Raw genomic sequence first — 53,429 nt, 5'->3', positions numbered from 1 at the left:
GCACCCTGCTGTGCGGCATGCGCATGTTCGACCGGGTGCGCGAGGCCGCCGACCTGGCCGTGGCCTTCCGTGACGCCGGTGTCGTGGGCTTCGACATCGCCGGCGCCGAGGCCGGCTTCCCGGCCGCCGACCACCTGGAGGCCTTCCAGTACCTGCGCCGCGAGAACGTGCCGTTCACCATCCACGCCGGTGAGGCCGACGGCCTGTCCAGCATCCACCAGGCCCTGCAGATCTGCGGAGCCCAGCGCATCGGTCACGGCGTCCGCATCACCGACGACATCCCCGACCTCGCGGCCGGCAAGCTCGGCCGGCTCGCCGGCTGGGTCCGCGACCGCCGGATCGCCCTGGAGATGTGCCCCACCTCCAACCTCCAGACCGGCGCCGCCACCTCCATAGCCGAACACCCGATCACCGCGCTGAAGGACCTCGGCTTCCGTGTCACCCTCAACACCGACAACCGTCTGGTGTCGGGCACGACGATGACCCGGGAGATGTCCCTGCTGGTCGAGGAGGCCGGCTGGGGCGTGGAGGACCTGCGCACCGTCACGGTGAACGCGCTCAAGAGCGCCTTCGTGCCGTTCGACGAGCGCAAGGCCCTCATCGAGGACGTCGTGCTGCCGGGCTACGCCGCCGCGCTCTGAAGCAGCCCGCGCACGTAGGCCGCCTGTCCGACGTGCTGCAGATCGTCGGACAGGACGCTCACCAGCCGCACACCGAGGGTGACCGGCGGATCCCAGCGCTCGTCCACGACGCGTTCGAGGTCCGCGGCGGTCACCGCGCGCAGCTGTCGCAGCGTGTGCTCCTGGACGGCGTCGTGGTAGCCGGTGAGCAGGTCGGGGGAGTCGACGCGCACCTTGGCCACCTTCGCCGCGCTGTGCCCGTAGCCGGTGTCCCGGCGCGGCAGGCCGAGCCCGAACCGCTTCTCCCAGTCCTCCGTCAGCCAGACCTGGTCCAGCCCGAAGGCGTCGGCGATGTGGTCGTCCTGCACCCGGGTGAGATGCCAGATCAGCCAGGCGATGGAATTGGTCTCGGTGGTGGGCCGGGCGTTGAGGTCCTCGGCGTCGAGACCCTCGACGGCCGCGTGGACCTCTTCCCGGACGCGGCCGTAGCCGTCGATGAGGATGTCCTTCGCATGCATGCGTCCACCATCGCGCAGCCGGCGGCTACGCGCCCCCGTTCTCCAGGACGTCCATCAGCGCGCGGGCTGCCGGGCTGAGGGCGGGGGCGGGCGGCAGCAGGGCGACCGTCTCGTAGGCCGCCTCGCCGATGCCCTTCAGCGGCAGCGCGGTGAGGGTGCGCCGTTTGTGACGGAAGTGGCGCGGGACGACCGCGATGCCCAGGTTCTCGTCGATCAGGTCCAGCAGGCTGTGCACGTCGTTGACCTCCAGTGCGACCGTGCGCCGCAGCCCGGCCGCGGCGAACGCGGCGTCGGCCGCCCGGCGCGGCCCCCAGTCGGGGTGGAAGTCCACGAACACCTCGCCCGCGATGTCCGCCGGGGTGAGTGCCGCCGCCGTGCCCGCCAGACGGTGACCGGGGTGGCACAGCACGTACATCGGCTCGGCCGCCAGCGGCACCGAGCGCAGCTGGTCGCCGTCGTCCTGGGTACGGTAGGCGAAGGCCAGGTCGAGCCGGCCGGCCGCGACCTCCTCGGCCAGCGTCCCCGAGCCGTACTGCCGCAGCCGGATCTCCACGTCCGGGTGCAGTCGGCGGAAGGCGGCCAGCAGCCGGGGCGGATGCACCCCGGCGATGCACTGCTCGGCGCCCACCGCCAGCGTCCCGCGCAGCACCCCCTGCACCGCGGCCACCGCCTCGTGTGCCGCCCGTACCTGGGCCAGGATGCGCTCCGCCTCGCCCAGCAGGGCGCGCCCCGCCTCGGTCAGCGTCACCCGGCGGGTGGTCCGGACGAACAGCGGCGCCCGCAGTTCCCGCTCCAGCGCCCGGATGGACGCCGACAGGCCCGACTGGGAGACCATCAGGCGTTCGGCGGCCCGGGTGAAGTGCTGGTCCTCGGCGACCGCGACGAAGTGCTGGAGGTGGCGCAGTTCCATGATTGAGCAGCGTAGCCGCTGAATTCCATCGGATTCTTCTGTTGGACCACTGCTCGCAGGCAGCGGAAGAGTGGGTACAGCTCGATCACTGTGTCCCACCCCTCATGGAGTCGCGTTGTACACCGCACACCCCGACCGCTACGCGGACATGCCCTACCGGCGCTCCGGACGCAGCGGCCTGAGACTGCCCGCGCTCTCGCTCGGCCTGTGGCACAACTTCGGCCCGGACCGGCCGGTCGAGACCCAGCGCGCCATCCTGCGCCGCGCGTTCGACCTCGGTGTCACCCACTTCGACCTGGCCAACAACTACGGTCCGCCGCCCGGCGCGGCCGAGTCCGCGTTCGGCGAGTTCCTGAAGGCCGACTTCGCCCGCTACCGCGACGAGCTGGTCATCTCCACCAAGGCCGGCTATCTGATGTGGCCGGGCCCGTACGGCGAGTGGGGCTCGCGCAAGTACCTGCTGTCGTCGCTGGACCAGAGCCTGCGGCGGATGGGCCTGGACTACGTCGACATCTTCTACTCGCACCGGCCCGACCCGGACACTCCGCTGGAGGAGACGATGGGCGCCCTGCACTCGGCGGTGCAGCAGGGCAAGGCGCTGTACGTCGGGGTCTCCAACTACTCGGCCGAGCAGACCCGCGAAGCCGCCCGCATCCTGGGCGAGCTGCGCACCCCGCTGCTGATCCACCAGCCGCGCTACTCGATGCTGGACCGGCGCCCCGAGACCGGCGGCCTGCTCGACGCGCTGGACGAGCTGCAGGTCGGCTCGATCGTCTTCTCCCCGCTGGAGCAGGGCCTGCTCACCTCCCGCTACCTCGACGGCATCCCCGAGGACTCCCGGGCGGCGAGCGACAGCCCCTTCCTGAACTCGGACGCCCTCACCGGTGACCTGGTGGCCCGGCTGCGCGCCCTGGACGAGATCGCCAAGGGGCGCGGGCAGACGCTGGCCCAGATGGCCCTGGCCTGGGTGCTGCGCGGCGGGCGGGTGACCTCGGCGCTGGTGGGCGCGAGCAGCGCCCGGCAGATCGAGGACAGCGTCGGCGCCCTGGACCGCCTCGACTTCGAGGACGCCGAGCTGGCCCGCATCGACGCGGTGGTCAACGGCTGAGCCGTTCGACGAGCCGGACGGTCACCCGGTCGCCCTCCTCCTTGCCGATCGCCCTGCGGACCTCGGCGCTGACGGGCAGCTTGTGGGTGCCGTCCCCGAGGGCCATGAACGAGCTGCGGAAGGGCTGCCCGTCGACGGTCCCGCGGACCTTGACCAGTCCGCGGGTGCCGAAGTACGCGACGGACTCCGGCCAGACGACATAGGTCCAGCCGCCCTTGCTCGGGCTCTTGACCAGGACCGCGGTGAATTCCGCGGTCAGTGCTCCACCGCTCGTGCCCATGATGTCCTCCGCTCGCTCCGGTGCCGGTCGGTTCCGATCGGTAGACCGGCGCGAGCGGGGGAACTCATCGCGGCGCGGCCGTCAGGCCCCGGCGGGCACCCGGTCGAGGAAGCCGAGGACCGAGGTGATCCGGTCCTCGGCGTCGAGCGTGATCACGTCGGACCCCGCCACCGGGGCGGACCCCGACGCCGCGTCGACCAGCTCCCAGGAGAAGCGGGCCGTGTCGTGGTGCCCGTCGACGGTGCCGGTCAGCCGGAACTCCAGGCCGGGGAACTGCGCCTGCGCCGCGGTGATCAGGGCGGTGATCTGCTCATGACCGCTGACGTCGGCCAGTGGGTCGGTGTAGCCGCCGTCCGCCGCCCACGCGACCGTGACAGCTTTGGCCAAAGCCTGCGGTTCGCGGGCGTTCCAGGCCTCGAAGTAACGGGCGACGGCGTTCTCGTAGCGTTCGGTCTGCGCGGACACGGGAAATCAGCCCCCATGGGGTCGTCGATGCAGGTCAGGTCCCGGATCGCGATGAGCGCCGACCCGGTGCGACCACTGTGCCGCGCGCGCCCGGCCCGGTCGATTACCTCCGGGGTCATGCCGACGACTCCTGACGCCCCGCCGGAATTCGGCCAGCGGCGCCCCGGAATATGCCAGGAGACTGGCCGGAAAGTCATGGTGACAGTGTTTTAGAAGTGAACATACTCGAACGACAGGGGCAGTTCACCACCCGGGAGCCGCAGGGAAGCGAGGCCCAGGCGCGCAAGCGATCGACGGGGGAGTGAGACGTGCACGACGAATTCCTGTGCCATGTCACCGCGTACGGTGTCTGCGACGGGCGGCGCATCGGCGTACCGCTCGGCACCTACCGGGCGCCCACGCTCGCGCTCGCCCTGTGGTGGCTGCGTGACCGGGCCTGCTGGATCGCCGAGCGGCTGGACCCGCAGCCCGGCGGCGCCCGCTACCCGGCCGGCGCGCTGGTGCCGGTCGCCGCGACCGTGCCCGACGTGCCGGGGATCCTGCGGTCCTGGTGCGCGGACGTCGCACGACAGGAACTCGTCGCCGACGAGCTGGCCGGCGGACGGCTGGTGCGGATCGCCGCCAGTGACGAGACCACCGAGTACGAACTGCTCGCCGAGTCCGTCGACGCGCTGCGGATGCAGCGCACCGTCCCGGCCCTGGTGGTGCCGGTCGCCTGACCCGTGAGGCTCCTCCGAACGGGTTATAAGGCGCTCATCGGCACAGGTCGATAGAATTCCGGCATGGCGGAGCGACCGGTCGCCTCGACGGCACCCGAACTGGTCCTGGAGACCGAGACGGGCGTCACGTTGATGACCCCGGGCCACGCCTACCGTCTCGGCCGCGACCCGCTCAGCGACATCGTCCTCGACGACACACGGGTCTCCTGGCACCATGCCGTGCTGCGGCCCTACGGCGACCACTGGGTGCTGTGCGACGAGCACAGCACCAACGGCACCTTCGCCGACGGCCACCGCATCCACGAGCGGGACGTCGGACCCGGCAGCGTCCTGCGGTTCGGCAACCCCTCCGACGGCCCCCGCGCCGTCCTCGTCGGCCGGGCCCCGCCGGCCCCGCACGCAGCGGAACGCCCCTCCGCCGTGGCGATGCCCGCCCTGACCGGCACCTTCCGCCGGCCCACCAGCGTCCGGCCGCTGCCCACCCGCACCGTGCGCATCGGCCGCGCCTTGGACAACGACCTGATCGTCGACGACCTCGTCGTCTCCCGCCACCACGCCGAACTGCGCGCCCTGCCCGACGGCAGCTACGAGATCGCCGACCTCGGCAGCCACAACGGCACCTACCTCAACGGCCGCCCGGTGGACCGCGCGCCCGTCGGACCCGACGACATCGTCGGCATCGGGCACTCCGCGTTCTGCCTGACCGGCGGACGGCTGCAGGAGTACGTCGACACCGGTGAGATCTCCCTCGACGTCCAGGAACTCACCGTCGCCGTCGACCACGGCCGCAAGACGCTGCTGGACCACGTGTCCTTCCCGGTGGGGCAGAAGTGCCTGCTCGCCGTGGTCGGGCCGAGCGGCGCCGGCAAGTCCACCCTCCTGAACGCCCTCACCGGCCAGCGCCCCGCCGACCACGGCACCGTCGTCTACGACGGCCGCGATCTCTACCACGACTACGCCGAGCTGCGCCAGCGCATCGGACTCGTCCCCCAGGACGACATCCTGCACTCCCAGCTCACCGTGCGCGCCGCCCTCTCCTACGCCGCCGAGCTGCGCTTCCCCCAGGACACCGCCCGGGTCGAACGCCGCGCCCGGGTCGCCGAGGTCATCGGCGAACTCGGTCTGGAGCAGCGCGCCGACCAGCCCGTGCACAGCCTCTCCGGCGGCCAGCGCAAACGCGTCAGCGTCGCCCTGGAACTGCTGACCAAACCCTCGCTGCTCTTCCTCGACGAGCCCACCTCCGGCCTCGACCCCGGCATGGACCGCTCGGTGATGCACATGCTGCGCGACCTCGCCGACGACGGCCGCACCGTCATCGTCGTCACCCACAGCGTCCTCAGCCTCGACGTCTGCGACCGGCTCCTGGTGCTCGCCCCCGGCGGCCGCATCGCCTACTACGGGCCGCCCGACGAGGCGCTCGGCTTCTTCGACTGCCCGCAGTGGCCCGAGGCCTTCGAGGCGTTCGAACGCGACCGAGACCGGGACTGGGCGGGGCAGTACCGCACCTCGGCACTGCACCGCCGGTACGTCGCCGACGCCACCGCGCAGCCCCGGCTGCCCCGGGAGGGGCCCCTGATCATTCCGCCGCCGCCCCGGCCGCGCGGCCGCCGCGCCCAGCTGGGCACGCTGGTGCGCCGCTACGCCGCCGCCCTGAGCGCCGACCGCACCTTCCTCGCCATCATGATCGCCCTGCCGTTCGTCATGGGCGCCATGGCCCGGGCCCTCGCCGGCGGCGAGCTCACCCGGGACACGGCGATGAACGCGCTGCTGATCCTGAGCGTCGGCGGGGTCCTCACCGGGGCCGCCAACGCCGTGCGCGAGCTGGTGAAGGAGCGGGTGATCTACCGGCGCGAACGCGCCGTCGGCCTGTCCAGATCGGCGTACCTGATGTCGAAGGTGGTGGTGCTCGGCACGGTGACCGTCGTCCAGGCCGTCGTCCTGACCCTGGTCGCCCTGCTCGGCGTCGAACTCGGCGCGCCCGGCGGCAAGGGGGTGCTGATGCCGCCCCTGGTCGAGATCACCGTCGCCGTCGCCCTCCTGGCGTTCACCGCGATGATGCTCGGCCTCGTCATCTCCGCCCTGGTCGGCAAGGAGGAGGTGACCATGCCGCTGCTGGTGCTGCTCGCCATCGTCCAGGTGGTCTTCTGCGGCGCGCTGCTGAAGCTGGACGGCGTCGTCGTACTGGAGCAGCTGGCGTGGCTGGTGCCCTCGCGCTGGGCACTGGGCGCGATGGCCGGCACCCTCGACCTGGCCCGCATCGTGCCCGGAGACCTGACCGCCGACCCGCTGTTCGAGCACTCGGCGGGCGTCTGGCTGCTCGACGTGGGCATGCTGGTGGTGCTCTCCGTGGTCTTCGGCCTGCTGGTCTCCCGGCTGCTGCGCCGGCAGGAGCCGGCCGTCATGCGGAAGTAGGCCCGACGTGACGCTCCCGATGTTCCGTCCCACTCACGTCGTCCCCGGCGACGGCATGGCCGCCTGGGAGGACCCCGACCCCGCCCGGCCCACCGTGCCCCTCGACCCGCTGCTGCCCGTACGGCTCGTCGAACGGCGCGGCGACTGGGGCCGGGCGCTGTGCGCCAACGGATGGTCCGCCTGGGTCGACGCCCGCCTGCTGGTCGCCCTACCGCAGGACCCGCCCACCACGGCCGGCGGCCCCCTCGCCCGCACCGCCGACCCGCGCCCGCTGCTCGCCCGCGCCGAACGGGTCCTGGCCGGCTACCGGGCGGCCGTGGAGGACCTCGCCTCCGGGGCGCTCGACGGTGAGTCCTTCCGCCACCGCACCCAGGGCCTGCGCATCGGGGTGGTCGTCGACGGTGAGTCGCTGTGGCTCTACGACGCCGAGCGCGGGCGGTGGCTCTACGCCGACGGCACCCGGCTGAGCACCTACGCGGCCGACGAGGCGCCGAGCGCGACCGCGCCCCCGGACACCACCGCGCCCCCGGACCCCACGCCCTCGGGCCCCTCGGCTCGCCCGGCGGCTCGCCCGGACGCCGCGCCGCCGACCGCCGTCGTGCCCCCGGAGGCCACCGCGCCCCCCGGTCGCGACCACGCCCCCACCCGGATCGTGAGCCCCGATGGCCCCTGACACCAGCCTCTTCTCCGGCCGGCCCGCCGAGCTGATCGGCCGCACGGTCGCCGGCTACCGCATCGAGAGCGAGATCGGCCGCGGTGGCATGGCCGTCGTCTACCGCGCCCACGACCTGCGCCTGGACCGCACGGTCGCGCTGAAGCTGCTCGCCCCCGAACTCGCCCGCAACGACACCTTCCGGCAGCGCTTCACCCACGAGTCCCGGACCGCCGCCGCCATCGACCACCCGCACATCGTGCCGGTCTTCGAGGCGGGCGAGACGGACGGCGTCCTGTACATCGCCATGCGCTACGTCGCCGGCAGCGACCTGCGCCACCTGCTGGACCGGCGGGGCCCGCTGGCGCCCGGTACCGCCCTGCGCATCACCGCCCAGGTCGCCTCCGCGCTGGACGCGGCCCACGAGCACGGGCTGGTCCACCGCGACGTGAAGCCCGGCAACATCCTGGTCGCCCGCGGCACCGACAGCGACCACCCCGAGCACGTCTACCTCACCGACTTCGGCCTGACGAAGAAGTCGCTGTCGCTGACCGGCTTCACCACCGTCGGCCAGTTCGTCGGCACGCTCGACTACGTGGCGCCCGAGCAGATCTCCGGCAAGCCGGTCGACGCGCGTTGCGACGTCTACGGCTTCGCCTGTGTCGTCCACGAGACCCTGGCCGGGCACCCGCCGTTCCGCCGCGACGACGACATGGCACTGCTGTGGGCCCACCAGTACGACGACCCGCCACCGCTGACCGAGGCGCGCCCCGACCTCGACCCCCACGTCGACGCGGTGTTCGCGCGGGCCCTGGCCAAGAGCCCCGACGACCGCCAGGACTCCTGCCTCGGCTTCGTCGCCGACCTCCGCGCCGCCCTGAGCGGCGGCCCCTCGGCCGGGCACCCGGCCACGGAGGTGGACCTGAGGGCCCTGCGACCGCCGACCCCTGGCCTGCCGGAGGCCCCGAAGCCGCCGCCGCGCTGGGCGGAACCGGTGATCGGCCTCTGACCGCGCGGATCGAACGGCTCGCCGGCCCGCGCCCGCTCCCGGTGTCCTCCCAGGGTGCCGCCTCCCGGGCGGGTGGTCGTCGGCCGTGCCCCGCCCACGACCACCGGGCGGCCTGACCGGTGGCGGGGCATCGCGGCGCAACGGCCGCGGCTCGGGACCGGCCGGGCGTGCCGCGGGCCGGAGCCTCGCCGGCTGCCGCCGGAGTGCGGCGCGGGCGGGGCCGGGCGGGGCCGGGCGGTGGCAACGCGGTTCTTCGCGGGCGGGACGGGCTGAAGGCTCGGTGTGCCGGGCTGCCGGCCGACGGGGCCGGCCGGCAGGTGGCGCCGGAGGGGACGTCGGCTGTGTTCCGGCCGGGCCGCCCGGCGGTCGCGCCGCCCGGGGCGCCGAGCGGGCAGGGAGCGGCGGCCACCGGTGCCACCGGCGCGTCGGACGCCCGGGGCCGGGGCGGCGACGTGGCCGAACGCCGTCGGCTGTTCCCGGGGCGAGGAGCCGGGGCGAGGAGCCGGGCCGCGCGCCGGTCGCCGGGCCGGGGCCGGCGCACCCCCGCGGGCGGTCAGCCGTGTGCCGCCGCCTCGTCCGGCACCGCACCGGGGTGACGCACCGGCCGGGACAGCAGGGCGCCGAGGAAGCCGGTGACCAGCCCCCACAGGGCGGCCAGGCCCAGGGCCGACCACAGCCGGGGCCGCAGGTACAGCTCACCCGCGAGGCCGCCGCCCAGATCCCCGATACCGAGCAGCGACAGCCCGTAGTGCGCGGAGAGGCGGCCCAGCAGGCAGATCATCAGCACCGTCAGTACCAGAGCCACCGCCATGCGCAGGGCGTGCCGCCAGGCGGCCACACCGGCCGGCGAGCGGGCCGCCATCACGAACGCCGCCGCCAGCAGCAGCACCGCCGCGGCCACCACGAGCCACCACGCCCGCGCGTCCTGCTCGGCGAGCGTGCCCACGTCGAGCTCGGTGTTGTCCCGGCCGCGCAGCACCTCGTCCAGGACATGCGGCATCGGCAGCCCGAACGGCCCTTCCACCCGCCCGTCCCAGGTGGCGCCCAGCCCGAGTGTGAACGCCAGCCACATCAGATTGGGCAGGCCCAGCAGCACCACCGCCAGCGTCTCGGCGGGGTGGCCCCGCGTGGCCGCCACGATCAGCGCGATCACCAGGCCGAGGCCCACGTAGGCGAGGAGCAGCAACACCATCGCGTGGGCCGCGGGTCGGACCGACCGCTGGAAGGGCAGCAGGCGCGCCGGCAGTGGGGCACCCCGCGAGACCAGCAGCGTCAGCACCAGCACTCCGGCGAGCCAGACCAGCCCGACGGCGAGGGTGCGCGGTACGTCGGTGGTGAAGCCGACCTGCGGCCGGATGCCGAACAGATCGGCGAGGTCGTTCACCTCGCCCTGGCCCAGCGAGATCGTGAAGGTCTGCCGGGCGGCGAGCGCCAGGCCGAGCAGCCCGAGCAGCCACACCACGGCGATCCGGGCCGCCCAGCCGGCCAGCTCACCGGCGTCGGCCACCGCACGGTGGCGCAGCGGCCGCAGGAAGCCGACGGCGACGACCAGGGCCCCGGTGAGGGTGACGGACAACGGGATCACGGCCAGATCGGCGCCCGTGCCCGCGAGCGGACCGGCGTCACCCGCGAGCTCGACGGTGCCGCCGACCGCGGTGACCACGGTCGCGGCGACCACCCGGGGGAAGGCGCGGTCCGGCAGGTCCGCGGCCCCGGCCGCCCAGAGGCCGAGCGCGGCCACGACGCTCATGGCGACCAGCCCGGCCAGGGCCGCGGCGAGCGCCCGCGCCCAGCCGGGCCGGGCGGCCTGCCAGGCTGAGGCGGCGGAGGGACGGTGCGTGCTCACCCTGTCACGCTAAGCAGACAGCGCCCGGAGCGCCTGCCGGGAGACCCGTCCGCGCGGCGGGGTCCTCGGTCGGGCGGTGAAAGCGCCGGCTGTCCGCTTGCGGTCGCCGCCCGCCTGGAGTTCACAATGGGGCATTGAATAATACATCCGGCATATCCGACATTCTTCTGCCGGAGTGTCGCAGGAAGTCGACGTCGGGAGATCCAGTGAGCGTCGAACCGCCGTCCTCCGGCCGTCCCACCGGCCCACCCTCCGGCCCGCTCTCGGGTCCCACCCGGCCCTCGGCGGGGCCGCCCTCGGGCCAGTCGTCCGGCCCGTCCGGCTCCTCGGGCCCTCCCTCGGGTCCACCCTCCCCACCGACCGGCGGCGGCCCGGAGGGCGGTCCGCCCGGGCCGCGCCGTCCCTGGTGGCGCTCCGCGCCCGGCATCGCCCTCGCGGTGGCCGTCGCCCTGGCCCTGGTGGCCCTCGGCATCGTCCTGACCCGCTCCGACGGCGGCGGCAAGGAGGCCGACGGCGAGGTGTTCCTGCAGGCGGCGAGCAAACCCGGTCCGGACCCGTTCACCGAGTCCACCGCCACGGACAGCTCCACCCAGCCCGTCTCGCCCAGCCCCGCCGCCACCTCCGAGGGCTCCAACGCCGTGACCGCCGTCGACGGCGGCACCGCCGGCCTGTACGGAGGCAACCGCAACGCCTCCAGCTGCGACGTCGAGAAGCAGATCCGCTTCCTGGCGGCCGCCCCCGACCGCAACCGGGCCTTCGCCTCCGTGGCCGCGGTCGCCCCCGCCGACGTGCCCGCCTACCTGCGGGGCCTCACCCCCGTGCAACTGCGCATGGACACCAGGGTCACCAACCACGGCTACCGCGACGGCGCCGCCACCAGCTACCAGGCCGTCCTGCAGACCGGCACCGCGGTCCTCGTGGACGGGCACGGCGTGCCCCGGGTGCGCTGCGCGTGCGGCAACCCGCTGACCCCGCCGGTCGCCCAGCAGGGCACACCGAAGCCCACCGGTGACTCCTGGCCGTCGTACCGCGCGTCGAACGTCGTGGTGGTCACGCCGTCGACCACGGTCGTGAACGTGTTCGTCCTGCACGACGACGACGGCGGCTGGTTCGCCCGGCCCCGCGGCGACACCGGCGGCAAGGACCGCCCCACCCGGCCGCCCGCCCAGCCGTCCCCGTCGGTGAGCGTCACCACGCCGAGCGCCTCGTCGTCCTCGCCGGCCTCACCGTCCTCGCCTCCCCCCAGCAGTGAGTCGCCCCCGCAGCCGCCGCCTTCGAGCAGCGAGGCGCCCCCGCCGCAGCCGTCACCCACGCCGCCGCAGTCCCCGCCGGGAGACTCGGCCCAGTGACGGGAGTGCGCGGCGCGCCACGGGGTACGAGCACAGGTGCAACAGCGTCCGGCCGGTCCGGCGTCGGAGAGAGAAGCGCATGATCGAACACCTGGGCGGGACAGTCGCACCGACTGGTTTCGACGTGCCCGTGGAACCGCTGCGGCGCGCGGAACACTACACCGGTGAACCGGGATGCATCGCCGAGGCCCGTTCCTTCGCCGCGCGGTTCGTCGAGCGGCTGCGCACCGACCGGTTCGCCGCCATCGACGACCGCACGGTCGAGGAGCTGATGCTGGTGGTGAGCGAACTGGTCACCAACGCGGAGCGGCACAGCAACGGTCCGTACATCCTGGAACTGGAAGGCACCGGCACCTCCGTCGCGGTGTCCGTGTACGACAGCAGCGACGCGCTGCCGCTGCGCTTCCCCAGGGACCCCCAGCGGATCGGCCGGCACGGTCTCGAGATAGTGCACGCCGTCGCCGCCGAGGTCAGCGCGGAACGCGTACCCGTCGGCAAGCGCGTCCGCGCGCTGCTGCGCCTCGACCACCCGTGACGGCGGACCCCGCGGGCGGGTGACCCGCCCGCGGGGCGTTCAGGCGCGGCCCGGTTCCTCCACCATCCCCCGGCGCAGACGGGTCAGGATCCGCTTGATGAGCCGGGACACGTGCATCTGCGAGCAGCCCAGGCGTTCCCCGATCTCCGCCTGGGTGGCCTCCTCCACGAACCGCAGATGCAGGATGCACCGGTCCCGCTCGCTCAGCCCCGCCACCAGCGGGGCCAGCGAGTGGACGTCCTCGACCAGCCCCAGCCCGTGCTCCTCGACACCGATGAAGTCGGCCAGCACCGCCTCGCCGCTGTCCGGGCCGTCCCCGGTGAGCGCGGCGTCCAGCGAGGCCGACGTGTAGCCGTTGGCCGCGATCTGCGCCTCCCTCACCTCCCGCTCCGGCAGGTTCAGCAGCATCGCCAGCTCCGCCACCGTCGGCTCCCGGTCCAGCCGGCCGGCCAGCTCCTCGCGCGCCTTGGCCAGTTCCACCCGCAGCTCCTGCAGCCGGCGCGGCACGTGCACGGCCCAGGTGGTGTCCCGGAAGAACCGCTTGATCTCGCCGAGGATGTACGGCAGCGCGAACGAGGTGAACTCCACCTCGCGGGACAGGTCGAACCGGTCGATGGCCTTGATCAGCCCGACCACCCCGGTCTGGACGATGTCCTCCATGTCGTCCCCGCGCCCGCGGAAGCGCCCGGCCGCGAACCGCACCAGCGAGATGTTCATCTCGATGAGCGTGTTGCGCGCGTACTGGTACTCCGGCGTGCCCTCCTCCAGCTCTCTGAGCCGGCGGAAGAACTGCCGGGACAACTCCCGGGCGTCGTGCGGGGCCACGCTCCGGGGGTCCACGACGGTCGCTTCCCCGGCGGTCCCTGTCCCGTCGGTTGCTGTTTCCGACCGCTTCACGGCGGTCCGCATGCCCTCAGTCACGAACGGCGCCTACCCGCCGTCGCCCGACGCATGCCTGCCCGAATTCACCGAGGGCGCAACGCCGTACGCTTTCCGCCACGGCGTCAACTCCTAGGCTGGGCAGGTGACCAACCAAGTGCCGAACCAGTCCCGAGCCCTCCCGCCGCGCCCGGTCCGGGAGCGCCCGAGCCCCTCGTCCCCGCCCCGGCAGCCGCGTGCCGCGGAACCTCTGTGGCGCGATCTGGTCGGTGACGTCCTGCGCCGGGAACGCCTCGCCCAGGAACGCACCCTGAAGGACGTCGCCGACGCCGCCCGCATCTCCATGCCGTACCTGTCGGAGGTGGAGCGCGGCCGCAAGGAGGCCTCCTCAGAGGTCCTCGCGGCCGCGGCGCACGCCCTGGGCCTCGGCCTCGGCGACCTGCTGGCGCGGGCGCACGGCGAACTGGTCCGGCTCGGCAGCCGTACCGCGCCCGGCGTCCGCACCTCCGCCCGCACCCCCCACGGCGGTCTGTGCCTGGCCGCCTGACGTCCTGTCGGGGATGCCCTCGGCCGGCGCCTCACACCACCGTGAGACGCCGGCTCAGCACCTCGTCGGCCAGTCCGTAGGCCACCGCCTCCCGCGCGGTGAACACCTTGTCGCGGTCCATGTCCGCCCGCAGCGTGGCCACCTCGTGTCCGGTGTGCCGGGCCAGCACCTCCTCCACCTGGGAACGGATCCGGACCATCTCCTTGGCCTGCAGCGCCAGATCCGACACCGTGCCCTGCCGGCCGCCGCTCGCCGGCTGCCCGAGCAGCACCCGCGCGTGCTCCAGCACGAACCGTCGCCCCGGATCCCCGCCGGCCAGCAGCACGGCCGCCGTCGACGCCGCCTGCCCCACGCAGAACGTCGAGATCGGCGCCCGAACGAACGTCATGGTGTCGTAGATGGCCATCAGCGAGGTGAACGCGCCGCCGGGCGAGTTGATGTAGACCGCGATCTCGTTGTCCGGCTCCGCCGACTCCAGGTGCAGCAGCTGCGCGATCACCACGTTGGCGACGCCGTCGTCGATCTCGGTGCCGAGGAAGATGATCCGCTCGCTCAGGAGCCTGCTGAACACGTCGAAGGACCGCTCGCCGCGCGGGGTCCGCTCGACGACGTTCGGAATCGTGTAGCTCCCCATGTCACAGCCCCGTCCGTCGCCTGGCCGCGACCGGGCGGACGTCGGCGAGCGACTCCACGATCCGGTCCACGATGCCGTACTCCCGTGCCTCCTCGGCGGTGAACCAGCGGTCGCGGTCGCCGTCCCGGGCGATGCTCTGAGGGGTCTGCCCGGTGTGCTCGGCGGTGATCCGCTCGATGGTCCGCTTGGTGAACTCGTGGTTCTGCGCCTGGATCTCGATGTCCGCGGTGGTGCCGCCGATCCCCGCCGACGGCTGGTGCATCATGATCCGCGCGTTCGGCAGCGCGTACCGCTTGCCGGCCGTGCCGACGCTGAGCAGGAACTGCCCCATGCTCGCGGCGAACCCCATGGCCAGGGTGACCACGTCGTTGGGGATCAGCCGCATCGTGTCGTAGATGGCCAGGCCGGCGTGGACCGAGCCGCCCGGGCTGTTGATGTACAGGCCGATGTCGGTGTGCGGGTCCTCCGCCGACAGGATCAGCAACTGGGCGCAGACCCGGTTGGCGGAGACCTCGTCGACCTGGGTGCCCAGGAACACGACGCGCTGGCCCAGCAGTTGGGCGGCGAGGTGGTCGTCGAACCGGGTGGGCGGGGTGTCGCCCTCCTCGGCCCGGGGGGTGAGCGCGGTGAGCATCGGGGTCGTCCCTCCGTGAGGTGGTTGTCGTCCCCTCCACTGTCGGCCGCGCGGGCCCGCAGCGGCCGGTTCCTCTGCCCGCGGCAGATTCGCCCTGGGCAGAGCGCCGGACCGGCCCCGGCGCCGGGGGCCCGCTGCACCGCCGCGCGAGGAGCGCCGCGAGATCCGGACGGCGGATCCGCCGCCCGGCGATGAGTTCCGGAGGCCGCACCGGTCAATACAGGTGACAGCGATCCCCGCAGCAGGAGGTACTCATGACGACCGACGGATTCACCACGTGTCTCTGGTTCGACACCGAGGCCGAGGAGGCCGCCCACTTCTACGTCTCGGTCTTCAAGAACGCGCGCGTCGGCAAGGTCACCCACTACCTCGAGGGCGCCCCCCGCCCCGCGGGAACCGTGATGACCGTCGACTTCACGGCCAACGGTCAGCGGTTCGTCGCGCTCAACGGCGGCCCCGAGTTCAAGTTCAACGAGGCGATCTCCTTCCAGATCGAGTGCGACGACCAGAACGAGGTCGACCACTACTGGAGCAGGCTCACCGAAGGCGGCGGCGAGCCCGGCCCCTGCGGCTGGCTCAAGGACAGGTACGGCGTGTCCTGGCAGGTGGTACCCAAGGTCCTCCTCCAGATGGTCGGCGACCCGGACCCGGAGCGCGCCACCCGCACCATGGGGGCCATGCTCGCGATGGGCAAGCTGGACATCGCCGCCCTGCGCAGGGCGTACGACGGCGAGTGACCCGGCGCTCGCGCGGACCCGGGTCGGCCGTGAACGGCCGGTACCACCCGGGCCGCGCCCCCGCCGGGCCGGAGAACCACCACGGCACCCCGCGGTCACGGCCGACCGCCGTGCGCCTCCCCGGCGCCACGGTCACCGACCGGGACCGCGCGCGGAGCCAAGCTCCGCCGTCCGTTCGGACGGCCCCGCTCGGCGCGCGGGCCGCCCGGCGGATGGCTAGCGTGAGAAAACGGACAATCCCTCTCATCGGAAGGGCCGCCAGTCATGGCCGCACCACCTGAAGGAACCCCCTGCTGGGCCGACGCTATGTTCAGCGACGTCGAGGGGGCCAAGCGTTTCTACGGCGAGGTCCTGGGCTGGACCTTCGGCGAGGCGTCGTCCGAGTACGGCAACTACACCCAGGCCTACGCGGACGGCAAGGCGGTCGCGGCGGTCGTACCGCCGATGCCCGGCCAGGAGAGCCAGTCGCAGTGGTGTCTGTACCTCGCCTCGCCGGACGCCGCCGCCACCGCCGCCAAGATCCGGGACAACGGCGGCGAGGTCCTGATGGGGCCCATGGAGGTCGGCGAGTTCGGTTCCATGCTGATCGCCCGGGAACCGAGCGGGGCGGTCTTCGGCGTCTGGCAGGCCGGCACCCACGAGGGCTTCGAGGCGACAGGAGTGCCCGGCGCCTACGCCTGGGCCGAGTTCTTCACCCGGGAGCCCGAGCGCACGGACGCCTTCCTGCCCGCCGTCTTCCCCTACGCGGTGAAGCGGATGCAGGACGACGCCATGGACTACCGGATGTTCGACGTCGGCGGCGACACGGTCCTCGGCCGGATGAAGATGACCGACGACTTCCCGCCCGAGGTGCCGCCGTACGTCAACGTCTACTTCGCCGTCCCCGACTGCGACGCGGCCGTCGCCCGGGCGACCGAGCTGGGCGCCACCCTCCGGTTCGGTCCGCAGAGCAGCCCCTTCGGCCGTTTCGCCGCCCTCAGCGACCCGCAGGGCGCCGCCTTCACGGTGATCGACACGAGCACCACGGAGGGTGACATGCCGAAGGTCGCGGACGTGCCGTAGCGCGGGTCCGGACGTCACCGCGGCCATGGCATGATCGTGCCCATGGGTGAACATGCTGTGGCCGCGTGCGACGGGGCTTCCAAGGGCAACCCCGGACCGGCCGGCTGGGCCTGGGTGGTCGCCGACGACTCCGGGACGCCCGCCCGCTGGGAGGCCGGACCGCTCGGCCGGGCCACCAACAACGTGGCCGAGCTGACCGCGCTGGAGCGGCTGCTGGCGGCCACCGACCCGGCGGTGCCGCTGGAGATCCGGATGGACTCCCAGTACGCCATGAAGGCCGTCACCACCTGGCTACCCGGCTGGAAGCGCAACGGCTGGAAGACCGCCGCCGGCAAGCCGGTCGCCAACCAGGACCTCGTGGTGCGCATCGACGAACTCCTCGCCGGCCGCTCCGTGGAGTTCCGCTACGTCCCCGCCCACCAGGTCGACGGCGACCGGCTGAACGACTTCGCCGACCGCGCCGCCAGCCAGGCCGCCGGTGTCCAGGAGGCGGCGGGCAGCGCCCTCGGCTCACCCGAGCCGCCGCCCTCCCCGGACACCCCGAAGTCCGCGGCCCCGCGGGGACGCGGCGCCGGGGCCAAGTCCTCCCAGCGGCGCGCCGGTTCGTCGTCGTCGCGCACGATCAAGGCCAAGTTCCCCGGCCGCTGTGTGTGCGGACGCCCCTACGCGGCCGGCGAGCAGATCGCCAAGAACGACCAGGGCTGGGGTCACCCGGAGTGCCGCACCGCTTCCCCCTCCTGATCGCGCCACCCGGGAGGCGCGCCTGACACGTCGAACGGTCAGTCGGTGTCGAACGTGTAGAACCGCGTGTGGTCCAGCAGGTCCGCCGGGCGCACGTCGTTCCAGGGCTTCATCGTCTCCTCCAGGTCGACCACGTCCGGGGTGCCCGCCGCCGGCAGGTACGCCGCGTCGGGGTGCCGGCGGCGCCACTCGGCCCACAGCTTGTCGACGAAGGCGTGGTGCAGCCAGAACACCGGGTCGTTGGGGGAGACCCCGGTGGCCATCTGGCCGCCCACCCACACGTGCACCCGGTTGTGCAGGTTGACGCCGCGCCAGCCCTCCAGGTGGTTGCGGAAGCCGTCCGAGGCGCTGTTCCACGGCGCCATGTCGTACGTCTCCATCGCCAGGACCGACTCCACCTCCGCCCGGGTCGGCAGCTCCCGCACGCTCACCCCGAGCGAGCGCCGCAGGTACGCGCGGCCGTCGACGCGGACGTTGATCGGCCAGTCCCCGGCGACGGCGGCGAACGGGCCGTCCGTGACCCGGCCGTCCCGGCTGCGCCCGGTGCCGCCGAGGAAGTCCGGCGCCCACAGCGAGGCGCGGGTCGAGCGGTCGGTGGACCAGTCCCAGTAGGGCAGCGCCACCGAGGCGTCCACGGACTGCAGGGCGCGCTCGAACTCCAGCAGGAATCTGCGGTGCCAGGGCAGGAACGACGGCGAACGGTGACCGGTGCGCTCGCCGTAGTCGGAGTCGGACATGACGAAGGCGTTGTGCGTCCTGACGAAGGCGTCGTAGCGGCCGCTGCGCTTCAGCTCCAGGACGGCCCCGACGAATCGGCGCTTCTCGTCGGCGGTCAGGGTGGCCTGGTTCTTGCGGACGGTCATGTGCTGGTTGCTCCAGGTGTGCGGTGGCGGCGGTCAGTTGGCGGTGAACGGCAGCAGCTCGGCGCCCTGCAGTTCGTCGACCGCGGCGCGCGCCGCGGCGTGCGGGGTGGCCACCGGGTCGTAGTGGCTGACCACGCTGATCCAGCTGCCGTCGGCGTTGCGCATGACATGCAGCTCCACGCCGTCGACGGACACGGCGTAGCCGGCACCGTGGTGACCGCCGTGGTGGCCGCCGCCGGTGGTGGGACGGCCCTGTATCCGGCGGCCCTTGTAGACCTCGTCGAAGGGCCCCGGCACGCCCTGCGGGTGCCCGGAGTGCCCGGTGTGCGGACCCTGTCCGGTTGCCGCGGCGGCCGGCGCGACGGCCGCGGCGACGCCCGCGGTCGCCGTGAGGGCGGCCGCGGCGGACAGCGCGCGGCGACGGGTGAGTTCCGACATGCAAAGCCTCCTGAGGGGGGTGGTCCGGTCGAGACCCCGCATGCCTATCGGGCCGGTCGACAACGGGGGAAGTTCCCCCGGACGGGTTGGCTGCGATCCGGACAATTGCCCAGATGTCGTACGGAGTTGAACAAGAATGATCTTGTTGCGGCGCCCGCCCCGGCCGGGCTGGAGCGGGGAATTCCTTCCAGCGGAAGCGCTGTCTTCGGTGATCTTTCGTCCGCCGTGATCGTGGTGATGGTGTGCGTCACGTGTGAAAACTGACGCGATCCGCCTGCTACTCTGCGTCGTCACACAGCCACGACTCGTAACTCCCAGGGGTGCGCGTGAAGGTCGCCTGCGTCGGCGGCGGGCCCGCCGGCCTGTATCTCTCGATCCTGCTCAAGCGCCAGGATCCGTCCCACGACATCACCGTCCACGAGCGCGACCCGGAGGGCTCCACCTACGGGTGGGGGGTCACCTACTGGCGGGAACTGCTCGACAGACTCCGCCACCACGACCCCGAGTCCGCCCGCGCCCTCGACGCCCACTCCGTGCGCTGGGACGAGGGCGTCGCCCACGTGCGCGACCTGGCCACCCGCCGGCCCGGCGACGAGGGCCACGGCATCGGCCGCCACCGCCTCCTGGAACTCCTCGCACACCGCGCCCGCAGTCTGGGCGTCGAACTGCGCCACGAGGACGAGGTCGGCCCCGACCGTCTCCCCGAGGCCGACCTGGTCGTCGCGAGCGACGGCGTCCACAGCGCCCTGCGCGGCCGGTACGCCGACCACTTCGGCACCCGCCTCACCCCGGGCCGCAACCGCTACATCTGGCTCGGCACCACCAAGGTCTTCGACTCCTTCACCTTCGCCTTCGTGGAGACCGGGCACGGCTGGATCTGGTGCTACGGCTACCCCTACGGCCCCGGAAACAGCACCTGCGTCGTCGAGTGCGGCCCCGAGACCTTCACCGGGCTCGGCCTCGACGGGGCCGACGAGGCGGACGGCCTGGCCCGGCTGGAGAAGCTCTTCGCGCACATCCTCGACGGACACCCCCTCATCGGGCAGGACCCGGCCCACGGACCGGCGCCCTGGCGCACCTTCCGCACCCTGACCAACCGCACCTGGTACCGCGACAACCTGGTTCTGGTCGGCGACGCCGCGCACACCACCCACTACTCCACCGGCGCCGGCACCACGCTCGCCCTGGAGGACGCCATGGCCCTCGCCGGCGCCCTGCGCGCCCACCGCGAACTGCCGCACGCCCTCGCCGAGTACGAGCGCATCCGCAAGGCCGCCCTGCTGCCGGTGCAGAGCGCCGCCCGCTACAGCGCCCAGTGGTACGAGAACCTCACCCGCTACATCGACCTCCCGCCCGAGCACATGTTCGCCCTGCTCGGTCAGCGCCACTCGCCGCTGCTGCCGCACGTCCCGCCGCAGCTCTACTACCGGCTGGACCGTGCCGCCGGACAGTTCGACTCCCTGCGCCGCCTCAAGCGCTGGCTCGGCCCCCGGGTCGCCCGCACCGTGCACGCGAGGACACTCGCCCCGCGCGAGTGACCCGGGCCCGAAAACGGGCGGTCACCGTCACCCGACCGCCCGGCGCCGGGCGGCGGGGCCCGTTCCGCGGCGGGGCCCTCCGGATGGCAGACTGACGCCATGGACGAGCGCGTATTCGGCAGGTCTGGTCAGCACGCCTCCGTCGTCGGTCTCGGCACCTGGCAGCTGGGCGCCGACTGGGGCGACGTGGACGACAAGGAGGCCCTGAGGGTCCTGGAGACGGCGGCCGAGTCGGGGGTCACCTTCTTCGACACCGCCGACGTCTACGGGGACGGGCGCAGCGAGCAGACCATCGCCGCCTTCCTGCGTGGCCGCCCCGATCTGCGGATGCTCGTCGCGACCAAGATGGGCCGCCGCGTCGACCAGATCCCCGAGAACTACGTCCTGGACAACTTCCGCGCCTGGAACGACCGTTCCCGGCGCAACCTCGGCGTGGACCGGCTCGACCTGGTCCAGCTGCACTGCCCGCCCACCCCCGTCTACTCCACCGACGAGGTCTTCGACGCCCTCGACACCCTGGTCGCGGAGGAGCGCGTGGCCGCCTACGGCGTCAGCGTGGAGACCTGCGCCGAGGCCCTCACCGCCATCGCGCGCCCCGGTGTGGCCAGCGTGCAGATCATCCTCAACCCGTTCCGGATGAAGCCGCTGTACGAGGTCCTGCCCGCCGCCCGCGCGGCAGGCGTCGGCATCATCGCCCGGGTACCGCTGGCCTCCGGCCTGCTGTCCGGCAAGTACACCAAGGACACCGTCTTCCCGGCCGACGACCACCGCACCTACAACCGCCACGGCGAGGCCTTCGACATGGGCGAGACCTTCTCCGGCGTCGACTACGAGACCGGCGTCGAGGCCGCCGTCGAGTTCGCCGGCCTCGCCCCCGAGGGTTTCACCCCGGCCCAGCTCGCGCTGCGCTGGATCATCGACCAGCCCGGCGTCACCACCGTCATCCCGGGCGCGCGCTCACCCGAGCAGGCCCGCGCCAACGCGGCCGCCGCCGGGCTGCCCCCGCTGTCCGTCGAGAGCCTGGCCGCGATCCGCGACCTGTACGAGCGGCGGATCAAGGACCAGGTCGAGACCCGCTGGTAGCCGGCCGGGCGCGGCGCACGGGACGGCGGCCGTTACCTGGGTACTCGCGGGAGCAGCACAGGCCCGCGAGGGCGGAACTCGACCCGGGACACCGGGAGAACCGGGAGGACAGGTGACGGCCAAGGCAAGGGACGGTCGGCCGCGAACCGGCCGCGACGAGTCCGAGGAGGAACGCGCCGACCGGATGTGGGGCGAGCTGATCCAGGAGGTCCGGGTCGCCCAGACCGGCGTGCAGATCCTGTTCGGCTTCCTGCTCACCGTCGTGTTCACACAGCGGTACACGACGCTCGCGGACACCGAGAAGGCGATCTACATCGCCACGGTGGTGCTGGGGTCGTGCGCCACCGGTGCCCTGATCGGACCGGTCTCCCTGCACCGCCTGGTGTCGGGGCGCCGGGTGAAGCCCCAGGCGGTGCGCTGGGCGTCCCGGATGACCTTCGTCGGTCTGGTCCTGCTGCTCATCACCATGACCGCCTCACTGCTGCTGATCCTCCGGGTGGCCACCCACGACTCCCTCGTGCCCTGGCTCGTCGTCCCGGTGGTCTGCTGGTACGGCCTGTGCTGGTTCGTGCTGCCGCTGTGGACGCGGCGCCGCTACACCGCCCGCTGAGCGCCGCTCACGCGAACGCCTCCCGCAGCGCGGGCAGCAGTGCCTTCTCCGACCAGTCCAGGAACGCCCGCTGCGCGTCCCCGCCGATCTGCACCAGGGCGACCTCGGTGAACCCGGCGTCCACGTAGGGGCGCACCGCCTCCACGAAGTCATCGGGGTCGTCGCCGCAGGGGATGCTGCCGGCCACGTCGTCCGGGGTGACGAACTGGGTCGCCGACTCGAAGGAGTCCGGGTGCGGCAGCTCCGAGTTCACCTTCCAGCCGCTGCCGAACCAGCGGAACTGCGCGTGGGCCCGCTTCACCGCCGTGTCGCGGTCGGGGTCGTGGCAGACCGGGAGCTGTCCCACGCGCGGCTTGCCCGAACCGCCGTACCGGTCGAACCCGTCGAGCAGACCCGGCTTCGGCTCGGTGGCGATGAGCAGGTCGGCCAGCTCTCCCGCGAGCCGGCACGAGCGCTCGCCGGAGACGGCGATGCCGATCGGCGGCGGCTCCTGGGGCAGGTCCCACAGCCGGGCCGAGTCCACGTCGAAGTGCGTGCCGTGCCGCGTGACGTGGCCGCCCCCGAACAGCGCGCGGATGATCTCCACGGCCTCCTGGAGCATCTCGTGCCGAACGTCCACCGAGGGCCGGCCGGCCCCCACCACGTGCTCGTTGAGGTTCTCCCCGGACCCCAGCCCGAGCCGGAAGCGGCCCTCGGACAGCAGCTGCGTCGTGGCCGCCTTCTGGGCCACCAGCGCCGGGTGGTAGCGCATGGTCGGACAGGTCACGTACGTCATGAGCGGAATGCGCTCCGTGGCCTGCGCGGCGGCGCCCAGCACGCTCCACGCGTACGGGGCGTGTCCCTGGGAGCGCAGCCACGGGAAGTAGTGGTCCGAGGTCACCGAGAAGTCGAACCCGGCCTCCTCGGCACCCACCACGTGCCCACCAGCTCACGCGGTCCGGCCTGCTCGGTCATCATCGTGTATCCGATTCGCACCATGCGGCCCGAGTCCCCGGCGCGCCGACGCGAAAACGGCCCGCAGGCACCCGGCGGCCACCGCCCGCCCGACACCGCGACGCGGGGTCTAATATATGTGCGCGTCGGGTGAGGATGTGGTCATGACCCTGACCGTGAGCACTCCCGCCGCCCAGGGCGTCGCCGCCACCGACGTCCTGGCCTTCCTGGACGCCGTGGAAGCCGCCGACGGCATCCAGCCGCACAGCCTGACCATCGTCCGGCACGACCGGGTCGTCGCCACCGGCTGCTGGGCGCCGTACACCCCCGAGCGCCGGCGGCTGCTGTACTCGGTGAGCAAGAGTTTCACGGCCACGGCCGCCGGACTCGCCCTCGCCGAGGGGCTGATCCGCCTGGACGACCCGGTGATCTCGTACTTCCCGGAACTCGACGCCGAGATCACCGACCCGCGCAGCCGCGCCATGCTGGTCCGGCACGTGGCGTCCATGGCCAGCGGGCACGAGGCAGAGACCCTGGACCGGGCGCGCGCCCTCGGCGGCGGTGACCTGGTGCGCGGCTTCCTCCTGGTGCCCCCGGACCGCGACCCGGGCACCGTCTTCGCCTACAACCAGCCCGCCACCTTCACTCTCGCCGCGATCCTCCAGCGGGTCACCGGGCAGACCCTCACCGACTACCTGCGGCCGCGGCTGCTGGACCCGCTCGGTATCGGCGACGTCACCTGGCTGACCGACCGGTCCGGGCGGCAGCTCGGCTTCAGCGGCCTGCACGCCCCGGCGGACGCGCTCGCCCGGCTGGGCCTGCTGTACCTGCGCCGCGGCGTGTGGGACGGCGAGCGGCTGCTGTCGCCGCAGTGGGTCGCCGAGGCGACCCGGGCACACATCGCGACGGCCGGAGTCATGGCGGGCGACGACCGGCAGGACTGGGACCGCGGCTACGGCTTCCAGTTCTGGCGCTCCCGGCACGGCTACCGTGCCGACGGCGCCTACGGCCAGTTCGCCCTCGTCCTGCCGGAACACGACGCCGTGATCGCGCTGACCGCGGCCACCGTCGACATGCAGGGCCTGCTGCACCTGGTCTGGGACCGTCTGCTGCCCGCCTTCCGCGCCGCGCCGCCGCCCGGCCAGGACGACGCGGAAGCGGCCCTCGCCGAGCGGTTGGCCGGGCTGGCGTTGCCACCCGCCCCCGGCAAGCCCGCACCGCCGGAGCGGGCCGGGCACTGGTCGGGCGCCGCCTTCACCCGGTCCGGCGGTGACGGCGCGGACCAGCCCGGGCTGCGCGGCGCCACCGTCACCGAGGACGACGACGGCTGGAGGCTCACCCTCCAGGAAGAGGGCCACTCCCTGCGGCTGCCCCTCGGACCGGGCGGCTGGACGGTCCACGAACGGCCGCTGCCGGTCGCGGTCAGCGGAGGCTGGAGCGACGGCGACACCCTCGCCGTGGACGTGCAGTTCCTCGAGACCCCGCACCGCCTGCGGGTGGCCTGCTCGCGGGCCGAGGGCACCTTCACCGCGCGCTGGCACACCACCCCGCTGCACCCCGGACCGCTCACCTCGCTGCGCGCCTCACGCTGAGCCCGGCCGGAAGGTGGTGAGGAAGGTGTCCAGGGCCTGCCGGTTCGCCGCCTCGTCCCAGTCGGCGGCCGGGGTGCTCCAGCGCAGCGAGAAGCCGCGCCGACCGCCGAGCAGGAACCCCCGGCCGAAGGTACGCACCCGGGTGCCGGCCACATCGGTGAGCCACTCCATGTCGGCCGCCCGGCTCCCCAGGTACGTCGTCGCCCGGATCGCACCGAGCCGCCGGAACCCGGCCTCCCGCCGCAGCACCGGTTCCACGTCGTCGCGCCAGACGGCCACCGGGTCGGGGCCGACGCGTTCGCTGTAGGTCACCGCGAGGGTGCGCGGATCGCCGTCCTTGCCGAAGGTGACCCGGTAGGCCAGGTCGGCCTGGCGGTCGGTGGCCAGTACCCGCCAGCCCTCGGGGAGCGACACGGAGAAGCCGAGGGGGGAGCGGTAGGGCGCGAAACCGCCGGCCGGCCTCGGGGCGGTCGCCGACGCCGCGGGTGACGACGGGGGCGACGACGGCGCGGTGGGGGAGGCGGAGGGGGGCGAGGACGGCGGGGAGTCCGTCGGCGACGGCGACGGGGCCGCCGGGGTGCCCGGCGCGGCGGAGCCACCGGGCGTCGCTCCCGACGCCCCCGGCGTCCCGGACTCCGTGGGGCGGGTGTGGGCCGCGGCCTCGGAGGGACCGCCGTCGGTACCGGACATCCGCTGGGTCACCGCGACCGCGGCGACCGCCACCGTGAGCACCGCCAGCGCGGTCCCGGTGGCCAGCATCACCCGCCCGCTCCCGCGCGGCACGGCCCACCGGAGGAGCGGGTACGCCCGCAGCGGCACCGTCCGCGCCCCCTCGCGTGAATCCTCCTCGACGGCCCGGGCGAGCGCCTGGCGCACCACCGCCCGGTTGGGCCGCTCCCGTGAGTCCTTGCGCAGCAGCCCCTGCACGATGGCGGTGAGCGGACCCGCCCGCAGCGGCGGGCGCAGCGGCAGCCGGTCCACCCCCCGCAGCGTGCCCTCGGGGCGGTCCCGGTCCCGGAACGGCGGCCGCCCCTCCACCATGGTGTACAGCAGCGCCCCGAGCGCCCACAGGTCGGCCGCCGGCCCGATCCGCTCGTCGCGGGCCTGTTCGGGAGAGGCGTACGACGGGGCCGCCAGACGCGGCACGAGGGCCGCGCCGGCCAGGCCGAAGCCGGTGAGCACCACCGGCCCGCGCTCACGCAGGAACACCTGGCCGGGGCTCAGCTCGCCGTGCGTGATGCCCTCACCGTGCGCCGCCTCCAGAACCCCGAGCACCTCCAGCCCGATCCCGGCAGCCCGGGCCGGCGGGAAGTCCCGCCTCTGGGCGAGGAGCTGACCGAGCGGCCGGCCGTCGATCCACTCGGTCACGGTCCACAGCGCGCCGTCCTGCGCCACCGCGTCCAGCGCGGCGGCGATCCGGCCGGGGCACAGCCGGGCCATCGTCTCGGACATCCGCAGCACCCGGTCCGCCGCCCGGCGCACGTCCTCCTCGCCCATGCCGTCCGGCAGCCCCACCCGGGTCACCACGCACGGGCGCGTCTTGGGGACGTCCTCCGCGTACCAGGTGACACGGTTCGTCTCCCGGTGGACGACGTCGAGGAGCCGGTACCTCCCGGCCACCAACCCGGACGTGGCGACCCGCGCCTTCACCATGGCCATCCCTCGCTGAACCGCCGGAGCTCTCCCTTTCCCAGAGGTACGACGGGCGCGGCGGCACGCGTTCAACGGAACCGCACATCCGCAGCGATTCCTGTCCTTCGTTCAATTCCGGCGGTCAGGTGTGCGACATCCGCGGGGCGCGCGCACCGGACCTCACCGGTGCAGCGCGCGGGCCCAGTCCGCCGGTACGCGTCCCGCGGGGCCCGGCGCGGGCTGGTCCGGCGGGCGGCTCGCCGGCGGCGCCAGGCGCGGACCGGACTCGTGCAGTTCCCCGGTGGCGTAGTCCCAGAACCACTCCTCGCCCGGCTCGAAGCTGCGCACCAGCGGGTGACCGGTGGCCCGGTAGTGCGCCGTGGCGTGCTGGGCGGGGGAGGAGTCGCAGCAGCCGACGTGTCCGCACCGCGCGCACCGGCGCAGATGGAACCACCAGCCGCCGGCCGCCTCGCACTCGGCGCAGCCACTGCCGCTCGGCGGCACGCTCGGGTCGATGCCGTCACCGTCGGTTGTCATGCGGTCTCCTCGATGTCGGTCCCCGGCCCGGTCTCCGGGGCGGGCGCGGTCAGCGGCAGCAGCACCTGGAAGCGGGTGTCGCCGGGCGCGGACTCCACGTGCAGGCCGCCGTGGTGCTTGTCGACCACGATCCGCCAGGAGATGTCCAGCCCCAGCCCGGTGCCCTGGCCGACCGGCTTGGTGGTGAAGAACGGGTCGAAGATGCGGTCGCGGATCTCCGCCGGCACCCCCGGGCCGGTGTCGCGGAACTCCACCAGCAGCCGGTCGCCGTCCCGGGCCGTGCGCACGGTGAGCGTGCCGCCGTCGCCCATCGCGAACGCCGCGTTGTCGATGAGGTTGGTCCACACCTGGTTCAGCTCCGCCGGATAGGCGGGCACGGCCGGGAGTGTCCGGTCGTAGTCCTTGACGACCTCGACGCGCTCCCCGAGCTTGCCGGAGAGCATCACCAGGGTGCTGTCGAGGAGTTCGTGGACGTCCACCTCGCGGTAGGGGGCGCGGTCGAGCTGGGAGTACTGCTTGGCCGCGTCGACCAGGTGGGAGATCCGGGTCGTGGAGTCCTCGATCTCGGACATCAGCAGCTCGGTCTCGACCGTGTAGTTGAGCCACCCCACCGCACCGGGAAGGACGTCCGGGTCGACCGCCGCGGCGACCTCCTCCAGCCAGCCGACGTCGAGGCCCGCCTGGACGAAGGTCGGCGCGATCCGCCAGCCCTCCGGGACGCCCTGGTCGTCCAGCCACTCGCTGAGCGCGTCCTCCCGGTCCGCTGCCTCCAACGGGCTCAGCACCGGGGCCTTGGCGACCCGCTCGGCCGTGCGCTCCTGGATCTCGATCAGCTTGGCGAGCGCCTCCCGGTCGTAGGGCCCCGAGGCGATCACGGCGAGCTTGTGGCGCATCTTCGCCACCCGCTCCCGCAGGGTGGCCGTGGCCCGGACGGCCGCCGCCGCGGGGTTGTTCAGCTCATGGGTCAGGCCCGCCGACAACGAGCCCAGCGCGAGGAGCCGTTCGCGCTGGCCGATGGTGCGCTGGGTGTTCTTCGAGCCGAAGAACAGCCCCTCCAGCAGGTGCACCGCCATCGGGAACCACTCGTGCATCACCGCCGAGAAGGTGTCCGCGGGCAGCACGAAGAAGCGGGTCGGCTCGGTCACCCGCATCGAGTTGTTGTAGACCTGGCGCACCCGGTCCCCGATGTACGCCTGCATGGCCCCGGAGTACACCCCGCGCTGCGAGCTGCGGACGACCTCCACGTCGTCGCCGCCGACCCGGCGCGACAGCACCACCGTGCCCTCGATCAGCACATAGAAGCAGGTCGCCGGGTCCCCCTCGGCGTACACCGGCCCCGGCTCGAACCGCTCCACCCGGCCCTCGGCGCACAGCCGCCCGAGCTGCTCCGGGGAGAGCTTCTCGAACAGGAACAGCGAGCCGATCTCCGCCGGGCTGCACGGCATCGCGCGCCCGCTCACGACTGCTCCAGGTAGCGGTGGACCAGCATCACGGCCATGGCTCCCTCACCGACGGCGGACGCGACCCGCTTGGCGGACTCGGCGCGCGCGTCGCCCGCCACGAACACGCCCGGCACGTTGGTCTCCAGGTGGTACGGCGGCCGGTCCAGCTCCCAGCCCTCGGGGGGCCGCCCGTCGGGGCTGAGGTCGGGGCCCGCCAGGATGAAGCCGCGCTCGTCGCGCAGGACCGCGCCGTCCAGCCAGTCGGTCAGCGGGGCGGCGCCGATGAACACGAACACCCACTGCGCGTCGACCTGTTCCGTCTCCCCCGACTCCACCTGGCGCAACGTCAGCCGCTCCAGCCGCCCCTCGCCGTGTGCCGCGTCGACGACCGTGCGGGGCCGCACGAAGATGTTCGGCGCCTCCTCGATCTGCTGGATCAGGTAGTGCGACATCGACGCCGTCAGGTCCGGCCCGCGCACCAGCAGAGTCACCGACTTGGCGTGCCGCGACAGGTACATCGCCGCCTGCCCCGCCGAGTTCGCCCCGCCGACGATGTAGATGTCGTGGCCCTGGCAGGAGGCCGCCTCGGTGAGCGCCGAGCCGTAGAACACCCCGCACCCGGTGAGGTCCCGGGCGCCCGGCGCCGCCAGCTGCCGGTACGACACGCCGGTGGCCAGGATCACGCTGTGCGCGGCGATCGCCGAGCCGTCGGAGAACCGGACGATCCGCGCGGCGCCGTTGACCTCCAGCGCGGTCACCTCCCGCGCGGTCAGCAGCTCGGCGCCGAACTTCGTCGCCTGCCGCCGTGCCCGGTCGGTGAGCTGCGCACCCGAGACGCCGTCGGGGAAGCCCAGGTAGTTCTCGATCCGCGAGCTCTGCCCGGCCTGCCCGCCGGTGGCCGACCGCTCCACCAGCACCGTCCGCAGTCCCTCGGACGCCCCGTACACCGCCGCGCCGAGCCCGGCCGGGCCGCCGCCGATCACGATCAGGTCGTAGAAGTCGGTCGTCGGGTCGGTGGCCAGGCCGACGCGGGCGGCGAGTTCGGGCGGCTCCGGCGCGACCAGCGGGTCGCCGTCGGGGGTGACGACCAGCGGCAGCCGCCGCCCGTCCTGCCCGGCGGCCGCGAGCAGCCGCCGCCCCTCCGGCTCGTCCGAGGAGTACCAGCGGTACGGCACCTGGTTGCGGGCGAGGAACTCCCGTACCTCCGAGGAGCGGGCCGACCACCGGTGGCCGACCACCTTGGTGCTCGGCACCGGCCGGTGGTCACCGGCCCGCCACGCCGCCAGCAGGTCGTCCAGCACCGGATAGAGCTTCTCCTCCGGCGGGTCCCACGGCTTGAGCAGGTAGTGGTCGAGATCGACCACGTTGATCGCGTCGATCGCGGCGCCGGTGTCCGCGTACGCCGTCAGCAGCACCCGGCGCGCGCCCGGGTGGATGTCCAGGGCCTGCTCGAGGAACTCGATGCCGTTCATCTGCGGCATCCGGTAGTCGGCGAGGATCACCGCCACCAGGTCGCCGCGCAGCTTCAGCTCGCGCAGCGCCTCCAGGGCCGACGGGCCGGACTCCGCCCGCACGATCCGGTACGAGGCGCCGTAGCGGCGCCGCAGGTCGCGGGCGACGGCGCGGGAGACACCCGGGTCGTCGTCCACGGTCAGAATGACGGTCCGCGCTGCTTCGGCGGCCTGTGCCATGCGTCTCCCACCCCGAGTGATCGGTGCCGCGGCCGGGTGACCCCGGAGACGGTCGACCAGGCCGGCTACCGGCCATCGTATGTTCGATCGGCCCGCCGCGCTCAGGATTGCCTGCTGGCCCCCAGGACGCAGAACTCGTTGCCCTCCGGATCCCGCAGGACCACCCACGGCCGCTCGCCCTGCCCGATGTCCGCGCGCCGCGCGCCCAGCGCCAGCAGCCGCTCCACCTCGGCCCCCTGGTCCACGGGCCGGAAGTCCGGATGCCACCGGTTCTTGACCGTCTTGGCCTCCGGCACGCGCACGAACAGCAGACCCGGCAGCCGGTCCGGGGCCGGCCGGACCTCGTACTCCTCAGGGTCGTCGTTCACCACCACCCAGCCGAGCGCCCGGGCCCACCAAGCCCCGAGCGCCGCGGGATCACGTGCGTCGACGCAGATCTGCTCCCACTGCAGGCCCATACCGAAAGCGTAGTGAAGACTGGGCCGGGTCAGAAAGATCACGAGGCAGGGGAGGCGGCGGTATGACGCGCCCGATCACGGTAGGGGTCGACGGGACGGACGAGAGCCGGGCGGCGCTCGCCTGGGCGGCCCGGGAGGCCGTCCGGCGGGACACGGCGCTGCGCCTGGTGCACGCCTGGCGGTTCCAGCCCCAGGCGGCGGCCGGCACCGCGGACCGGGACACCCAGGCGGGCTGGGTGCGCGAGGGGGTCGACGAGGCGGTCCGGGCGGTCACCGAGCGCCACCCCGGTCTCCGGGTGACCGCCGACCTGGTCGAGGGCCGCCCCGCGGAAGCGCTGGTGTCGGCCGCGGCGGACTCCGAACTGCTGGCGCTCGGCTCGCGCGGGCACGGGGCCGTGGTCGGCTTCCTGCTGGGCTCCGTCGGCCAGCAGGTGATCGCCGAGGCAGCCCGCCCGGTGGTCCTGGTGCGGGCCGGCGACAAGCCGTCCGACGAGGTCGCCGGGCACGAGGTCGTCGTCGGTCAGCACGGCGACCCGCACGACAGCGCGGCGGCCCTGCGGTTCGCGTTCGAGACGGCCGCCGCGCGCGGCGCGACGGTCCGCGCCGTACGCGCATGGACCCTGCCGCCGGTGTTCGCCTACAGCCCCGCCTCGATGCAGCTCCTCGACGACGCGGGCGGCCTGGAACCGTTCGAGAAGCAGGCGCTGACGGAGGCCCTGAAGCCGTGGCGGGAGCGGTTCCCGGACGTGCACGTCGTGGAGCACGTGGAGATGGGCAGCGCCGGACAGGTCCTGCTGTCGGTGTCCGGGCGGGCCCAGCTGATGGTCGTGGGCCGCCGGGCGCACCGTACGGCGGTGGGCGCCCGCATCGGCTCCGTCGCCCACGGGGTGCTGCACCTCGCGGACTGCCCGGTGGCCGTCGTCCCGCACGACTGATCACGCCTCGGGGACGGTCGGCTCCAGGGTCTCGCGCGCCTTGGGAAGGATCTTCTCGATGTAGTCCCGGACGGCGGTGTCCAGCCCGATGTCGTGCTGCGCCCGCTCCGACAGGTACCAGCGGTGCTCCAGCAGCTCGTGGTAGATCTCCGCCGGGTCCATCGAGCCGCGCAGCTCCAGCGGAACGGCCCGCACGGTCGGACGGAACACGTCGCGCACCCAGCGGTGGGCGAGCACCTCCGGCCGTGCGGCGAGCGGGTCGCCCGGGGCGTAGTCGTCCTGGGTGGCCATCCAGCTCTCCAGGTCGTTCAGCAGCCGGCGGGCCTGGTTCTCCTCGGCGTCCAGCCCGGTCAGCCGCAGCAGCTGGCGCTGGTGGTGGCCGGCGTCGACGACCTTCGGCACGAAGGTGACCGTGTCCCCGGTGGAGGAGTGCTCGATCTGCATCTCGGCCACGTCGAACCCGAGGTCGTTCAGGCGCCGGATGCGGCGCTCGATGTAGTGGTACTTGCCCGCCGGATAGACGGAGGTGCGGGTCAGCTCCTTCCACAGGTCGCCGTACCGGGCGCAGATCTCCGTGCCGAACTCGATCGGGTCGACGGAGGGGTGCAGCGCCCCGGACGCCTCCAGGTCGAGCAGCTCGCCGCTGATGTTCACCCGGGCCAGGTCGAGGTCGTAGGCGCGCTGGCCGTCGCTCAGCCGCGGATGCAGGTCGCCGGTCTCGGCGTCCACCAGGTAGGCGGCGTAGGCGCCCGCGTCGCGCCGGAAGAGCGTGTTGGACAGCGAGCAGTCGCCCCACGCGAACCCGGCCAGGTGGAGCCGGACCAGCAGCACCGCGAGGGCGTCCATCAGCCGGTGCATGGTCGCCGGCCGCATCGTCGTCTCGAACATCGACCGGTACGGCATGGACCCGCCGAGGTGCCGGGTGACCAGCACCGGCTCCAGGGACTCCCCGGCGGTGTCGAGGCGGCCGGTGACCACGGCGAGCGGGTCGACGGCCGGGATGGACAGCCGGTCCAGGTCGCGCAGCAGCTCGTACTCCCGCAGCGCGGGCCGCTGGGCGAGCTCCTTGACGGCGATGACCTCCTCGCCGGCGCGGGCGTAGCGCACCACGTGGCGGGAGATGCCCCGGGGCAGCGGGACGAGGACCTCTTCCGGCCACTCCTCCAGGGGGAGGTGCCACGGCAGCTCCAGCAGGAGGGCCGGGTGCTCCGGGTTGGTGGCGCTGATCTGCAAAGCCATGGTCCGACCTTAGACGGCGCGTTCCCGCGCACGGCGCGCGGCGTCGGCCACCGGGCCCCGGTGTACCGGCCCGTGCCCCGGGAGCAGCACATCCCCCTCCAGCTCCTCGAACAGCCGCAACGAGGCCAGGGCGTGCTCGCGTTCGTGCTGGAACATGGTCGGCAGCAGCTGCGGGCCCCGCACCCGGGACGTGGGATGGCCGCTGACCAGGGCGTCGCCGGACACCACCACGCCCGCCGCGGGCAGGTGGTAGGCGCAGTGCCCGAGCGTGTGGCCCGGGGTGTGCACGGGCACGGGCCGGCCGGGCAGGTCGAGCGGACCGGCGGCGGCCGGCAGCGGTTCGGGCCCGGCCACCGGGACGTGGGCGGTGCCGCCGGAGCGCAGCGCGCGCACCGCCCAGGGCAGGACCCCGGGTCGCCAGCCCTGGCGCAGGACCGTCCCCACGCCCACCTGGTGCAGGAACTCCCGGCGCGCGTGGGGGACTTCGGCTTGGTGCAGCCGTACCGGCGTGCCGTGCCGGGTGCGCAGGAACTCCGCCGAGCCGATGTGGTCGGTGTGCGCGTGGGTGACGAGGACGGCCGTCACCGCCTCGGGCGAACTCCCGACCTGGGCCAGGGAGTCCAGCAGCAGCCCCCGGTCCCCGGGATAGCCGGTGTCGATCAGGGTGACGGCGTCGCCGTCGGCGAGGATCACCCAGTTGGTGTCGGAGCCGTGCACGAGGTGCACGCCGTCGGCTACTTGCTGCACTTGTGCCCGCATGACCGTCCCGTGGCGAAGAGGTGGCTGAGGACGCCAGCAAAGCAGATCGGCGGGCGGACGCGTCAGCGGACCCCGTGCGGACGGAACTGGACGCTGATCCTCGGACCCGCGGCGCGGGTGGACTTGGGCACACAGTGCTCCCAGGTCCGCTGGCAGGAGCCGCCCATCACGATCAGGTCGCCGTGGCCGAGCGGGCGGCGCACGGTCTCACCGCCGCCGTGGGCCGGGCGCAGCAGCAGGTCGCGGGGGGCGCCTACGGACAGGATCGCGACCATGGTGTCCTCGCGCGAGCCCCGGCCGCCCCGGTCGCCGTGCCAGGCGACGCTGTCCCGGCCGTCGCGGTAGTAGCACAGGCCGGCCGTGGTGAACGGCTCGCCGAGTTCCCCGGCGTAGTGCGCGGACAGCGCCGCGCGCGCCCGCTCCAGCACGGGGTGGGGGAGCGGGTCCCCGGCCCCGTAGAAGGCGAGCAGCCGCGGAACGTCGACGACGTTGTCGTACATCTTCCGCCGCTCGGCGCGCCAGGGGACACCGGTCGCCAGGTGGTCGAAGAGGCCGTCGGAGCCGGTCAGCCAGCCCGGCCGCACGTCGATCCAGGCCCCGGCGCCCAGCTCGGTCCGGCGGATCCCGGCGAGGGCGCCGAGCCGCAGTTCGTCGGCCTGGTCGAAGAGGGAGCCCTGGAGGTGGTGCGTGGCCATGCGGCCAGCCTACCCCCGAATCGAAACTGTGTTCCATTCGTGGGGCGGGTTGCCGTTCGGCGGGCGGCGGGTGATCGGCCGTCGACCGGTCTTTCGATGCACTGGCGTATCCGATACATTCCCGTATCGAACGGAGAGGGGGCGGAGATGGCCGACGAGGCACCCGGGCGCGTCACCAGGCGCCGCGTCCGCACCCGCGCCCGGCTGCTCGACGGCGCCTTCGCGGTGTTCGCGGCCAAGGGCTTCGGCCGGGTCTCCATCGAGGAGGTCTGCGAGGCCGCCGGCTACAGCCGGGGCGCCTTCTACTCCAACTTCGCCACCCTGGACGAACTCTTCTTCGCGCTCTACCGGGAACGCGCGGACCTCATCGCCGGACAGGTGGCCGACGCGCTCGCCCAGGACGGGCCCGGCCTCGACGTGCCCGCCGCCGTCGACCGGGTCACCGAGGTCCTCCTGCTGGACGTGGACTGGCTGCTGGTGAAGACCGACTTCCTGGTGCACGCCGCCCGTGACCCCGAGGTCGCCCGCACGCTCCTGGACCACCGGGTGCGGCTGCGCGGCGCCATCGCCGACCGGCTCGCCCGCGCCCAGGGGCATCCCGAACCGTCCACCGCGCTCGGCGACGTCGACGGTGCCGCCCGCGCGGTGGTCGCCGCCTACGACGGCGTCACCACCCAGCTCCTGCTCGACAAGGACGTCGACGCCGCCCGCGCCTGGCTCAAACAGCTGCTCACCGCCCTGCTCACCACAGCGGCGACAGACCCCCGACGAGGGACCGAGGAAAGGTAACGCACCCCATGGACGCGGACGTCATCGTCGTCGGAGCCGGCCTCGCCGGCCTGGTCGCCGCTCACGAACTGACCAGCCGGGGCCGCCGGGTCGCACTCGTCGACCAGGAGAACGCCGCCAACCTCGGCGGCCAGGCCTACTGGTCGTTCGGCGGGCTCTTCCTCGTCGACTCTCCGGAGCAGCGCCGCCTCGGCGTCAAGGACTCCCTCGACCTCGCCTGGAACGACTGGCAGGGCAGTGCCCGGTTCGACCGCCTCGACGACGAGGACTCCTGGGCGGTGCGCTGGGCGCGCGCCTACGTCGAGTGGGCGGCCGGCGAGAAGCGCGCCTGGCTCGCCGGGCACGGCATCACGCTGCTGCCCACCGTCGGCTGGGCCGAGCGCGGCGGCCCGCGCGCCGACGGCCACGGCAACTCCGTACCCCGCTTCCACATCGCCTGGGGCACCGGCACCGGCGTCGTCGAGCCCTTCGCCCGCTACGCCGAGCAGGCCGCCCGCGACGGACTGCTCACCTTCCACCACCGCCACCGCGTGGACGAACTGGTCGTCGAGTCCGGTGCGGCCCGCGGGGTGCGCGGCACCGTCCTGGCCTCCGACGACTCGCCGCGCGGCGTCGCCTCCAGCCGGGAGCGGTCCGGCGAGTTCGAGCTGACCGCCCAGGCGGTCGTGGTCACCTCCGGCGGCATCGGCGCCGATCACGACCTGGTGCGGCGCCACTGGCCGCGGCGGCTGGGCACCCCGCCCACCGAGATGGTCACCGGCGTCCCCGCCTACGTCGACGGCCGCATGCTCGGCATCAGCGCCGAGGCCGGCGTCCGCCTGGTCAACCGCGACCGCATGTGGCACTACACCGAGGGCGTGCGCAACTGGGACCCCGTGTGGCCCGGTCACGGCATCCGCATCCTGTCCGGACCGTCCCCGCTGTGGTTCGACGCGCTCGGCCGTCGGCTGCCCGACCCCTGCCTGCCGGGGTACGACACCCTCGGCACCCTGAAGTACCTGCGCACCACCGAGGACATCGCCGCGTACGACCACTCCTGGTTCGTCCTCACGCGCCGGATGGTCGAGAAGGAGTTCGCGCTCTCCGGCTCCGAGCAGAACCCGGACATCACCGCCAAGGACAAGCGCGCGGTCCTGCGCGACCGGCTCCTCGGCAAGGGCGCGCCCGCGCCCGTCCGGGCCTTCCTCGACCACGGGGCCGACTTCGTCGTCGCCGACACCCTCGACCGGCTCGTCGACCGCATGAACGCCCTCACCGACGAGCCGCTGCTCGACGCGGCCACGCTGCGCCGGCAGATCGAGGCCCGCGACCTGCAGATGGCCAACCCGTTCGCCAAGGACACCCAGGTGCAGGGCATCCGCAACGCCCGCCGCTACCTCGGCGACCGCCTCGGCCGGGTCGCCACCCCGCACCGGGTCCTCGACCCCGCGGCCGGCCCGCTCATCGGCGTCAAGCTGCACGTCCTCACCCGCAAGACGCTCGGCGGCATCCAGACCGACCTCGACTCCCGCGCCCTCGGCGCGGACGGACGGCCCGTCGAGGGACTGTACGCGGCCGGCGAGGTGGCCGGCTTCGGCGGCGGCGGGGTGCACGGCTACAACGCCCTGGAGGGCACCTTCCTCGGCGGTTGCCTCTTCTCCGGGCGCGCGGCGGGACGGGCGGCGGCCCGGCAGACCGGCTGAGGCACCCCGCGAGCGGCCCGGGACCACGTGACGTCACCCGTCGGCCGTGAGCAGGCCGACCAGCACGGCTGCGTGACTCTCCTCGGGTGTCTTCGAGGCCGTCAGCAGCGTCACCGGCCCCTCCCGGGCCAGCCACCGCACCTGTTCCAGGAGCCCGGCCGCGTCCGGGGCGGCCAGTTCCGCCTCGTAGCGGCGGGTGAACTCCTCGTAGGAGCCCTCGCCGGCGTGGTACCAGCGGCGCAGCTCCGTCGACGGGGTGAGGGCCTTGGGCCACTCGTCGACGCGCGCGGCGTCCTTGGACACCCCGCGCGGCCACAGCCGGTCGACCAGCACCCGCACCCCGTCGTCGGGGTGCGGCGGATCGTAGACGCGGCGCACACGGACACTCATGGGATTCTCCTTTCCGGCGGGGGACGCTGCTCGCCCCATGGTCACGCGACCGCCCCGTTCCGGCTCGTCCACCCTGGGTACTCCGGTGGCCCGGTGGCGCGGAAGGAGGGTCCATGAGCAGCACGCCGGGCCGTCTGCCCGTCGCCCGCAGCCTGGGCGAGCTGACCCGGCTGGTGGGCCGCCGCCAGGGTCTCTACGTCCGCTGGTCCCGCGGCCCCGAGGCGGATCTCGCCGGCACGTCCAGCACCGACGACCTCACCGGCGTGGCGATGCCCGGCCTGTCGGCCAACCCCCTGGACGTGGAGGAGTGGTGGCGGCACCGGCCCCTGGACCTGTGGGTGGCCCGCCGTCTGTACGACTACGCCCACCTGCCGCACGACAAGGGGCCGGGGGTCCGTCCCTGGGTCCTCGCGGGCCGCGAGACGGGTCGCGGGCCGGACAACGAGCCCCTCGTGACCGACGTGCGGCCGCTGTGCTGGATCGACCGGCGCGTCATCGAGGAGGCGCGGGCCGAGGTGGCCCGCCAGGAGAGCGCCTGGGGCCCCCTGCGCCGCGGAAGCGGCTGACCGGATCCGAGGGGGTTTCGCGACCCGCCGTCGCCCGCGCCCCCGCGACGCGGCCGCCGGCCCGCCGGCCGCCGCGTCGCCCCGAGCGGGCCGCCCGGACGGCCGGGGCCTGTCGATCCGAGCGGGCCGCCGGGACGGCCGGGGCCCGTCGCCGAAGCCCCTCCGGCGCCGCGACGTCTTCCGGCCCGGACGTTCAGGACGGGCCCTGGTCGAGCGCCTCGGCCGCCGCGCGGGCCACCGACTCGGCCAGGGCCGCCAGCGCGGGGGAGTCCAGCCGCCACTGCTGCCAGTACAGCGGAACGTCCAGCGGGCGGTCCGGGGCCAGGGACACCAGACGGCCGGTGCGCAGCAGTTCCGCCGCCTGGGCGCGCGGCACCATGCCCCAGCCGAGCCCGGCGGCCACCGCGGACACGAAGCCCTCCGAGGTCGGCACGGCGTGCCGTACCGTGCCCGCCCGGCCCCGCCCGGGCCGCAGGCGTCGCACGAACGCGTCCTGCAGGTCGTCGCTGCGGTCGAAAGTGACCACCGGCGCCTCGGCCAGGGCTTCGCCCAGCGAGCCGCCCAGGTGGCGCTCGGCGAAGCCGGGGGTCGCGGCGGCCAGATAGCGCATGGTGCCCAGTCGGCGCACGGAGCAGCCCGTCACCGCGTCCGGCGACGAGGTGACCGCCGCCATCACCAGTCCCTCACGAAGCAGTTCGGCGGTGCGGGTCTCGTCCTCGCGGTGCAGCTCGAAGCACAGGCGCGGCTCGCGCGCGACCCGGGTGAGGGCCGGCAGGAACCAGGTCGCCAGTGAGTCCGCGTTCACCGCGACGGAGACCCGGGTCGGTTCCCCGGCACCGCTCATGCCCAGTTCGGCCCGCGTGTCGCGCTCCAGCCGGGCCAGCTGGCGGGCGAACCGCACCACGATCTCCCCGGACTCGGTCGGCCGCACCGGCTTGGTGCGCAGCAGCAGGACCCGCCCCGTGCGCCGTTCCAGCGCCTTGACCCGCTGGCTGACCGCGGAGGGGGTGACGTGCAGCGCCGCGGCCGCGGCGTCGAAGGTGCCCTCGTCGACCACGGCGAGCAGGGTCCGCACCTGGTCGAGCGGGAGGTCCGGCATCCCGGGATCAGCGATCGTCTTCACGAGAGCTAATGTTACGTAAGAATCTTTAGCTGTACGTCCAGTGATCGGGCTCCCTACCGTGGGCGCCATGTCCAACGCTCTCGCCGCCGCGGCGGCCGGTTTCGGTACCGGTCTGTCGCTCATCGTCGCCATCGGCGCCCAGAACGCCTTCGTCCTGCGTCAGGGCATCCGACGCGACGCCGTCCTCGCCGTCGTCGGGATCTGCGCCCTGTCCGACGTCGTCCTGATCGCGCTCGGCGTGGGAGGGGTGGGTGCCGTGGTGGTGGCCTGGCCCCAGGCGCTGACCGCGGTGGCCTGGATCGGCGGCGCCTTCCTGCTCGGCTACGGCGTGCTCGCCGCCCGCCGCGTGCTGCGGCCCGGCGGGGCGCTGGTGGCGCAGGGCGAGGCGGCCGGCTCACGCCGCCGGGCGGTGCTCACCTGCCTGGCGCTGACCTGGCTCAACCCGCACGTCTACCTGGACACCGTCTTCCTGCTCGGCTCCATCGCGGCCGACCGGGGCCCGCTGCGCTGGACGTTCGGGGTCGGCGCCGCGCTGGCCAGTCTGTGCTGGTTCGCCGCGCTCGGCTTCGGCGCCCGCCTGCTGGGCCGCTTCCTGGCCCGGCCCGCCGCCTGGCGGGTGCTGGACGGGCTCGTCGCGGCGACGATGATCACGCTCGGGCTGCTGCTGCTCGCCGGGAGCGGCGGCTGACCGCCCCTACCGCCGCCCCCACCGGTAGGACCCGCCCTGTTCCAGCAGTTTGCCGCGGGTCGCCTCCAGGCGGTGGGCGAGGATCTCGGCCACGATCCGCACCAGGGACAAGCCGAGCGCCGGGTCCTCCTCGCAGAGCTTCAGCACCGGCTGCGCGTCGAACTCGTAGGCGCGCACCGGGCTGAACGCCTCCGCGCCGAAGTCCCACTCGTAGGGCGGGAACAGCCAGGACCAGCCCAGCAGGTCGCCTGCCGCCAGGCTGGCGACGGTGACCCGCTGCAACGAGGTGACGCGCTGATCGAGGGAGACCGCCCCGGACCGGATGACCCAGAAGCGGTCCGCCCGGCCGCCCGCCTCGAAGATCCGGGTGTCCTCCGGGAAGGAGACCTCGCGGGCGAGTTCCATCAGCCGTGCGCGCTGGGGTGGGGCGAGGGCGGACAGCAGTTTGATCGCTTTGGTCATGGCGCGGTGCTCCTCGCCGACGACGGATGCGTGCTTTCCCTATGCCCATTGGAACCGCCCACGCGGCGTCGGGCACCTCGGGAGGAACAGAAAAACGCCCTGGCCGGACGGGGGAAGCCGGCCAGGGCGGTCCAGGGCGGGGTACGGAGGAGGAGTGCCGTCGACTCCGCGCGCCGCGTATGGATGAACACTAAACGATTTTCGGATCGTATGAGAAATCAAAACCGGGTCGCGTGACCTGATTCACGTCGGCCCACCACCTCGTCCCGCCTCCCCCGGTCGCCGGGTCGTCCCGATCACCGCGTCGTCCCGGTCACCGCGTCTTCCCGGGCTCCGGACCGTGGCTGCCGGGAGTCAGGATCTCGTCCAGGACACGCACCACCACCTCGTACGCCAGTTGCCGGGTACGCGCCGCCGCCGCGTCCGCCGCGGGCTCCGCCCCCTCGGCGAGCGTCCGCCAGGTGCGCAGTTCCTGACGCGCGTAAGCCCTGGCCCGCTGCATGCGGCGCAGCAGTTCGTCGGAGTCGACCACATCGGACATGGCCCGCGGGTACCCCGTCGCCGCCCGAACCCACCCGGCCGGGGCCGACGGGCCGCTCCGAGCCGGGATGTGGCGGGAAACGGCGCCCGTGATGTTTGGCCCGGGCGCGGCTGGCCAGCCGAACAGGGAGACAGCTTGCCGCCCGGCCCGGCCGGTGCCGGCCGGGACCAGCCAAGGAGTGAAAGGATGACCACCGACCCCGCACCCAGCCCGCTCGGCACGTCCGACCGCTGCCTGCCACGCCACTGCGCCCGCGGTCCGTGCCGCCCGGCCGACGTCCGCCGCGCCGTGCGGGGCGTGGTGGCCCGGCGGTGCGGGGCGACCGGCACCCACTGCGACGAGGCCGCCCTCTCCGACGCCCTGCTCGTCGCCTCGGAGCTGACCACCAACGCCATCCTGCACGGCGGCGGCGTCACGGAGTTCGACGTCGACGTCGACGGCCCGGCCGTCCGGGTCTCCGTCAGCGACCGCAGTGACCGGCTGCCCGTCGCCGTGGACAGCCACGATCCCCGGTCCCGGCGCAGCACCGGCGGCCGCGGGTGGCCGATCGTGTGCAGGCTCTCCCGCGAGGTCAGCGTCGCCGACCTGCCCTCCGGGGGCAAGCGCATCACCGCCGTCGTCCCGGTGTTCTGACGCCCGCCACCTCGCCTGTTCCAGCAGGCCGCCCTCCCGTCCGCCCCCTTGGGGCCCTTCCATGGACACAGGCGCAAAAAGCGCCACATGCCTCTCAGACGCCTTTTGCGTTCCAGGGGGTTTGGTCCCCCGTCACAGGGGCAGACGCACACTCGTGCTTCGGACCGGAGGCGCGCCAGCGGGAGCCGTACGGCTGCCGGGGCCTCTTGGGTCCCTCAGGCGCCGTTCCTCCCGCGGTCAGTCCCTGACTCCACCGTTCAGGAGCGAAACCGCAATGGCTACGGATCTGTCGACAAGTCGACTCGCAACTTCCGCCCGCACCACCACGTCGCCGCGACGCACCCACGACGACGCACCCGACACGACAGCCCAGTTCGTCCGGCTGACCGGCCTGCCGGACGGCCCCGAACGCGACGCGCTGCGCGACGAGATCGTCACCGCGTGGCTGCCCATGGCCCACCGGATCGCCGGCCGCTTCCGCGACCGGGGGGAGGCCATCGAGGACCTGCGCCAGGTGGCCGCCCTCGGACTGGTCAAGGCCGTCGACCGCTTCGACCCGGCCCGAGGGGCCTTCGAGAGCTACGCCGTGCCCACCATCACCGGTGAGATCAAGCGGCACTTCCGCGACCGCATGTGGGCGCTGCGCGTGCCGCGCCGCGTGCAGGAGCTCCGCAACAAGGTCCGTGTCGCCCGCCGCGACCTCACCCAGAATCCCGGAGCGCCGGAACCCTCGGTCGCAGACATCGCCGCGCACACCGGCCTCACCGAGGACGAGGTCAACGCCGGCCTGGAGGCGCTGGAGAGCTTCAGCACGCTCTCACTGGACGCCGAACTCCCTTCGGGTGACGATGGGTACAGCCTGGCCGACACCCTCGGCGCCGCCGACGCCTCCTACGACGTCGTCGTCGACCGAGAGTCCGCGAAGGAGGGACTGCGCCGCCTGCCCGAGCGCGAGCGGGCCATCCTCTACATGCGTTTCTTCGAGGACATGACCCAGAGCCGGATCGCCGACCAACTGGGCATCTCCCAGATGCACGTCTCCCGGCTGATCAGCCGCAGCTGCGCCCGGGTCCGTGAGGAAGCCCTGGGGCGTGGCGGCAGCTCCGGCACCACCACCGCTGGGAAGAACGGGCCGCCCGCACCCGGCGCCTGACCACCGTCCGGCGGTACCGCCGTCCGGAACCGCGGAAGACCCGAGGAGCACGCGTCCGACACCGCGCACCCGTCACTGACCCGCCGCCCCACCGACCCGGACCGAGGAGCGAACCGATGCTGATGCCCCATCCCGCCGTGCTGCGTCGACTGGTCGACGAGTACGAGGCACTGACGGCGTCGGACGAGAAGGCCGACCGGCGCACCGAGGCCGACATCCGGGCCCAGGACCTCGCCTACACGCTGTGCGTGTCCACGGGCACCCGCGATGTGCGGCACGCCCTGCAGACCGCCCACCGGTGGCTCTCGCACCACGGTTCCGCGCCGACCGCCGGCCCGGCGGGCGCGGACCCTCGCGCCTACGCGTGAGCGTGTGTACACCCGAGCGAGGGAGGAACCCGTAACGAATGACGGAACCCGAGAACTCGCCGGACGGGCGGGCCGTGGACCTCTACCTCGACCGTCTGCGCGGACGGATGGACAACGACGACTACCGGCTCCTGCTGAGGGTCGTCGCCCCGGCGCTGCGTGCTCTGGACGAGCAGCCCCCGGAGGCCCTCGACTTCTCCCTGGACCCGGACGACACCGACACCCTGCCCCAGCAGATCCGTGACGAGGCCGCCCTGGTCATCGCCACCGCCGTCACCGGACGCCTGGACAACCAGCTCGTCGAACTGAACATCGACGAGACCGGCCCGGTGCGGGTGGTGACCGACGCGGACACCGCGGCCGACCCCGTGCGGCTGGCCGAGATCGCCGGCTACATCCGGCAGCGGCACCACGACACCGAGGAACTGCGGGGCATCGCCGAGGTCAGCGGGCTGCCCACCGACTTCTGAGCGGGCCGCCCACCACCGCGCCCCGCCGGTCCCCCTCGCCCATGGCGACGGGGACCGGCGGGGCGCGACCACGTGCGCTCCACCGGCCCCCGTCCGTCGCCGTCGGTCCACCGCCTCAGCCGCCGGTCGGCGGCTCCGTCCCCGCCACATGTGCCCGCACCTGCTCGGGTGTCATGTACGTGTCCGTGTACTCGAAGTCCTTCAGCTTGGCGGGCCGCCGCGCCTGGAAGCCGGTGCGCACGAAATCGTCGCCCGCGACGGCGTTCAGCGTCCAGTTGGTGGCCACCCGGACCTTCGCCACATTGGTGCGCAGCGCCCACCAGTGATAGCCGCGCGCCGCGAACTGGGCCGGCAGGCCGTGCAGTTCCAGGCCGAGCGGCTTGGAGACGGCGTCGCGGCCGCCGAGGTCGACGACCAGACCGAGATCCCCGTGCTCGTAGCGCTGCAGCGGCTGCCCACGCAGCGTCGCGATGACGTTGTCCGCGACCGCCTTGCCCTGCCGCATGGCGTGCTGCGCGGTAGGCGGGCAGATCGTGCCCTCCTCCCGGGTGACGTCGGGCACGGCGGCGGCGTCACCGAGCGCGAACACCCCGTCATGGCCGGGCACGGCCATCTCGTCGGACACCACGAGCCGGCCGCGCACCGTCTCGGCGCCCAGCGTGGCGATCAGCGGGCTCGCGACCACGCCCGCCGTCCAGATCAGCGTGCGGGTCGGAACCACCCGCCCGTCGGTGAAGGTGACCTCCTCCGGGCCGGCCTTGGCGATCGACACCCCCAGCGAGATGTCGATGCCGCGCCGGCTGAGGATCTCCTGGGCGCTGCGGCCCAGCTTCTCGCCCAGCTCCGGCATCAGCTTCGGGGCGATGTCGATCAGGTGCCACTTGATCAGGTGCGGGTCCAGGCGGGGGTAACGCCGCACCGCCGCGTGCGTCAGCTTCTGCAGACAGGCCGCGGTCTCGGTGCCCGCGTAACCGGCGCCCACCACCACGAACTGCAGCCGGGCCGCCCGCTCGGCCGGGTCCAGACTGGCATCGGCCAGATCGAGCTGCGAGATCACGTGATCCCGGATGTACGCCGCCTCGGCGAGCGTCTTGAGGCCGAAGGCGTTGTCCGTGAGCCCCGGGATGTCGAACGTCCGGGTCACGCTGCCGGGGGCCAGCACGATGTAGTCGTAGCGCTCGTTGACGATCCGGTCGGTGATGGTGCGGATGACGCAGACCTTCGCCGCCAGGTCCACCCCGATCGCGCCGCCCGGGATGATCCGGGTGCGGTACTTACGGCTGCGGCGCAGCGACAGGGCGATCGACTGCGGGGTCAGCACCCCCGAGGCGACCTGGGGCAGCAGCGGCAGATAGAGCTGGTAGGCCTGCGGCGTCACCAGGGTGACGTCCGCCTCGTCGGGGGACAGCTTGCGTTCCAGGCGCCGGACACACTCCACTCCCGCGAAGCCCGCGCCCACCACCAGGATCCTGGGTCGTATCACGTCGATCTCCCTCTCTGCGGCTCCGGCGGTCTGCCTCGACGGCACGCGCATGCCCGCCGCACGCCGTGTCGCACCTCACACGATCCCACCGCGCCCGGCCGGTGAGCGCCAGCCGGGTGAGGCAACCAGACGAAGACGCCCAGCCGCGGGTCCCCTCAGGCGTCCCCCGGCGTCTCGGCCGACGCCTGCCCGGCCCCCTGTCCGTCGATCAGGGCGAGTGCCTCGTCGACCGATTCCGATATGGGGACCGTGAGGCTGACGCCGGTCAGGTCCAGCACCCGGCGCACGGCGTTCACCGGACGGATCACATGCACACTGCCCGCCCGCCCGCGGGTCTCGTGGTACGTCCGCAGGATGATGTTCATCCCCGACGAGTCCATGAACGGCACCGCCGACAGGTCGAGCAGGAAGTGCCGGCGGCCCTGGCGCAGCTGCTCGGCCAGCCCGGCCTGGAACGCGGCCGCGGTGTCGAGATCCAGATGGCCGGCGACGCTCACCAGGACGACGTCCTCGCGCGCCAGCTCGACCTCGATCGACAGGGGACTCTGAGCGGTGGACACGGGGGCCTCCGAACTGTGGGGATGTCAGGCAGCTACCCCGGCGCGCCGCTTGGATGCGACATGGGGCACAGTCGCGCTCCGCATCGGAGCGGCGCCGGACGGGTACAGGGTGCAATGAAGCGAGCGCGGTGGCATCCCGTGCCCCCGCGCACCGGCGAAGGGGTGGGGCGGCGTGAGAACCGACGACGGGATCTGGTCCTACGCGGCCGGCAGCGGGTACCACCACGGGCAGGACCTGACCGGGTGGACCGTGGTCGCGGCCGACGGCGGCACGGTCGGCCACGTGGAGCGCGCCGCCGGCCCCCACGGCATGGCGCACCTGGTGGTGGACAGCGGCAGATGGATCTTCGGTCGCAGCGCCGTGGTGCCCGCGGGCGTGGTCACCTCCGTCGACGCGACCGCCCGCCGGATATCGCTGTCCTGCACCCGCGACCAGGTGAGGTCGGCGCCCGGGTTCCGCACCGACAGCGAGACGTCCGACCCCGCCTATCTGGCGACGGTCGGGACCCACTATCTGCGCCGCACCGCGCGCGGCACGGCCGCCGGCTGAGCCGGCGGCCCGCTCACCAGGGCAGGAACACATGGACGTCCTTGCCCTGCTCGGTCGTCACCACGCTGACCTGACTGCACAGCGTGTGCACCAGGTGCCAGCCGATGCCGCCGCCGCTGCTGTCGGGGCGGAACGGCCGTGGTTCGGGGCGTGTGGGGCTGGTGTCGTGGACGGTGACGTGCACCCCGTCGAACGTGCGCCGCATGCGCAGTTCGAAGGGGCCCGGCGCGTACTGGACGGCGTTGGAGGTCAGCTCGCCGACGATCAGGAGTATGTCGTGCCAGTACTCCTCACTCGTCGGCGGTGCCACCCGTGCCAGGTCGCGCAGATACTCCTCCGCGGCCAGCCGCGCCCCCGTCACGTCGTGCGGCTCGCCCGCGAAACGGACGCTACGGGTCGGTGGTCCCCAGGAGGCCAGTGAGTCACTCCCGCTCGGCTCGGTTGCCATGACGTCGTGCGGCCCGTCGGTCCCGGGCCGTCGTCCCTTCTCGTACGGCTGTCTCAGTCGCCACAGGGAGGGTTCCCGGACTGGCGCGTCCTACGCGTGAGTTCAGCGGAACACATCGTCGGCGTCCTCCCAGGCCGGCGCCTCATGCTGCCCGCCCTGCCGGGACACCGGTCTGCGGGCCGCGTACATGGCGTCGATCTCGGCCGCGTAGTGTCCGACGACCAGATCGCGGCGCAACTTCATCGACGGAGTCAGCAGCTCCCCGGTCCGGTCGAAGGGCTGCGGCACGATCCGGAAGACCCGGATCGACTCCGAGCGCGACACCGCGCTGTTGGCCGCGGCCACCGCCCGGCCCACCTCCTCCCGCAGCGCGTTCTCCTCCCGGGCCTCCCGGCTCGGGATGTCCCCGTACAGCGCGAGCCCGCCCCGCCAGTGCGTCAGGAACTCGGGGTCCAGCGTGATCAGCGCCCCCACGCAGGGCCGGTTGTCGCCCACCACCACCGCCTCGTGGACCAGCGGGTGCATCCGCAGCCGCTGCTCCAGCAGGGCCGGCGAGACGCTCTTGCCGCCGCTGGTGATGATGACGTCCTTCTTGCGGCCGGTGATGGTCAGGTACCCGTCCTCGTCCAGGTGCCCGAGATCACCGGTGGCCAGCCAGCCGCCGGACAGCGCGGCCCGGGTGGCGGCCTCGGCATTGACATAGCCCTGGAACACCGACGGGCCGCGCACCAGGATCTCCCCGTCGGCGGCCACCCGGATCTCCGTGCCCGGCAGGGCCTGCCCGACGGTCCCCGACTTCTCACGGCCGAGCGGCTGCACGGTGATCCCGCCGGCGGTCTCCGTCAGGCCGTAGCCGTCGTGCACGTAGATGCCGATGCCCTCGTAGAACAGGGAGAGGTCACGGCCCAGCGGCGAACCTCCCGAGGTGGCGCGGTGCACCCGGCCGCCCAGCGCCGCACGCAGCTTGCGGTACACCGTCCGCTCGAACACCGCGTGCTGCAGGCGCAGTTCCAGACCGGGGCCGCTGCCGCGCCCCATCCGCCGGCGCTCCACGGCCGCCGCGAACTCCCGCGCGGTCGCGGCGGCCCGCTCGAACAGGACACCGCGCCCCGCCTGCTGGGCCGCCCGCAGGAACCCCTTGTACAGCTTCTCGAACACCGACGGCACCGCGTACAGGTACGTGGGCCGGAACGTCAGCAGCGCCGAGGACAGCGCCTCCTGGCTGAGGTCCGGCTCATGGCCCATGAGGATGCCGCCGCGCACGCACAGCCCCTGGATCATCAGACCGTACACGTGGGAGAAGGGCAGGAAGGCCAGGACCGAGGGGCGCTCGCCGGGCGCAGCCGCGGTGTGTCCCCAGCCGGCCAGCAGGGTGTCGCAGGGGGCGGCCAGACTGCGGTGGCTGAGGGCGCAGCCCAGCGGGCGGCCCGTGGTGCCGGAGGTATACGCGATCACAGCGGTGGCGTCCGGCAGGACGATCCGGCGCAGCGAGTCGACGGTGGTGGCGGGGATCTCCGCACCGTGCCGGGCGAGTTCCGCGAGGGCCCCCGAGTCCAGCTGCCAGACGTGCCGCAGGGCGGGCAGCGTCGCGCACACCGAGCCGACCGTCATCACGCTCTGCTCGTCCTCCACCACCACCCCGACACACCCCGCGTCCCGGAGGATCCACGCCACCTGGTCGCGCGACGACGTCGGGTAGACCGGGACCACCTCGGCGCCCACCGCCCACAGGGCGTAGCACAGCACCGTCCACTCGTAGCGGGTGCGCGCCATGATCGCCACGCGGTGCCCTGGCGATATCCCGCAGGCGACGAAACCCTTGGCCAGCTCGACCACCTGGTCCCGCAGTTCCACCGCCGTCACCTCCTCCCACGCCGCGCCGTCCGCCCGGCGGCGGGCCAGGACGGGCAGCGTGGGAGAGCGGTCGGCGGTGTCGAAGACGCTGTCGGCGAGCCCCGCGGTGAGCGGGGCGGTGGCCGGGGGAGCGATCGCGAGGTCGCGCATGCGCTGCTCCTGAGGTGTACGGACTGTGACGCCGCCGACGTGAACCGTCATCGGCGGTGGTCGAATGTAGCCCAGGCGGGACCACTTGTGGCCGGGAACCGACAAGTTGGTGATGCTGACCGGTTCGGGGGACTCGGACGGCATGACGCACATCAATCCCGACCCCGAACCCGAGCGCTCCACCGGACTGGAACCGGGCGGTGGCGTCCCCCCGGGCGAGACCCCGCCCGCGGAGAGCAGCATGCCCGAGGCCGGACCGCGCGAGACGCACAATCCCACCAAGGGCTGGGCCAAGGGCCCGCTGGTGCTGATCCTCGGCCTGGTCGTCCTGGTCGCCGCTTTCTTCCTGGCGTACGCCATCGTGCTGATGCTGTGAGCCACCCCCGGCGGACCGGACGGACCGCGACCGACCGGCGGTCTCAGCCCTGGGTGTGCCGGACGCAGGCGGTGACGACGTCCCGCAGGCTGCCCGTGCGCGCCCACACCTCGCGCTGCACCTGGGCCCCGCCGCCCCGGGCGAGCAGCTCGGCGCAGGACGATCGCACGCGTTCCAGGTCACCGAATTCCGCGAGCGCCTCCCCGACACGGTCCAGCAGGGCCTCGACCACCGTCTTCGCCGGCGCCCGCCGCATCGTCTCGGGGTGCAGCAGCTCCCCGGTCAGCCCGGAGCGGGCGGCCCGCCAGTCGGCCAGCCGCAGCAGGCTCACGCTGTGGTCCGCCGGGGCCCGGCCGGCCCGCCAGTCGCGCGCGCCGGTCTCCACCAGCCCCCGCACCAGCGCGGCGATCAGCACCGCGGTGTCGGCGTGCAGACAGACGTCCGCCACCCGGATCTCCACGGTGGGGTAGCGCTCGGACAGCCGCGCGTCGAAGTAGGCCATCGCCCCGTCGAGAATCGTCCCCGTGGCCACCATGTCCGCCACCCGCCGGTGGTAGCCCTCCGCCGACCCGAACAGCTCCGTCGGCCCGGCCGACGGCCAGCGCTGCCAGACCCGGCTGCGATAGCTGCTGTACCCGGTGTCGCGGCCCTGCCAGAACGGTGAGTTGCCGCTGAGCGCCGCCAGCACCGACAGCCACGGGCGCACCCGGTCGATGACCGCCACGCCCTCCTCGTCGGAGTCGACCTGCACATGGACGTGGCAGCCGCACACCAGCTGCTCGCGGGTGGCGATGCCGTACTGGTCGGCGAGCCACTGGTAGCGCCGGTGCATGCCGACGGACGGGCGCACCGGAAGCGGCGACGTGGCCAGCGCCGCGACCGCGCAGCCCGCCTCCCCGGCGTGCCGGGCCGCCTCCGCGCGGCACCGGACGATCTCCGCCGCCAGCTCGTCCATCCTGGACTGCGGATGGGTGGCGAACTCCAGCATCTGGTTGTGGAGTTCCTTCTCGAAGACGTCCCGCCCGCCGTTCTCCTCCCGCGCGGCACGGGCGAGCACCGCGGCGGACAGCGCGCGGGGCTCACCCGTCCCGGGGTCCACCAGGAGGAGTTCCTCCTCCACTCCGACAGTGCGCACGGCATGCGGCCTCTCTGCTACGGCTCGTACGCACCCGACTGCCCCCGCGACACCGGTTCACACAGCCGGTGCCAGCCAGACCGTGGCCAGGGGCGGCAGAGTGAGGCGGATCCGCCCGTCCTCCGGCTTCACCGGGTCCGGATTGCGGACGTCGCCGCCGCCGTAGCGGGCAGCGTCGGTGTTGAGGACTTCCTCCCAGGCCGCCACGTCGTCACCGACGCCGAGGGGGTAGCCGTGGCGGACCACCGGGGAGAGGTTGCTGACCGACAGCAGCGGGGTGCCGTCGGCGGCGTGGCGCACATAGGCGTACACGTTGTCGTCGGCGGCGTCGCACAGGACCCACCGGAAGCCGGCCGGGTCCGTGTCGCGCTCCCACAGGGCCGGCGTGGCACGGTACAGCCGGTTGAGGTCGCGGACCAGGTCGCGCACCCCGCGGTGGTCGTCCGCCGCGCCGTACGCCGGGTCCAGCAGCCACCAGTGCGGCCCTTCGGGCTCGGACCACTCGGCGCCCTGCGCGAACTCCTGCCCCATGAACAGCAGTTGCTTGCCCGGGTGGGACCACATGAAGCCGAGGTAGGCGCGGTGGTTGGCGCGCTGCTGCCACCAGTCCCCGGGCATCTTCGACACCAGCGCCTGCTTGCCGTGCACCACCTCGTCGTGGGAGATCGGCAGCACGTAGTTCTCGCTGTAGGCGTACACCATCGAGAAGGTCATCTCGTGGTGGTGGTACTTGCGGTGGACCGGCTCGTGGCTCATGTACTGCAGCGAGTCGTGCATCCAGCCCATGTTCCACTTCAGGCCGAACCCGAGCCCGCCGCTGTCGGTGGGCCGGGTCACCCCGCCCCAGGCGGTGGACTCCTCGGCGATGGTCACCACGCCCGGGTTGCGGCGGTACACCGTCGCGTTCATCTCCTGCAGGAAGGCCATCGCGTCCAGGTCCTCCCGGCCGCCGTACACGTTCGGCGCCCATTGCCCGGAGTCGCGCGAGTAGTCGAGGTACAGCATGGAGGCGACCGCGTCGACCCGCAGCCCGTCGATGTGGAACTCCTCGCACCAGTACACCGCGTTGGCGACCAGGAAGTTGCGCACCTCCACGCGCCCGAAGTCGAACTCGTACGTTCCCCAGTCCGGGTGTTCCGCGCGGCGCGCGTCCCCGGGCTCGTACAGCGGGTCCCCGTCGAACCGGGCCAGCGCCCAGTCGTCCTTCGGGAAGTGCGCCGGCACCCAGTCCATGATCACGCCGATGCCGGCTCGGTGCAGGGCGTCGACCAGGAACTTGAAGTCGTCCGGGCCGCCCAGCCGGGGCGTCGGTGCGTAGAAGCCGGTGACCTGGTAGCCCCACGATCCGCTGAACGGGTGGTGCGCCACCGGCATCAGCTCCACGTGCGTGAAGCCCATGTCCTTCACGTACGCGGGCAGCTCCTCGGCGAGCTCCCGGTAGGTCAGCCCCGGCCGCCACGACGGCAGGTGCACCTCGTACACCGAGAACGGCGCCCGGTGCACCGGCACGTCCCCCCGGTGGGCCAGCCAGTCGGCGTCCCCCCACTCGTAGTGCGAGGCGTGCACGATCGAGGCCGTGTCCGGGGCCACCTCCGCGCGGCGGGCCAACGGGTCGGCCTTGAGGAAGCGTTGACCGTACTGCGAGGTGATCTCGAACTTGTACCGCGTGCCCTCGCCGATGCCGGGCAGGAACAGCTCCCACACACCGGCCGCGCCGAGCGAGCGCATCGGGTAGGCGGTGCCGTCCCAGCAGCAGAAGTCGCCGGTGACCCGCACACCGCGGGCGTTCGGCGCCCACACGGTGAACCGGGTGCCGGCCACGCCCTGGTGCGTCATCGGCTCCGCGCCGAGCGCCTTCCACAGCTGCTCGTGCCGCCCTTCCCGGATCAGATGCAGATCCAGCTCACCGAGGGCCGGCACGAAGCGGTACGGGTCGTGCGTCTCGCTCTCGTCGCCGTCGTACGCCACCAGCAGGGTGTACTCGGGGATCTCCGCCACCGGCAGGACGGCGGAGAACAGGCCGTCGCCGTCCGAGGCGAGCGGGACGCGCTCGCCGTCGACCAGGGCGGTCACCGAGCGCGCGAAGGGCCGCAGAGCACGGATCACCACCCCGTCCGGCACCGGGTGGGCGCCCAGCAGGGCGTGCGGGTCGTGGTGCGCGCCCGCCAGCAGCCGGGCACGGTCGTCGGGGTCAAGGGGCACGGTCCGGGACGGGCCCGGGCCGGCCCCCTCGGGCAGTGACGTGTCACGCAGGGCCACGGGTCAGCCTCCTCGGACTGCTAGTCGTTCGATCGCGGCCATCGGCACCGCCAGCCAGTCGGGCCGGTGCCGGGCCTCGTACAGCACTTCGTACACCGCGCGGTCGGTCTCGTGAGCACGCAGCAGGGCGTGTTTCTTGCGGGGGTCCCAGCCCGCCCGGGCCGCGTACCCGGCGCAGTACGCCTCCCGGCAGCGGCGCGCCCACTCGGGGCGCCACGGCCGCCGCTGCCGGGCCGCGTAGTCGAAGGAGCGCAGCATCCCGGCGATGTCCCGCACGGGGGAGTGGGCGCTGCACCGCTCGGCCAGCGGACGCGACGGTTCGCCCTCGAAGTCGATGACGAACCACTCGCGCCCCGCGCGCAGCACCTGGCCGAGATGGAGATCGCCGTGGATGCGCTGGGCGGGCGGCCCCGGATCGCAGGCGCACAGGGCGCCGAAGGCCCGGCGCAGCCCCGGGACGTGCGGGCGCAGCCCGGGCACATGGCGTGCGGCCGCCTCCAGCCGGTCCGCCATCGCGATGGCCAGCGGACCGTTGCCGCCGTGTTCGCCGAGCGGGAAGGCCGCCGCCAGTGCCAGGTGCACCTCGGCCGTCGCCCGGCCCAGCGCGTGGGCCTCGGCCGTGAAGTCCTCGCCGCGGGCCAGGGCGTCCAGCGCCAGCGTCCAGCCGTCGGAGGCGTTCGGCAGGAACGGCTGCAGCACGCCCAGCGTCGCCTCCTGCGGCTGGGTGGTGCGGATCCACGCCACCGGTGCGGGCACCCGCTCGCAGCCCTGGCCGGCCAGCGCGACCGGCACCTCCAGATCGGGGTTGACCCCGGGCTGGATGCGGCGGAACACCTTCAGGATGAAGGCGTCCCCGTACACCAGCGAGGTGTTCGACTGCTCGGCCTCCATCAGCCGGGGTGCCAGCCCGGCGGGCACCGGCGGGGCGTCCGGGTCGGACTCGAAGACCAGCGGCCCGAGCGTGCCCGGATGGCGCATGCGCTCCAGCAGCAGCTGCGCCGAACGGGGGTCCTGCAGGGCGTCGTACACCGTACGTCCGGCCAGCGGACCCTCCGCGACCCTGCCGATCAGCGCCCGGCCCAGACGGGGCGTGTGATGCTCCTGCACGCCGAGCAGCAGCTGGTAGCAGTCGCCGGTGGGCGCCGCGCCGACCGGCGCCGGCACCCCCGCGTGGCCCGCCTGCAGCAGCACGTGCAGACAGCCCGGGTAGAGCTCCGTCATGGACAGCAGACGCAGCTCCTCGACGGGCCGGTCCTTCCCCGCGAACCAGCGCTGGCGCGGCAGCCACTCGCTCAGCAGGGCGCCGAGCGCCCCGACGGCACGGGTGTCGGTACCGGCCGACCCTCGTGTGATCACAGCGGTCTTCGGCATGGTGACGCGTCCTTTCCCCGGCGCACGCTCATCCGCGCCGGCCGGTGCGGGATGCGACTCGGGCGAGCCGGAACCAGTAGAAGCCGTGACCCGCGAGGGTGAGCAGATACGGCAGTTCACCGATGGCGGGGAAGCGGACGCCGCCGAACAGCTCCACCGGGTGGCGGCCGGCGAAGCGGCGCAGGTCCAGCTCGGTGGGCTGTGAGAAGCGGGAGAAGTTGTGCACGCAGAGCACCAGGTCGTCCTCGTACTCGCGCAGGAAGGCGAGGACGGCCT

57 protein-coding genes and 1 pseudogene (1 of these 58 running past the window's edge) are annotated in these 53,429 nt (G+C 73.4%); 27 read left to right on the top strand and 31 right to left on the bottom strand.

Annotation, left to right across the window (positions count from 1 at the left end):
- Positions 1 to 641, top strand: partial view of an adenosine deaminase gene (locus tag ACSLTV_RS08485; RefSeq protein ID WP_432157379.1) — the 3' portion only. It extends 439 nt beyond the left edge of the window; only the last 641 of its 1,080 coding nucleotides appear in the window; the start codon falls outside the window, past its left edge; the stop codon is at positions 639 to 641.
- On the opposite strand, the gene ACSLTV_RS08480 is transcribed toward ACSLTV_RS08485, so the two are convergent.
- Together ACSLTV_RS08480 and ACSLTV_RS08475 are read right to left on the bottom strand one after the other, a co-directional pair.
- Entirely contained in the window at positions 623 to 1,138 is a 516-nt protein-coding gene (locus tag ACSLTV_RS08480; protein ID WP_432138049.1) for a mycothiol transferase, read from the bottom strand. The two genes, ACSLTV_RS08485 and ACSLTV_RS08480, sit on opposite strands and share 19 nt — an antisense overlap.
- 25 nt (positions 1,139 to 1,163) lie before the next feature.
- The gene (locus ACSLTV_RS08475) at positions 1,164 to 2,048 is read right to left on the bottom strand and encodes a LysR family transcriptional regulator (RefSeq protein ID WP_432138050.1); all 885 of its coding nucleotides are present in this window, start codon (positions 2,046 to 2,048) and stop codon (positions 1,164 to 1,166) included.
- A 115-nt stretch (positions 2,049 to 2,163) separates the two neighbouring features.
- Between ACSLTV_RS08475 and mgrA the strand changes: the two genes are divergently transcribed.
- Positions 2,164 to 3,156, top strand: coding sequence for an L-glyceraldehyde 3-phosphate reductase (gene mgrA, locus ACSLTV_RS08470; RefSeq protein WP_435611920.1), 993 nt, complete (start codon positions 2,164 to 2,166; stop codon positions 3,154 to 3,156).
- Here mgrA and ACSLTV_RS08465 read toward each other — a convergent pair.
- Both ACSLTV_RS08465 and ACSLTV_RS08460 read right to left on the bottom strand, forming a co-directional pair.
- Complete coding sequence (locus tag ACSLTV_RS08465) at positions 3,146 to 3,436, bottom strand: DUF1905 domain-containing protein (RefSeq protein WP_432138052.1); 291 nt, start codon at positions 3,434 to 3,436, stop codon at positions 3,146 to 3,148. The two genes, mgrA and ACSLTV_RS08465, sit on opposite strands and share 11 nt — an antisense overlap.
- Before the next feature lie 81 nt (positions 3,437 to 3,517).
- On the bottom strand, positions 3,518 to 3,901 hold the full coding sequence (locus tag ACSLTV_RS08460; protein ID WP_432138053.1) for a nuclear transport factor 2 family protein: 384 nt from the start codon (positions 3,899 to 3,901) through the stop codon (positions 3,518 to 3,520).
- Between the two features lie 308 nt (positions 3,902 to 4,209).
- Here ACSLTV_RS08460 and ACSLTV_RS08455 point away from each other — a divergent pair, with 308 nt between their 5' ends.
- The 4 genes from ACSLTV_RS08455 (at position 4,210) to ACSLTV_RS08440 (ending at position 8,693) form a co-directional block, all read left to right on the top strand.
- Entirely contained in the window at positions 4,210 to 4,620 is a 411-nt protein-coding gene (locus tag ACSLTV_RS08455) for a hypothetical protein (RefSeq protein ID WP_432138054.1), read from the top strand.
- Positions 4,621 to 4,683: 63 nt separating this feature from the next.
- Entirely contained in the window at positions 4,684 to 7,032 is a 2,349-nt protein-coding gene (locus ACSLTV_RS08450) for an FHA domain-containing protein (RefSeq protein ID WP_432157381.1), read from the top strand.
- 7 nt (positions 7,033 to 7,039) lie between these two features.
- The gene (locus ACSLTV_RS08445) at positions 7,040 to 7,705 is read left to right on the top strand and encodes a hypothetical protein (protein WP_432138056.1); all 666 of its coding nucleotides are present in this window, start codon (positions 7,040 to 7,042) and stop codon (positions 7,703 to 7,705) included.
- Complete coding sequence (locus tag ACSLTV_RS08440; RefSeq protein ID WP_432157383.1) at positions 7,695 to 8,693, top strand: serine/threonine-protein kinase; 999 nt, start codon at positions 7,695 to 7,697, stop codon at positions 8,691 to 8,693. The genes ACSLTV_RS08445 and ACSLTV_RS08440 overlap by 11 nt, the downstream gene beginning before the upstream one ends.
- A 553-nt stretch (positions 8,694 to 9,246) precedes the next feature.
- Here the strand turns inward: ACSLTV_RS08440 and ACSLTV_RS08435 are convergent.
- On the bottom strand, positions 9,247 to 10,443 hold the full coding sequence (locus ACSLTV_RS08435) for a streptophobe family protein (RefSeq protein WP_432138104.1): 1,197 nt from the start codon (positions 10,441 to 10,443) through the stop codon (positions 9,247 to 9,249).
- 302 nt (positions 10,444 to 10,745) lie between these two features.
- Between ACSLTV_RS08435 and ACSLTV_RS08430 the strand changes: the two genes are divergently transcribed.
- Both ACSLTV_RS08430 and ACSLTV_RS08425 read left to right on the top strand, forming a co-directional pair.
- A complete protein-coding gene (locus ACSLTV_RS08430; RefSeq protein ID WP_432138058.1) occupies positions 10,746 to 11,888 on the top strand; it encodes a DUF6777 domain-containing protein in 1,143 nt (380 codons plus the stop codon).
- A 79-nt stretch (positions 11,889 to 11,967) separates the two neighbouring features.
- Complete coding sequence (locus ACSLTV_RS08425; RefSeq protein WP_432138059.1) at positions 11,968 to 12,423, top strand: ATP-binding protein; 456 nt, start codon at positions 11,968 to 11,970, stop codon at positions 12,421 to 12,423.
- A gap of 39 nt (positions 12,424 to 12,462) precedes the next feature.
- Here the strand turns inward: ACSLTV_RS08425 and ACSLTV_RS08420 are convergent, their stop codons facing one another.
- Positions 12,463 to 13,332: a SigB/SigF/SigG family RNA polymerase sigma factor gene (locus tag ACSLTV_RS08420; RefSeq protein WP_432138060.1), complete on the bottom strand. Its 870-nt coding sequence runs from the start codon at positions 13,330 to 13,332 to the stop codon at positions 12,463 to 12,465.
- Positions 13,333 to 13,447: 115 nt separating this feature from the next.
- Between ACSLTV_RS08420 and ACSLTV_RS08415 the strand changes: the two genes are divergently transcribed.
- Complete coding sequence (locus ACSLTV_RS08415; RefSeq protein ID WP_432138061.1) at positions 13,448 to 13,849, top strand: helix-turn-helix domain-containing protein; 402 nt, start codon at positions 13,448 to 13,450, stop codon at positions 13,847 to 13,849.
- Positions 13,850 to 13,880: 31 nt separating this feature from the next.
- Here the strand turns inward: ACSLTV_RS08415 and ACSLTV_RS08410 are convergent, their stop codons facing one another.
- Positions 13,881 to 14,483: a ClpP family protease gene (locus tag ACSLTV_RS08410; protein ID WP_432138062.1), complete on the bottom strand. Its 603-nt coding sequence runs from the start codon at positions 14,481 to 14,483 to the stop codon at positions 13,881 to 13,883.
- 1 nt (position 14,484) lies between these two features.
- On the bottom strand, positions 14,485 to 15,117 hold the full coding sequence (locus ACSLTV_RS08405) for an ATP-dependent Clp protease proteolytic subunit (protein ID WP_432157385.1): 633 nt from the start codon (positions 15,115 to 15,117) through the stop codon (positions 14,485 to 14,487).
- 254 nt (positions 15,118 to 15,371) lie between these two features.
- Between ACSLTV_RS08405 and ACSLTV_RS08400 the strand changes: the two genes are divergently transcribed.
- The 3 genes from ACSLTV_RS08400 (at position 15,372) to ACSLTV_RS08390 (ending at position 17,657) form a co-directional block, all read left to right on the top strand.
- Positions 15,372 to 15,854, top strand: a complete 483-nt coding sequence (locus ACSLTV_RS08400) for a VOC family protein (RefSeq protein ID WP_432138064.1) — start codon at positions 15,372 to 15,374, stop codon at positions 15,852 to 15,854.
- A gap of 264 nt (positions 15,855 to 16,118) precedes the next feature.
- On the top strand, positions 16,119 to 16,916 hold the full coding sequence (locus tag ACSLTV_RS08395) for a VOC family protein (RefSeq protein WP_435611919.1): 798 nt from the start codon (positions 16,119 to 16,121) through the stop codon (positions 16,914 to 16,916).
- A 30-nt stretch (positions 16,917 to 16,946) separates the two neighbouring features.
- A complete protein-coding gene (locus ACSLTV_RS08390; RefSeq protein ID WP_432138066.1) occupies positions 16,947 to 17,657 on the top strand; it encodes a ribonuclease H family protein in 711 nt (236 codons plus the stop codon).
- 38 nt (positions 17,658 to 17,695) lie between these two features.
- On the opposite strand, the gene melC2 is transcribed toward ACSLTV_RS08390, so the two are convergent.
- Both melC2 and melC1 read right to left on the bottom strand, forming a co-directional pair.
- A complete protein-coding gene (gene melC2 / locus ACSLTV_RS08385; protein WP_432138067.1) occupies positions 17,696 to 18,520 on the bottom strand; it encodes a tyrosinase MelC2 in 825 nt (274 codons plus the stop codon).
- A 33-nt stretch (positions 18,521 to 18,553) separates the two neighbouring features.
- The gene (gene melC1, locus ACSLTV_RS08380) at positions 18,554 to 18,958 is read right to left on the bottom strand and encodes an apotyrosinase chaperone MelC1 (protein WP_432157388.1); all 405 of its coding nucleotides are present in this window, start codon (positions 18,956 to 18,958) and stop codon (positions 18,554 to 18,556) included.
- A gap of 326 nt (positions 18,959 to 19,284) precedes the next feature.
- On the opposite strand from melC1, the gene ACSLTV_RS08375 reads away from it, so the two are divergent.
- The 3 genes from ACSLTV_RS08375 (at position 19,285) to ACSLTV_RS08365 (ending at position 22,189) form a co-directional block, all read left to right on the top strand.
- Positions 19,285 to 20,496: an FAD-dependent monooxygenase gene (locus ACSLTV_RS08375; protein WP_432138069.1), complete on the top strand. Its 1,212-nt coding sequence runs from the start codon at positions 19,285 to 19,287 to the stop codon at positions 20,494 to 20,496.
- 99 nt (positions 20,497 to 20,595) lie between these two features.
- The gene (locus ACSLTV_RS08370) at positions 20,596 to 21,579 is read left to right on the top strand and encodes an aldo/keto reductase (RefSeq protein ID WP_435611918.1); all 984 of its coding nucleotides are present in this window, start codon (positions 20,596 to 20,598) and stop codon (positions 21,577 to 21,579) included.
- A 184-nt stretch (positions 21,580 to 21,763) separates the two neighbouring features.
- Positions 21,764 to 22,189 carry a DUF6328 family protein gene (locus ACSLTV_RS08365; protein ID WP_432138105.1) on the top strand — a complete coding sequence of 142 codons (426 nt, stop codon included), beginning with the start codon at positions 21,764 to 21,766 and terminating at the stop codon, positions 22,187 to 22,189.
- 7 nt (positions 22,190 to 22,196) lie between these two features.
- On the opposite strand, the pseudogene ACSLTV_RS08360 reads toward ACSLTV_RS08365, so the two are convergent.
- Positions 22,197 to 23,167, bottom strand: a pseudogene (locus tag ACSLTV_RS08360) (LLM class F420-dependent oxidoreductase).
- A 119-nt stretch (positions 23,168 to 23,286) separates the two neighbouring features.
- Between ACSLTV_RS08360 and ACSLTV_RS08355 the strand changes: the two are divergent.
- Complete coding sequence (locus tag ACSLTV_RS08355) at positions 23,287 to 24,714, top strand: serine hydrolase domain-containing protein (protein ID WP_435611917.1); 1,428 nt, start codon at positions 23,287 to 23,289, stop codon at positions 24,712 to 24,714.
- Here ACSLTV_RS08355 and ACSLTV_RS08350 read toward each other — a convergent pair.
- The 5 genes from ACSLTV_RS08350 to ACSLTV_RS08330 all read right to left on the bottom strand — a co-directional run bounded on the left by ACSLTV_RS08350 (position 24,706) and on the right by ACSLTV_RS08330 (position 30,474).
- Complete coding sequence (locus ACSLTV_RS08350; RefSeq protein WP_432157391.1) at positions 24,706 to 26,373, bottom strand: serine/threonine protein kinase; 1,668 nt, start codon at positions 26,371 to 26,373, stop codon at positions 24,706 to 24,708. The genes ACSLTV_RS08355 and ACSLTV_RS08350 overlap by 9 nt on opposite strands.
- A 153-nt stretch (positions 26,374 to 26,526) precedes the next feature.
- A complete protein-coding gene (locus ACSLTV_RS08345) occupies positions 26,527 to 26,883 on the bottom strand; it encodes a UBP-type zinc finger domain-containing protein (RefSeq protein ID WP_432138073.1) in 357 nt (118 codons plus the stop codon).
- Positions 26,880 to 28,328 carry an ATP-binding protein gene (locus tag ACSLTV_RS08340; RefSeq protein ID WP_435611954.1) on the bottom strand — a complete coding sequence of 483 codons (1,449 nt, stop codon included), beginning with the start codon at positions 28,326 to 28,328 and terminating at the stop codon, positions 26,880 to 26,882. The genes ACSLTV_RS08345 and ACSLTV_RS08340 overlap by 4 nt, the downstream gene beginning before the upstream one ends.
- 11 nt (positions 28,329 to 28,339) lie before the next feature.
- Entirely contained in the window at positions 28,340 to 30,016 is a 1,677-nt protein-coding gene (locus tag ACSLTV_RS08335) for an FAD-dependent oxidoreductase (RefSeq protein WP_435611916.1), read from the bottom strand.
- A gap of 101 nt (positions 30,017 to 30,117) precedes the next feature.
- Complete coding sequence (locus ACSLTV_RS08330) at positions 30,118 to 30,474, bottom strand: VOC family protein (protein ID WP_435611915.1); 357 nt, start codon at positions 30,472 to 30,474, stop codon at positions 30,118 to 30,120.
- A 62-nt stretch (positions 30,475 to 30,536) separates the two neighbouring features.
- Between ACSLTV_RS08330 and ACSLTV_RS08325 the strand changes: the two genes are divergently transcribed.
- Positions 30,537 to 31,409, top strand: coding sequence for a universal stress protein (locus ACSLTV_RS08325; RefSeq protein ID WP_435611914.1), 873 nt, complete (start codon positions 30,537 to 30,539; stop codon positions 31,407 to 31,409).
- Here the strand turns inward: ACSLTV_RS08325 and ACSLTV_RS08320 are convergent, their stop codons facing one another.
- From ACSLTV_RS08320 to ACSLTV_RS08310, 3 genes are all read right to left on the bottom strand, one after another.
- The gene (locus ACSLTV_RS08320; RefSeq protein WP_432138078.1) at positions 31,410 to 32,648 is read right to left on the bottom strand and encodes a DUF4032 domain-containing protein; all 1,239 of its coding nucleotides are present in this window, start codon (positions 32,646 to 32,648) and stop codon (positions 31,410 to 31,412) included. It abuts the gene before it with no gap.
- A gap of 9 nt (positions 32,649 to 32,657) precedes the next feature.
- Entirely contained in the window at positions 32,658 to 33,407 is a 750-nt protein-coding gene (locus tag ACSLTV_RS08315; protein WP_435611913.1) for an MBL fold metallo-hydrolase, read from the bottom strand.
- A 62-nt stretch (positions 33,408 to 33,469) separates the two neighbouring features.
- Positions 33,470 to 34,102, bottom strand: a complete 633-nt coding sequence (locus ACSLTV_RS08310; RefSeq protein WP_432138080.1) for an alpha-ketoglutarate-dependent dioxygenase AlkB — start codon at positions 34,100 to 34,102, stop codon at positions 33,470 to 33,472.
- A 147-nt stretch (positions 34,103 to 34,249) separates the two neighbouring features.
- On the opposite strand from ACSLTV_RS08310, the gene ACSLTV_RS08305 reads away from it, so the two are divergent.
- Both ACSLTV_RS08305 and ACSLTV_RS08300 read left to right on the top strand, forming a co-directional pair.
- Positions 34,250 to 34,891 carry a TetR/AcrR family transcriptional regulator gene (locus ACSLTV_RS08305; protein ID WP_435611912.1) on the top strand — a complete coding sequence of 214 codons (642 nt, stop codon included), beginning with the start codon at positions 34,250 to 34,252 and terminating at the stop codon, positions 34,889 to 34,891.
- Positions 34,892 to 34,899: 8 nt separating this feature from the next.
- Positions 34,900 to 36,573: an FAD-binding dehydrogenase gene (locus ACSLTV_RS08300; RefSeq protein ID WP_435611911.1), complete on the top strand. Its 1,674-nt coding sequence runs from the start codon at positions 34,900 to 34,902 to the stop codon at positions 36,571 to 36,573.
- Positions 36,574 to 36,606: 33 nt separating this feature from the next.
- On the opposite strand, the gene ACSLTV_RS08295 is transcribed toward ACSLTV_RS08300, so the two are convergent.
- On the bottom strand, positions 36,607 to 36,963 hold the full coding sequence (locus ACSLTV_RS08295; RefSeq protein ID WP_432138083.1) for a DUF488 domain-containing protein: 357 nt from the start codon (positions 36,961 to 36,963) through the stop codon (positions 36,607 to 36,609).
- Positions 36,964 to 37,076: 113 nt separating this feature from the next.
- Here ACSLTV_RS08295 and ACSLTV_RS08290 point away from each other — a divergent pair, with 113 nt between their 5' ends.
- The gene (locus ACSLTV_RS08290) at positions 37,077 to 37,529 is read left to right on the top strand and encodes a DUF6098 family protein (protein WP_432157397.1); all 453 of its coding nucleotides are present in this window, start codon (positions 37,077 to 37,079) and stop codon (positions 37,527 to 37,529) included.
- Positions 37,530 to 37,722: 193 nt separating this feature from the next.
- Here the strand turns inward: ACSLTV_RS08290 and ACSLTV_RS08285 are convergent, their stop codons facing one another.
- Positions 37,723 to 38,628, bottom strand: a complete 906-nt coding sequence (locus ACSLTV_RS08285; RefSeq protein ID WP_432138106.1) for a LysR family transcriptional regulator ArgP — start codon at positions 38,626 to 38,628, stop codon at positions 37,723 to 37,725.
- A 91-nt stretch (positions 38,629 to 38,719) separates the two neighbouring features.
- On the opposite strand from ACSLTV_RS08285, the gene ACSLTV_RS08280 reads away from it, so the two are divergent.
- Complete coding sequence (locus ACSLTV_RS08280) at positions 38,720 to 39,340, top strand: LysE/ArgO family amino acid transporter (RefSeq protein ID WP_432157398.1); 621 nt, start codon at positions 38,720 to 38,722, stop codon at positions 39,338 to 39,340.
- A 6-nt stretch (positions 39,341 to 39,346) separates the two neighbouring features.
- On the opposite strand, the gene ACSLTV_RS08275 is transcribed toward ACSLTV_RS08280, so the two are convergent.
- Together ACSLTV_RS08275 and ACSLTV_RS08270 are read right to left on the bottom strand one after the other, a co-directional pair.
- On the bottom strand, positions 39,347 to 39,802 hold the full coding sequence (locus ACSLTV_RS08275; protein ID WP_432138086.1) for a cyclic nucleotide-binding domain-containing protein: 456 nt from the start codon (positions 39,800 to 39,802) through the stop codon (positions 39,347 to 39,349).
- A gap of 313 nt (positions 39,803 to 40,115) precedes the next feature.
- Complete coding sequence (locus tag ACSLTV_RS08270) at positions 40,116 to 40,343, bottom strand: hypothetical protein (RefSeq protein ID WP_435611910.1); 228 nt, start codon at positions 40,341 to 40,343, stop codon at positions 40,116 to 40,118.
- A gap of 186 nt (positions 40,344 to 40,529) precedes the next feature.
- Between ACSLTV_RS08270 and ACSLTV_RS08265 the strand changes: the two genes are divergently transcribed.
- From ACSLTV_RS08265 to ACSLTV_RS08250, 4 genes are all read left to right on the top strand, one after another.
- Complete coding sequence (locus ACSLTV_RS08265) at positions 40,530 to 40,976, top strand: ATP-binding protein (RefSeq protein ID WP_432138088.1); 447 nt, start codon at positions 40,530 to 40,532, stop codon at positions 40,974 to 40,976.
- Between the two features lie 274 nt (positions 40,977 to 41,250).
- A complete protein-coding gene (locus ACSLTV_RS08260; protein WP_435611909.1) occupies positions 41,251 to 42,129 on the top strand; it encodes an RNA polymerase sigma factor SigF in 879 nt (292 codons plus the stop codon).
- A 116-nt stretch (positions 42,130 to 42,245) separates the two neighbouring features.
- The gene (locus ACSLTV_RS08255) at positions 42,246 to 42,497 is read left to right on the top strand and encodes a DUF5133 domain-containing protein (protein WP_432138090.1); all 252 of its coding nucleotides are present in this window, start codon (positions 42,246 to 42,248) and stop codon (positions 42,495 to 42,497) included.
- Positions 42,498 to 42,535: 38 nt separating this feature from the next.
- Positions 42,536 to 42,967 carry a hypothetical protein gene (locus tag ACSLTV_RS08250; protein ID WP_432138091.1) on the top strand — a complete coding sequence of 144 codons (432 nt, stop codon included), beginning with the start codon at positions 42,536 to 42,538 and terminating at the stop codon, positions 42,965 to 42,967.
- A gap of 115 nt (positions 42,968 to 43,082) precedes the next feature.
- Here ACSLTV_RS08250 and ACSLTV_RS08245 read toward each other — a convergent pair whose 3' ends face one another.
- Positions 43,083 to 44,501, bottom strand: a complete 1,419-nt coding sequence (locus ACSLTV_RS08245) for an NAD(P)/FAD-dependent oxidoreductase (RefSeq protein WP_432138092.1) — start codon at positions 44,499 to 44,501, stop codon at positions 43,083 to 43,085.
- A 104-nt stretch (positions 44,502 to 44,605) separates the two neighbouring features.
- The gene (locus ACSLTV_RS08240; protein WP_432138093.1) at positions 44,606 to 45,010 is read right to left on the bottom strand and encodes an STAS domain-containing protein; all 405 of its coding nucleotides are present in this window, start codon (positions 45,008 to 45,010) and stop codon (positions 44,606 to 44,608) included.
- Between the two features lie 172 nt (positions 45,011 to 45,182).
- Between ACSLTV_RS08240 and ACSLTV_RS08235 the strand changes: the two genes are divergently transcribed.
- Complete coding sequence (locus tag ACSLTV_RS08235; RefSeq protein ID WP_432138094.1) at positions 45,183 to 45,560, top strand: PRC-barrel domain containing protein; 378 nt, start codon at positions 45,183 to 45,185, stop codon at positions 45,558 to 45,560.
- Between the two features lie 13 nt (positions 45,561 to 45,573).
- On the opposite strand, the gene ACSLTV_RS08230 is transcribed toward ACSLTV_RS08235, so the two are convergent.
- The gene (locus ACSLTV_RS08230; protein ID WP_432138095.1) at positions 45,574 to 46,008 is read right to left on the bottom strand and encodes an ATP-binding protein; all 435 of its coding nucleotides are present in this window, start codon (positions 46,006 to 46,008) and stop codon (positions 45,574 to 45,576) included.
- A gap of 102 nt (positions 46,009 to 46,110) precedes the next feature.
- Positions 46,111 to 48,012: an AMP-dependent synthetase/ligase gene (locus ACSLTV_RS08225; RefSeq protein WP_432157399.1), complete on the bottom strand. Its 1,902-nt coding sequence runs from the start codon at positions 48,010 to 48,012 to the stop codon at positions 46,111 to 46,113.
- A gap of 142 nt (positions 48,013 to 48,154) precedes the next feature.
- Between ACSLTV_RS08225 and ACSLTV_RS08220 the strand changes: the two genes are divergently transcribed.
- On the top strand, positions 48,155 to 48,388 hold the full coding sequence (locus ACSLTV_RS08220; protein ID WP_432138097.1) for a DUF6480 family protein: 234 nt from the start codon (positions 48,155 to 48,157) through the stop codon (positions 48,386 to 48,388).
- A gap of 43 nt (positions 48,389 to 48,431) precedes the next feature.
- On the opposite strand, the gene ACSLTV_RS08215 is transcribed toward ACSLTV_RS08220, so the two are convergent.
- The 4 genes from ACSLTV_RS08215 to ACSLTV_RS08200 all read right to left on the bottom strand — a co-directional run.
- Positions 48,432 to 49,523: a glutamate--cysteine ligase 2 gene (locus ACSLTV_RS08215; RefSeq protein ID WP_432138098.1), complete on the bottom strand. Its 1,092-nt coding sequence runs from the start codon at positions 49,521 to 49,523 to the stop codon at positions 48,432 to 48,434.
- Positions 49,524 to 49,580: 57 nt separating this feature from the next.
- Complete coding sequence (glgB, locus tag ACSLTV_RS08210; protein WP_432157400.1) at positions 49,581 to 51,782, bottom strand: 1,4-alpha-glucan branching enzyme; 2,202 nt, start codon at positions 51,780 to 51,782, stop codon at positions 49,581 to 49,583.
- Positions 51,783 to 51,785: 3 nt separating this feature from the next.
- The gene (locus ACSLTV_RS08205) at positions 51,786 to 53,153 is read right to left on the bottom strand and encodes a maltokinase N-terminal cap-like domain-containing protein (protein WP_432138100.1); all 1,368 of its coding nucleotides are present in this window, start codon (positions 53,151 to 53,153) and stop codon (positions 51,786 to 51,788) included.
- Between the two features lie 28 nt (positions 53,154 to 53,181).
- Positions 53,182 to 53,429: alpha-glucosidase C-terminal domain-containing protein (locus ACSLTV_RS08200; RefSeq protein ID WP_435611908.1), on the bottom strand; the 248-nt coding region annotated here is incomplete at its 5' end.

This window comes from Streptomyces sp. bgisy159 (assembly GCF_965341775.1).
GTDB lineage: Bacteria > Actinomycetota > Actinomycetes > Streptomycetales > Streptomycetaceae > Streptomyces.
Note: the sequence above shows the minus strand (reverse complement) of the source record. Positions and strands in the feature narration are given on the sequence as shown.

Excerpts from the sequence above, each read along its gene's own strand:
- ACSLTV_RS08480 (WP_432138049.1), bottom strand. The coding sequence starts at position 1,138 with ATGCATGCGAAGGACATCCTCATCGACGGCTACGGCCGCGTCCGGGAA.
- ACSLTV_RS08475 (WP_432138050.1), bottom strand. The coding sequence starts at position 2,048 with ATGGAACTGCGCCACCTCCAGCACTTCGTCGCGGTCGCCGAGGACCAG.
- ACSLTV_RS08465 (WP_432138052.1), bottom strand. The coding sequence starts at position 3,436 with ATGGGCACGAGCGGTGGAGCACTGACCGCGGAATTCACCGCGGTCCTG.
- ACSLTV_RS08450 (WP_432157381.1), top strand. The coding sequence starts at position 4,684 with ATGGCGGAGCGACCGGTCGCCTCGACGGCACCCGAACTGGTCCTGGAG.
- ACSLTV_RS08440 (WP_432157383.1), top strand. The coding sequence starts at position 7,695 with ATGGCCCCTGACACCAGCCTCTTCTCCGGCCGGCCCGCCGAGCTGATC.
- ACSLTV_RS08435 (WP_432138104.1), bottom strand. The coding sequence starts at position 10,443 with ATGAGCGTCGTGGCCGCGCTCGGCCTCTGGGCGGCCGGGGCCGCGGAC.
- ACSLTV_RS08425 (WP_432138059.1), top strand. The coding sequence starts at position 11,968 with ATGATCGAACACCTGGGCGGGACAGTCGCACCGACTGGTTTCGACGTG.
- ACSLTV_RS08420 (WP_432138060.1), bottom strand. The coding sequence starts at position 13,332 with ATGCGGACCGCCGTGAAGCGGTCGGAAACAGCAACCGACGGGACAGGG.
- ACSLTV_RS08410 (WP_432138062.1), bottom strand. The coding sequence starts at position 14,483 with ATGGGGAGCTACACGATTCCGAACGTCGTCGAGCGGACCCCGCGCGGC.
- ACSLTV_RS08405 (WP_432157385.1), bottom strand. The coding sequence starts at position 15,117 with ATGCTCACCGCGCTCACCCCCCGGGCCGAGGAGGGCGACACCCCGCCC.
- ACSLTV_RS08400 (WP_432138064.1), top strand. The coding sequence starts at position 15,372 with ATGACGACCGACGGATTCACCACGTGTCTCTGGTTCGACACCGAGGCC.
- ACSLTV_RS08395 (WP_435611919.1), top strand. The coding sequence starts at position 16,119 with ATGGCCGCACCACCTGAAGGAACCCCCTGCTGGGCCGACGCTATGTTC.
- ACSLTV_RS08390 (WP_432138066.1), top strand. The coding sequence starts at position 16,947 with ATGATCGTGCCCATGGGTGAACATGCTGTGGCCGCGTGCGACGGGGCT.
- melC2 (WP_432138067.1), bottom strand. The coding sequence starts at position 18,520 with ATGACCGTCCGCAAGAACCAGGCCACCCTGACCGCCGACGAGAAGCGC.
- melC1 (WP_432157388.1), bottom strand. The coding sequence starts at position 18,958 with ATGTCGGAACTCACCCGTCGCCGCGCGCTGTCCGCCGCGGCCGCCCTC.
- ACSLTV_RS08370 (WP_435611918.1), top strand. The coding sequence starts at position 20,596 with ATGGACGAGCGCGTATTCGGCAGGTCTGGTCAGCACGCCTCCGTCGTC.
- ACSLTV_RS08365 (WP_432138105.1), top strand. The coding sequence starts at position 21,764 with ATGTGGGGCGAGCTGATCCAGGAGGTCCGGGTCGCCCAGACCGGCGTG.
- ACSLTV_RS08355 (WP_435611917.1), top strand. The coding sequence starts at position 23,287 with ATGACCCTGACCGTGAGCACTCCCGCCGCCCAGGGCGTCGCCGCCACC.
- ACSLTV_RS08350 (WP_432157391.1), bottom strand. The coding sequence starts at position 26,373 with ATGGCCATGGTGAAGGCGCGGGTCGCCACGTCCGGGTTGGTGGCCGGG.
- ACSLTV_RS08345 (WP_432138073.1), bottom strand. The coding sequence starts at position 26,883 with ATGACAACCGACGGTGACGGCATCGACCCGAGCGTGCCGCCGAGCGGC.
- ACSLTV_RS08340 (WP_435611954.1), bottom strand. The coding sequence starts at position 28,328 with ATGCCGTGCAGCCCGGCGGAGATCGGCTCGCTGTTCCTGTTCGAGAAG.
- ACSLTV_RS08335 (WP_435611916.1), bottom strand. The coding sequence starts at position 30,016 with ATGGCACAGGCCGCCGAAGCAGCGCGGACCGTCATTCTGACCGTGGAC.
- ACSLTV_RS08330 (WP_435611915.1), bottom strand. The coding sequence starts at position 30,474 with ATGGGCCTGCAGTGGGAGCAGATCTGCGTCGACGCACGTGATCCCGCG.
- ACSLTV_RS08325 (WP_435611914.1), top strand. The coding sequence starts at position 30,537 with ATGACGCGCCCGATCACGGTAGGGGTCGACGGGACGGACGAGAGCCGG.
- ACSLTV_RS08320 (WP_432138078.1), bottom strand. The coding sequence starts at position 32,648 with ATGGCTTTGCAGATCAGCGCCACCAACCCGGAGCACCCGGCCCTCCTG.
- ACSLTV_RS08315 (WP_435611913.1), bottom strand. The coding sequence starts at position 33,407 with ATGCGGGCACAAGTGCAGCAAGTAGCCGACGGCGTGCACCTCGTGCAC.
- ACSLTV_RS08310 (WP_432138080.1), bottom strand. The coding sequence starts at position 34,102 with ATGGCCACGCACCACCTCCAGGGCTCCCTCTTCGACCAGGCCGACGAA.
- ACSLTV_RS08305 (WP_435611912.1), top strand. The coding sequence starts at position 34,250 with ATGGCCGACGAGGCACCCGGGCGCGTCACCAGGCGCCGCGTCCGCACC.
- ACSLTV_RS08300 (WP_435611911.1), top strand. The coding sequence starts at position 34,900 with ATGGACGCGGACGTCATCGTCGTCGGAGCCGGCCTCGCCGGCCTGGTC.
- ACSLTV_RS08295 (WP_432138083.1), bottom strand. The coding sequence starts at position 36,963 with ATGAGTGTCCGTGTGCGCCGCGTCTACGATCCGCCGCACCCCGACGAC.
- ACSLTV_RS08290 (WP_432157397.1), top strand. The coding sequence starts at position 37,077 with ATGAGCAGCACGCCGGGCCGTCTGCCCGTCGCCCGCAGCCTGGGCGAG.
- ACSLTV_RS08285 (WP_432138106.1), bottom strand. The coding sequence starts at position 38,628 with ATGCCGGACCTCCCGCTCGACCAGGTGCGGACCCTGCTCGCCGTGGTC.
- ACSLTV_RS08280 (WP_432157398.1), top strand. The coding sequence starts at position 38,720 with ATGTCCAACGCTCTCGCCGCCGCGGCGGCCGGTTTCGGTACCGGTCTG.
- ACSLTV_RS08275 (WP_432138086.1), bottom strand. The coding sequence starts at position 39,802 with ATGACCAAAGCGATCAAACTGCTGTCCGCCCTCGCCCCACCCCAGCGC.
- ACSLTV_RS08270 (WP_435611910.1), bottom strand. The coding sequence starts at position 40,343 with ATGTCCGATGTGGTCGACTCCGACGAACTGCTGCGCCGCATGCAGCGG.
- ACSLTV_RS08265 (WP_432138088.1), top strand. The coding sequence starts at position 40,530 with ATGACCACCGACCCCGCACCCAGCCCGCTCGGCACGTCCGACCGCTGC.
- ACSLTV_RS08260 (WP_435611909.1), top strand. The coding sequence starts at position 41,251 with ATGGCTACGGATCTGTCGACAAGTCGACTCGCAACTTCCGCCCGCACC.
- ACSLTV_RS08255 (WP_432138090.1), top strand. The coding sequence starts at position 42,246 with ATGCTGATGCCCCATCCCGCCGTGCTGCGTCGACTGGTCGACGAGTAC.
- ACSLTV_RS08250 (WP_432138091.1), top strand. The coding sequence starts at position 42,536 with ATGACGGAACCCGAGAACTCGCCGGACGGGCGGGCCGTGGACCTCTAC.
- ACSLTV_RS08245 (WP_432138092.1), bottom strand. The coding sequence starts at position 44,501 with ATGCGCGTGCCGTCGAGGCAGACCGCCGGAGCCGCAGAGAGGGAGATC.
- ACSLTV_RS08230 (WP_432138095.1), bottom strand. The coding sequence starts at position 46,008 with ATGGCAACCGAGCCGAGCGGGAGTGACTCACTGGCCTCCTGGGGACCA.
- ACSLTV_RS08225 (WP_432157399.1), bottom strand. The coding sequence starts at position 48,012 with ATGCGCGACCTCGCGATCGCTCCCCCGGCCACCGCCCCGCTCACCGCG.
- ACSLTV_RS08220 (WP_432138097.1), top strand. The coding sequence starts at position 48,155 with ATGACGCACATCAATCCCGACCCCGAACCCGAGCGCTCCACCGGACTG.
- ACSLTV_RS08205 (WP_432138100.1), bottom strand. The coding sequence starts at position 53,153 with ATGCCGAAGACCGCTGTGATCACACGAGGGTCGGCCGGTACCGACACC.